At 71.6% G+C, this 57671-nt stretch carries 45 protein-coding genes (1 of these 45 only partly in view); 19 read left to right on the forward strand and 26 right to left on the reverse strand.

Annotated features, from left to right (window positions below):
- Nucleotides 1–193 precede the first annotated feature (193 nt).
- Nucleotides 194–1855 carry a class I adenylate-forming enzyme family protein gene (locus AB0C27_RS31700; protein WP_357851238.1) on the reverse strand — a complete coding sequence of 554 codons (1662 nt, stop codon included), beginning with the start codon at nt 1853–1855 and terminating at the stop codon, nt 194–196.
- 308 nt (nt 1856–2163) lie between these two features.
- Here AB0C27_RS31700 and AB0C27_RS31705 point away from each other — a divergent pair, with 308 nt between their 5' ends.
- Entirely contained in the window at nt 2164–3777 is a 1614-nt protein-coding gene (locus AB0C27_RS31705; RefSeq protein ID WP_357851241.1) for an endo-1,4-beta-xylanase, read from the forward strand.
- Nucleotides 3778–3888: 111 nt separating this feature from the next.
- On the opposite strand, the gene AB0C27_RS31710 is transcribed toward AB0C27_RS31705, so the two are convergent.
- Together AB0C27_RS31710 and AB0C27_RS31715 are read right to left on the reverse strand one after the other, a co-directional pair.
- Complete coding sequence (locus tag AB0C27_RS31710; RefSeq protein WP_346108079.1) at nt 3889–4494, reverse strand: VOC family protein; 606 nt, start codon at nt 4492–4494, stop codon at nt 3889–3891.
- A 52-nt stretch (nt 4495–4546) separates the two neighbouring features.
- A complete protein-coding gene (locus tag AB0C27_RS31715) occupies nt 4547–5599 on the reverse strand; it encodes a LacI family DNA-binding transcriptional regulator (protein WP_357851245.1) in 1053 nt (350 codons plus the stop codon).
- A 97-nt stretch (nt 5600–5696) separates the two neighbouring features.
- Between AB0C27_RS31715 and AB0C27_RS31720 the strand changes: the two genes are divergently transcribed.
- The 4 genes from AB0C27_RS31720 to AB0C27_RS31735 are packed head-to-tail and all read left to right on the forward strand — an operon-like array spanning nt 5697 to nt 11697.
- Complete coding sequence (locus AB0C27_RS31720; RefSeq protein WP_357851248.1) at nt 5697–6968, forward strand: sugar ABC transporter substrate-binding protein; 1272 nt, start codon at nt 5697–5699, stop codon at nt 6966–6968.
- Nucleotides 6968–7840, forward strand: coding sequence for a sugar ABC transporter permease (locus tag AB0C27_RS31725; RefSeq protein ID WP_357851251.1), 873 nt, complete (start codon nt 6968–6970; stop codon nt 7838–7840). Before AB0C27_RS31720 ends, AB0C27_RS31725 begins: the two co-directional genes overlap by 1 nt.
- Nucleotides 7841–7895: 55 nt before the next feature.
- The gene (locus tag AB0C27_RS31730; protein WP_357851254.1) at nt 7896–8672 is read left to right on the forward strand and encodes a carbohydrate ABC transporter permease; all 777 of its coding nucleotides are present in this window, start codon (nt 7896–7898) and stop codon (nt 8670–8672) included.
- A 31-nt stretch (nt 8673–8703) separates the two neighbouring features.
- Nucleotides 8704–11697, forward strand: a complete 2994-nt coding sequence (locus AB0C27_RS31735) for a glycoside hydrolase family 38 C-terminal domain-containing protein (RefSeq protein ID WP_357851258.1) — start codon at nt 8704–8706, stop codon at nt 11695–11697.
- Between the two features lie 78 nt (nt 11698–11775).
- Here AB0C27_RS31735 and AB0C27_RS31740 read toward each other — a convergent pair whose 3' ends face one another.
- Nucleotides 11776–12948: an ROK family transcriptional regulator gene (locus AB0C27_RS31740; protein WP_357851261.1), complete on the reverse strand. Its 1173-nt coding sequence runs from the start codon at nt 12946–12948 to the stop codon at nt 11776–11778.
- Between the two features lie 88 nt (nt 12949–13036).
- On the opposite strand from AB0C27_RS31740, the gene AB0C27_RS31745 reads away from it, so the two are divergent.
- The 3 genes from AB0C27_RS31745 to AB0C27_RS31755 are packed head-to-tail and all read left to right on the forward strand — an operon-like array spanning nt 13037 to nt 16136.
- Entirely contained in the window at nt 13037–14404 is a 1368-nt protein-coding gene (locus AB0C27_RS31745) for an extracellular solute-binding protein (RefSeq protein WP_357851264.1), read from the forward strand.
- Nucleotides 14401–15318: a sugar ABC transporter permease gene (locus AB0C27_RS31750; protein ID WP_357851267.1), complete on the forward strand. Its 918-nt coding sequence runs from the start codon at nt 14401–14403 to the stop codon at nt 15316–15318. The genes AB0C27_RS31745 and AB0C27_RS31750 overlap by 4 nt, the downstream gene beginning before the upstream one ends.
- Nucleotides 15315–16136: a carbohydrate ABC transporter permease gene (locus tag AB0C27_RS31755; RefSeq protein ID WP_346112923.1), complete on the forward strand. Its 822-nt coding sequence runs from the start codon at nt 15315–15317 to the stop codon at nt 16134–16136. Before AB0C27_RS31750 ends, AB0C27_RS31755 begins: the two co-directional genes overlap by 4 nt.
- Before the next feature lie 10 nt (nt 16137–16146).
- On the opposite strand, the gene AB0C27_RS31760 is transcribed toward AB0C27_RS31755, so the two are convergent.
- Nucleotides 16147–16956, reverse strand: a complete 810-nt coding sequence (locus AB0C27_RS31760) for an alpha/beta fold hydrolase (protein ID WP_357851270.1) — start codon at nt 16954–16956, stop codon at nt 16147–16149.
- A gap of 176 nt (nt 16957–17132) precedes the next feature.
- Between AB0C27_RS31760 and AB0C27_RS31765 the strand changes: the two genes are divergently transcribed.
- A complete protein-coding gene (locus tag AB0C27_RS31765) occupies nt 17133–20879 on the forward strand; it encodes a S8 family serine peptidase (protein WP_357851273.1) in 3747 nt (1248 codons plus the stop codon).
- Nucleotides 20880–20930: 51 nt separating this feature from the next.
- Here AB0C27_RS31765 and AB0C27_RS31770 read toward each other — a convergent pair whose 3' ends face one another.
- The 13 genes from AB0C27_RS31770 to AB0C27_RS31830 form a co-directional block, all read right to left on the reverse strand.
- A complete protein-coding gene (locus tag AB0C27_RS31770) occupies nt 20931–24053 on the reverse strand; it encodes an ATP-binding protein (RefSeq protein WP_357851276.1) in 3123 nt (1040 codons plus the stop codon).
- Nucleotides 24050–24712, reverse strand: a complete 663-nt coding sequence (locus tag AB0C27_RS31775) for a hypothetical protein (RefSeq protein WP_357851279.1) — start codon at nt 24710–24712, stop codon at nt 24050–24052. Before AB0C27_RS31775 ends, AB0C27_RS31770 begins: the two co-directional genes overlap by 4 nt.
- Nucleotides 24713–24715: 3 nt before the next feature.
- Nucleotides 24716–25771, reverse strand: a complete 1056-nt coding sequence (locus AB0C27_RS31780) for a DUF559 domain-containing protein (RefSeq protein WP_357851282.1) — start codon at nt 25769–25771, stop codon at nt 24716–24718.
- A gap of 95 nt (nt 25772–25866) precedes the next feature.
- Entirely contained in the window at nt 25867–26517 is a 651-nt protein-coding gene (locus AB0C27_RS31785; RefSeq protein WP_357851285.1) for a sensor domain-containing protein, read from the reverse strand.
- Nucleotides 26518–26620: 103 nt separating this feature from the next.
- Complete coding sequence (locus AB0C27_RS31790; protein ID WP_357851288.1) at nt 26621–27352, reverse strand: carbon-nitrogen hydrolase family protein; 732 nt, start codon at nt 27350–27352, stop codon at nt 26621–26623.
- A 9-nt stretch (nt 27353–27361) separates the two neighbouring features.
- Complete coding sequence (locus AB0C27_RS31795) at nt 27362–27790, reverse strand: helix-turn-helix domain-containing protein (protein ID WP_357851291.1); 429 nt, start codon at nt 27788–27790, stop codon at nt 27362–27364.
- 36 nt (nt 27791–27826) lie between these two features.
- A complete protein-coding gene (locus AB0C27_RS31800) occupies nt 27827–29416 on the reverse strand; it encodes an ABC transporter ATP-binding protein (protein WP_357851294.1) in 1590 nt (529 codons plus the stop codon).
- Nucleotides 29413–30471 carry a serine hydrolase domain-containing protein gene (locus tag AB0C27_RS31805; protein WP_357851297.1) on the reverse strand — a complete coding sequence of 353 codons (1059 nt, stop codon included), beginning with the start codon at nt 30469–30471 and terminating at the stop codon, nt 29413–29415. Before AB0C27_RS31805 ends, AB0C27_RS31800 begins: the two co-directional genes overlap by 4 nt.
- A complete protein-coding gene (locus tag AB0C27_RS31810; RefSeq protein WP_357851300.1) occupies nt 30468–31643 on the reverse strand; it encodes an anhydro-N-acetylmuramic acid kinase in 1176 nt (391 codons plus the stop codon). The genes AB0C27_RS31805 and AB0C27_RS31810 overlap by 4 nt, the downstream gene beginning before the upstream one ends.
- Before the next feature lie 34 nt (nt 31644–31677).
- Entirely contained in the window at nt 31678–32577 is a 900-nt protein-coding gene (murQ, locus tag AB0C27_RS31815) for an N-acetylmuramic acid 6-phosphate etherase (protein WP_357851303.1), read from the reverse strand.
- Nucleotides 32574–33401, reverse strand: a complete 828-nt coding sequence (locus tag AB0C27_RS31820) for an ABC transporter permease (protein ID WP_357851306.1) — start codon at nt 33399–33401, stop codon at nt 32574–32576. The genes murQ and AB0C27_RS31820 overlap by 4 nt, the downstream gene beginning before the upstream one ends.
- Nucleotides 33398–34363: an ABC transporter permease gene (locus tag AB0C27_RS31825; RefSeq protein WP_357851309.1), complete on the reverse strand. Its 966-nt coding sequence runs from the start codon at nt 34361–34363 to the stop codon at nt 33398–33400. The genes AB0C27_RS31820 and AB0C27_RS31825 overlap by 4 nt, the downstream gene beginning before the upstream one ends.
- Nucleotides 34360–35910 (reverse strand): ABC transporter substrate-binding protein, encoded by a 1551-nt coding sequence (locus AB0C27_RS31830; RefSeq protein ID WP_357851312.1) that lies wholly within the window; start codon nt 35908–35910, stop codon nt 34360–34362. The genes AB0C27_RS31825 and AB0C27_RS31830 overlap by 4 nt, the downstream gene beginning before the upstream one ends.
- 76 nt (nt 35911–35986) lie before the next feature.
- Between AB0C27_RS31830 and AB0C27_RS31835 the strand changes: the two genes are divergently transcribed.
- Nucleotides 35987–36883 (forward strand): MurR/RpiR family transcriptional regulator, encoded by an 897-nt coding sequence (locus AB0C27_RS31835; RefSeq protein WP_357851315.1) that lies wholly within the window; start codon nt 35987–35989, stop codon nt 36881–36883.
- Nucleotides 36884–36951: 68 nt separating this feature from the next.
- On the opposite strand, the gene AB0C27_RS31840 is transcribed toward AB0C27_RS31835, so the two are convergent.
- Entirely contained in the window at nt 36952–37815 is an 864-nt protein-coding gene (locus tag AB0C27_RS31840) for a hypothetical protein (protein ID WP_357851318.1), read from the reverse strand.
- Nucleotides 37816–37978: 163 nt separating this feature from the next.
- Here AB0C27_RS31840 and AB0C27_RS31845 point away from each other — a divergent pair, with 163 nt between their 5' ends.
- The 4 genes from AB0C27_RS31845 to AB0C27_RS31860 all read left to right on the forward strand — a co-directional run bounded on the left by AB0C27_RS31845 (nt 37979) and on the right by AB0C27_RS31860 (nt 42918).
- The gene (locus tag AB0C27_RS31845) at nt 37979–39538 is read left to right on the forward strand and encodes an OmpA family protein (protein WP_357851321.1); all 1560 of its coding nucleotides are present in this window, start codon (nt 37979–37981) and stop codon (nt 39536–39538) included.
- Nucleotides 39539–39624: 86 nt separating this feature from the next.
- Nucleotides 39625–40515, forward strand: coding sequence for a sulfotransferase (locus AB0C27_RS31850; RefSeq protein ID WP_357851324.1), 891 nt, complete (start codon nt 39625–39627; stop codon nt 40513–40515).
- Nucleotides 40516–40606: 91 nt separating this feature from the next.
- Complete coding sequence (locus AB0C27_RS31855) at nt 40607–42244, forward strand: arylsulfatase (protein WP_357851327.1); 1638 nt, start codon at nt 40607–40609, stop codon at nt 42242–42244.
- Nucleotides 42245–42399: 155 nt separating this feature from the next.
- Complete coding sequence (locus AB0C27_RS31860; protein WP_357851330.1) at nt 42400–42918, forward strand: peptidoglycan recognition family protein; 519 nt, start codon at nt 42400–42402, stop codon at nt 42916–42918.
- A 66-nt stretch (nt 42919–42984) separates the two neighbouring features.
- Here the strand turns inward: AB0C27_RS31860 and AB0C27_RS31865 are convergent, their stop codons facing one another.
- The 7 genes from AB0C27_RS31865 to AB0C27_RS31895 all read right to left on the reverse strand — a co-directional run bounded on the left by AB0C27_RS31865 (nt 42985) and on the right by AB0C27_RS31895 (nt 51346).
- Nucleotides 42985–43521: an NUDIX hydrolase family protein gene (locus tag AB0C27_RS31865; RefSeq protein WP_346112899.1), complete on the reverse strand. Its 537-nt coding sequence runs from the start codon at nt 43519–43521 to the stop codon at nt 42985–42987.
- A gap of 24 nt (nt 43522–43545) precedes the next feature.
- Nucleotides 43546–43683, reverse strand: coding sequence for a hypothetical protein (locus AB0C27_RS31870; RefSeq protein WP_357851334.1), 138 nt, complete (start codon nt 43681–43683; stop codon nt 43546–43548).
- Nucleotides 43680–44660 carry an NrfD/PsrC family molybdoenzyme membrane anchor subunit gene (gene nrfD, locus AB0C27_RS31875; RefSeq protein WP_357851429.1) on the reverse strand — a complete coding sequence of 327 codons (981 nt, stop codon included), beginning with the start codon at nt 44658–44660 and terminating at the stop codon, nt 43680–43682. The genes AB0C27_RS31870 and nrfD overlap by 4 nt, the downstream gene beginning before the upstream one ends.
- 148 nt (nt 44661–44808) lie before the next feature.
- Nucleotides 44809–45645 (reverse strand): 4Fe-4S dicluster domain-containing protein, encoded by an 837-nt coding sequence (locus AB0C27_RS31880; RefSeq protein ID WP_357851337.1) that lies wholly within the window; start codon nt 45643–45645, stop codon nt 44809–44811.
- A gap of 3 nt (nt 45646–45648) precedes the next feature.
- Nucleotides 45649–48873 carry a formate dehydrogenase gene (gene fdh / locus AB0C27_RS31885; protein ID WP_357851340.1) on the reverse strand — a complete coding sequence of 1075 codons (3225 nt, stop codon included), beginning with the start codon at nt 48871–48873 and terminating at the stop codon, nt 45649–45651.
- A gap of 62 nt (nt 48874–48935) precedes the next feature.
- Nucleotides 48936–50297: a rhamnulokinase family protein gene (locus AB0C27_RS31890; RefSeq protein ID WP_357851432.1), complete on the reverse strand. Its 1362-nt coding sequence runs from the start codon at nt 50295–50297 to the stop codon at nt 48936–48938.
- 47 nt (nt 50298–50344) lie between these two features.
- A complete protein-coding gene (locus AB0C27_RS31895; protein WP_357851343.1) occupies nt 50345–51346 on the reverse strand; it encodes a LacI family DNA-binding transcriptional regulator in 1002 nt (333 codons plus the stop codon).
- A 262-nt stretch (nt 51347–51608) separates the two neighbouring features.
- Between AB0C27_RS31895 and AB0C27_RS31900 the strand changes: the two genes are divergently transcribed.
- From AB0C27_RS31900 to argC, 5 genes are all read left to right on the forward strand, one after another.
- Nucleotides 51609–53561 carry a beta-galactosidase gene (locus AB0C27_RS31900; protein WP_357851346.1) on the forward strand — a complete coding sequence of 651 codons (1953 nt, stop codon included), beginning with the start codon at nt 51609–51611 and terminating at the stop codon, nt 53559–53561.
- An 84-nt stretch (nt 53562–53645) separates the two neighbouring features.
- A complete protein-coding gene (locus AB0C27_RS31905) occupies nt 53646–53963 on the forward strand; it encodes an L-rhamnose mutarotase (RefSeq protein WP_346114371.1) in 318 nt (105 codons plus the stop codon).
- A gap of 10 nt (nt 53964–53973) precedes the next feature.
- Nucleotides 53974–55131, forward strand: coding sequence for an L-rhamnose isomerase (gene rhaI / locus AB0C27_RS31910; RefSeq protein WP_357851349.1), 1158 nt, complete (start codon nt 53974–53976; stop codon nt 55129–55131).
- A 7-nt stretch (nt 55132–55138) separates the two neighbouring features.
- A complete protein-coding gene (locus AB0C27_RS31915) occupies nt 55139–57196 on the forward strand; it encodes a bifunctional aldolase/short-chain dehydrogenase (protein ID WP_357851352.1) in 2058 nt (685 codons plus the stop codon).
- 333 nt (nt 57197–57529) lie between these two features.
- Nucleotides 57530–57671, forward strand: partial view of an N-acetyl-gamma-glutamyl-phosphate reductase gene (gene argC / locus AB0C27_RS31920; RefSeq protein ID WP_357851355.1) — the start only. Its footprint extends 881 nt past the window's final position; only the first 142 of its 1023 coding nucleotides appear in the window; the start codon lies at nt 57530–57532; its stop codon lies beyond the right edge, outside the window.

Raw genomic sequence — 57671 nt, forward strand, 5'->3', positions numbered from 1 at the left:
GGGGTGCGTGCGTCTGGTGTTGAGAGCGGCGGTGCCGGCTAAGGGCTCGGTATCGGGCTCAGTGCTGTCGGCTGGAGCTCAGCGCCACCGGTGATGGCTGCGGTGGTGTCGGGGTGGGGTGCGTGGCCGGCGCGCCACAGCGGGGTGGCCGTGGCGCGCCGGGGGTGGCGGGGTCGGGGTCGTGCGGGGTGGGTCAGAGGCCGAGGACTTCGCGGCGGAGGTGGGTTTTGAGGATTTTGCCGCCGGGGTTGCGGGGGAGTTCGCCGTCCCGGAACCAGAAGTGCGCGGGGATCTTGAACTTGGCGATCCGGTCCGTCAGGAACGTGCGCAGTTCGTCCCCCGTGACCGACGCCCCGGGAGCCGTGCGGATGACCGCCCCGACCTCCTCGCCCAGCTCGTCATGCGGTACGCCGATCACGGCGGCGTCGTCCACCGCAGGGTGTTCGAACAGGGCGGCCTCCACCTCCGCGCAGTAGACGTTCTCGCCGCCCCTGATCACCATGTCCTTGGCCCGGTCCACGATGTAGACGAAGCCCTCTTCGTCGATCTTGGCCAGGTCGCCGGTGTGCAGCCAGCCGTCGACGAACGTCTGCGCGGTCGCCTCCGGCTTGTTCCAGTAGCCGAGGATGACGTTCGGGCCGCGGACGCACAGTTCGCCGACCTCGCCGGGCGGGAGTTCGGCGCCCAGCGGGTCGACGACGCGCACGTCCACGACGGGCGAGGGCCGGCCGATGCTGTCGGGTCTGGCCTGGTAGTCGGCGCCGCCGTTCCCGACGGCCAGGGCGGTGGTCTCGGTCATGCCGTAGCCGTTGGAGGGGGCGCGGTCGGGGAGGTTCGTGGTGATGCGTTCCAGGAGCTTGGGCGGGGCGGGCGCGCCGCCGTAGCCGAGGGTGGTCAGGGACGACAGGTCGTACTTGCCGAAGTCGGGGTGGGACATGAGCTGCCAGGCGTTGGTGGGCACGCCGATCATCGCGGAGACCCGCTCGCGCTCGATGAGGCGCAGCGCCTGCTCGGGGTCCCACTTGTACATCAGCACCAGGCCGCCGCCGCTGAACATGGTGGTGGTCATGGCGGAGAAGCAGCCGGTGACGTGGAAGAGCGGGACGGTCAGCAGGGTGATCCTGCGGCTGCCGGCCGCCGCCGCGACGTCCTTGCCGGCCAGGGCGACCGCGCGCATCAGCCCGTACGCGACCGTCATCGGCGACTGGCCGAGGTTGCGGTGGCTGCCCAGGGCGCCCTTGGGGTGGCCGGTCGTGCCCGAGGTGTAGAAGATCGTGGCCGGGTCGTCGGGGAGGAGTTCGACGTCGGGGAGCTTCACGTCGGCGGTGACGTCGCCGAGCACGTCCTCGAACGTGCGCGCCCCCGCTGGGGCCTCGCCGCGGGTGACGATCAGCGGCACGCCCGTCGAGGCCAGCCTGAGCGCGCGCTCACCGTCCGCGATCAGCACCTTGGCGCCGGAGTCGCTCACGCCGTAGGCCAGCTCGGCCTCCGTCCACCAGGCATTGAGCGGTACGGCGATCGCCCCCGCCGCCAGCACGGCCGAGAACGCGATCACCCACTCCGGATAGTTGCGCATCGCCACGGCCACCCGGTCGCCCTTTCCCACGCCGTACTCCTCGACCAGGCGGTTGGCGAGGGTGGCGGCGCGGCGGAAGTGGTCCTCGAACGTGATGTGCTCGTCCTCGTACACGAGGAAGACCTTCTCGCCGTGGAACCTGCTCATCTCCAGCAGCGCCCGGAAGTGCGTCGGCGCGTGCTTCCAGGTGCGTACGCCGGCGTCGCCGATCTCCTGCATCTCGAACAGCTGGCCGGGACCGGTGAGCTGAGCCTGGACCTGGGCGTGCGAAAGGGACATACCGCAGAACTCCCGCAGTGGACGTTAATTCCGGATAAATTCACAGTACCGACCGGTAGGTACGTGGCGCTAGACGCACGTGTCGCGCCCAACCAAGCATGAAAGTTTCATAAGCAGGCCGATAGTTTCTGCCGGTCATCTGCTGCTTTGGCGTGGTGGTCAGCGCGCTGTTGACCGCCCATGGGCAGATCAATACCGTCGGCGATGCGGTCTGACTCAGGCCGAAACTTTCGGAATCGAGTGCCTGCCTCCGGAGGTAGATGCCCGTGCATTCGTCCTCGCTCCTCAGAGTCCTCACGTTGGTGGGGATGCTCGTAGCCTTCCTCCTGCCCGCTACCGCGGCTGAAGCGTCAGGTCCCCTGCGCACGCATGCCGCCGCGCGCGGCAAGTTCATCGGCGCGGCGCTCGCCACCAGCCCGCTGTCCGGCGAGACCTCCTACCGCAACATCGCGGCCACCGAGTTCAGCCAGGTGACCGCCGAGAACGCGATGAAGTGGGACTCCACCGAGCCCAGCCAGGGCCAGTTCAACTTCTCCGGCGCCGACGCCATCGTCAACTTCGCCACGCAGAACAACCAGCAGGTCCACGGCCACACGCTGATCTGGCACCAGCAGACGCCCGGCTGGGTGCAGGGCCTCGGCGCCAGCGCCATGCGCACGGCGATCCAGAACCACATCAGCCAGGTCGTCGGCCGCTACGCCGACAACCCGGCCGTGGTGTCCTGGGACGTGGTGAACGAGGTCTTCGACGACAACGGCAACATGCGCACCTCGTTCTGGTACAACACGCTGGGCCAGAGCTACATCGCCGACGCCTTCCGCGCCGCCCGCGCCGCCGACTCCAACGCGCGGCTGTGCATCAACGACTACAACGTCGAGGGCATCAACGCCAAGAGCACCGCGATGTACAACCTGGTCTCGTCGCTGCGCCAGCAGGGCGTCCCGGTCGACTGCGTGGGCTTCCAGGGGCACCTCGCGATCCAGTACGGCTTCCCGAACGACCTGCAGCAGAACCTGCAGCGCTTCGCCGACCTCGGCGTGCAGGTGCGGATCACCGAACTGGACATCCGTATGCAGATGCCCAGGAACAGCAGCAAGGACACCACGCAGGCCACCTACTACCGCAACGTCGTCAACGCCTGCAACGCGGTCACCGCCTGCGCCGGGGTGACGATCTGGGGCTTCACCGACAAGTACTCGTGGGTGCCGGACACGTTCTCCGGTGAGGGCGCCGCGCTGATCTACGACGAGAGCTACCAGCAGAAGCCCTCGTACGCCGCCGTGCACGACGCGCTCTCCGGAGGCACCTCCACCGACACCACGCCGCCGACCACGCCGGGCACGCCCGCGTCGAGCAACGTCACCTCCAACTCCGCCACCCTGACCTGGGCCGCCTCGACCGACAGCGGCGGCAGCGGGCTGGCCGGGTACGACGTCTACCGCGAGCAGGGGGCGACGGACACGCTGCTCGGGCGCAGCACCACCGCATCGATCAACCTGACCGGGCTGACCCCGAGCACGCAGTACCAGGTCTACGTACGGGCGCGGGACGGGGCCGGGAACCTCTCCGGCAACTCGGCGGCGGCCACGTTCACCACCACGTCCGGGCCCGTCGGCGGCGGCTGCACGGCCGCGGCGACCGTGCAGACCCAGTGGAGCACCGGCTACGTCGTGCAGCCCGTGACCGTCACCAACAGCGGCTCGTCCGCGATCACCGGCTGGACCGTCACCTTCACCCTGCCCGCCGGCCACACCCTGACCGGCTCGTGGAACGCCGCCGTGACCGTCAGCGGCCAGAACGTCACGGCCAGGAACGCGAACTACAACGGCAACCTGGGCGCGGGGGCGAGCACCAGCTTCGGCTTCCAGGTCAGCCGGCCGAACGGCGACACGCAGACGCCCTCCGGCTACACCTGCGCATGAGCGGGGATCCCTCGGGGTGGACCTGCCCGCCTGCCCGCCCGGCATGTGGTGACCACCCCGGGGGATCCTCTCGGTGTCGATCTTCTCAGTGTCCGGACATGCCGACCGGAGTCACCGCTCCAGGGTGATCCCCTCGCGGCGGAGGTCCTCCACGATGCCGTCCACCAGGCGGGTGGCGACCGTGTGGCGCAGGCGTCCCTCCTCGCGCAGCTCACGTACGGCCGGCACGGGATCGGGGTCGGCGAAGAGCCGCTCGTCCGCGTAGTCCACCGGCCGCCCCGTCGGGTCGACGGTCCACCAGGACGCCTCCATCGCGATGCCGTTGGGGTCGCTGAAGTAGATCGAGCGCAGGAAGCCGTGGTCGATGACGTCGGTGACCTCGCAGCCGTGCTCCTTGAGCCGGTCGCGCAGCCGGTTGAGCGCGTCCTCGTCCGGCAGGTGCAGCGAGAGGTGGTCGAACTGGGCCGCCTTCGCGTACGGGACGCCGGCCGGCTTGGCGAAGCTGTCGAGGTCCTGGCCGGTGTACTCGAAGAAGGCGACGGTGTTGCCCGTGCCGACCTCGAAGAAGTAGTGCTTGAACGCGGGGACGGCGAGGGTGGTGACGAGCCGGGCGTCGAGCACGCCGTGCCAGAAGCGCACGGTGGCGTCCATGTCCGAGGTCACGAGGGCGAGATGGTGCACACCGCGCCAGTGCACCGTTTCCGGGGTCGCAGCCATGCCTCAAACGTACGCCTTTCAACTACTCCCGGTAAGGCCCGGCTCCGAGCATCTAAACCGTTTTAGTTGGCGCGGCCGTGCTCCCCCTGATGACGAGGCGGGGCGTGGCGGTCTTGACGTTCCGCCGGGTGCCGGGGTCGGCGATCACCTCCAGCACGACCTCGGCAACCTGCCCGCCGAGCGCGAACGTGTCGCGCGACAGCGCGGTGATGGCCGGGTGGGTCACCCGGGTCAGCACGGAGTCGTCGAAGGCCACGATGGACAGCTCGTCCGGCACGCGCACGCCCATCTCCATCGCCACCCCCAGCCCGGCCAGGGCCATCACGTCGCTGTCGTACACGATCGCGGTCGGACGGGCGGCCTCAATCGGACCGGCCCCGGCCCGGCCGCGTGAGAGCAGCGTCCGCGTCGCCGCCGCGCCCTCGGCGTCGCTGAAGTCGGTGGGCAGCGACACCGCGCCGGTCAGGCCGAGCCGCCTGGCCGAGTCGCGCAGCGCGCGGATGCGCCGCTGGGTGTGCCGGAACCCGGGCAGGCCCGCGACGTGCGCGATCCGCCGGTGCCCGAGCGCCGCCAGGTAGTCGACGACCGACAGCATCGCCTCCCTGTCGTCGGCCCACACGCTGGACAGCGGCCCTGGCCCGCCCGACCCGCCGAGCACCACGGCCGGCGCCCCCAGCTCCTCGAGCGCCGCCGGGCGCGGATCGCGGACCTGCGGGTCGACCAGGATGAACCCGTCCACCCGGTGCGCCGACGTCCACTCGCGGTAGACCTCGATCTCGGCCGCGGAGTCCTCGACGACGAGCAGGTGCATGGCCACCTGCTGGCGCGACAGCCGGGCCTGCAGCCCCGACAGGAGCTGGGCGAAGAACGGCTCCACGCCCAGTGTGCTGGCCGGCCGGGCGATCACCAGCCCGACGGCCTCCGCCCTGGCCCCGCCGAGCGCCCTGGCGGCGCTGTGAGGGCGCCAGTTCATCTCCCTGGCCGCCTCCAGGATGCGCGCCCTGGTCGCCTCGCTGACGCCGGGACGGCCGTTCAGCGCGAACGACACCGCGCCCTTGGACACCCCCACCCGCTGGGCGATGTCGGCGATCGTCGGTCGGGCCAACGCGCGCTCCCTCGGTCTCCTGGCACCTATTGACAGCGGAGTCTAGCCCGGTAATAGTCCGGCAACTAGAGCGGTTTAGTGCCCTAAGGAGAGCGCGATGCGAAGGTACTGGGCAGGACTGGCCTTACTGGTCGTCACGATCGCGGGCTGCGGGCTCGGCGGGACCGCGGAGGAGGCGGCGCCGGCCCCGAGCGCGGGCGGCGAGGTGAAGGGCAAGGTGAGCCTGCAGACGTGGGCGCTGAAGCCGAAGTTCACCGACTACGTCCAGGGCGTCATCGACGGCTTCGAGAAGCAGTATCCGGGCACCGAGGTCGAGTGGCTCGACCAGCCGGCAGAGGGCTACTCCGACAAGGTCCTCACCCAGGCGGCCGGCGGCACCCTGCCCGACGTCGTCAACCTGCCGCCCGACTTCGCCGTCCCGCTCATCCGGCAGGGCATCCTGCTCGACGTCGCCCAGGCCGACCAGAAGCTGGCCGCCGAGTACGTTCCCGGCGCCCTCGACGCCTACCGCTACCCGGGCGTCCAGGGCGCCTACGGCTACCCCTGGTACCTCAACACCGACGTCAACTACTGGAACACCGAGCTGCTCACCAAGAACGGGCTCGACCCGGAGAAACTCCCGGCGAACCTGGACGAGCTCATCGCCCAGGCCAGGACGCTCAAGGAGAAGTCGGGCGGCAAGGTCTATCTGATGAGCCGCCGCCCCGAGCTGGGCGACCTGACGAACGCGGGCGTGCCCATCATGTCGCCCGACGGCACCCGCTTCACCTTCAACACCCCCGAGGCGGTGGCGCTGCTCGACAAGTACCGCGACGCGTTCAAGGAGGGGCTGCTGCCCCGCGACGTGCTCACCGACACCTACGCGGGCAACGCCAAGCTCTTCAACGAGGGCACGGTCGCCTGGACGACCGGCGGCGGCAACTACATCACGAGCCTGGCCACCGACAACCCGAGCCTGGCGCCCAAGGTCGTGCCGTCGAAGGCGATGGGCACGCCGCCCCTTTACGTGCAGGGCCTGTCGATCTCCAAGGCGACGAAGAACGCGCCCGCCGCGCTCGCCCTGGCCCGCTGGGTGACCAGCGCCGAGAACCAGGCCGCGTTCGCCCATCTGGTGAACATCTTCCCCAGCACCACGGCCTCGGCGAACGACCCGTTCTTCAGCAAGAGCGACGGCAGCAACTCCGGCGACGCCAAGGTGATCGCGTTCGAGTCGCTGGCGCAGGCGAAGGTGCTGGAGCCCGTCCAGGTCACCGAGGCGATGAAGAAACTGGTCAGGCAGCAGTTCTCGCTGGCGATCAGCGGCGAGGCCACGTCGCGGGAGGCGCTGGACGCCGCCGTGGCCAAGTGCGACGAGCTGCTCAAGAGCTGATGACCCATCACCGCTGGTTCACGCCGTGGGTGCTGGTGGCGCCCGCGGCGGTCTGGTTGTTCGTGTTCTCGGTGTGGCCGGCGATCAACACGGTGGTACTGGCGTTCACCAACGCCAAGCCGCTGGGCGGCGGCCACTTCACCGGCCTGGCCAACTTCGAGCGTGCGCTGAGTGACGCCCAGCTCGTGGACGCGCTGGTCAACAGCATCGTGTTCATGCTGGTCTGCCTGCCGCTGCTGACCATGCTGCCGCTGCTGATCGCGATCCTGGTGGAGAAGAAGCTGCCCGGCATCACGTTCTTCCGCACGGCCTTCTACACCCCCGTGGTGGCCTCGGCGGTGGTGGTGGCGCTGATCTGGGGCTGGCTGCTGGACGATCGGGGTCTGGTGAACGGCCTGGCGCAGTGGCTGGGGGTGGTGGCGGCGCCGGTGCCGTTCCTGACCGAGCGGTGGCTGCTGCTGTTCAGCGCGATCAGCCTGACCGTCTGGAAGGGCCTCGGCTACTACATGATCATCTACCTGTCGGCGCTCGGGAACGTCCGCCGCGAGCTGCACGAGGCCGCCGCCGTGGACGGCGCGGGCCCGGTGCGCCGCTTCTGGAGCGTCACCGTGCCCGGCGTGCGCAACACGATGCTGCTGGTCTCGGTGCTGGTGTCGGTCTCGGCGCTGCGCGTGTTCTCCGAGCTGTACGTGCTCTCGAACGGCACCGGCGGCCCTGGCGGCCGGGACATGTCGCTGGTGATGCTCATCCAGCTCTACGGCCGTGGCTTCACCGGCCACCTCGGTTACGCCTCGGCGCTCAGCCTGCTGCTGCTCGTCGTCACGATCGGGCCGATGCTGGCGCTGCTGCGGCTCAACAGGAAGGCGGCCTGACATCACCAGAGTCACCGCCCGTGAGAAGGCGCTCCGCTATGTCCTGCTCCTGCTCGTGCTGGTCATCACCGTCTCCCCGTTCCTGTGGCAGCTGTCCACCTCGCTGAAGAGCCTCCAGGAGGACATCTACACCGGCACGCCCAGCTTCTGGCCGGAGCAGCCGACGCTGTCCAACTACGCCGAGGTCGCCGAGACGATCCCGGTCTGGACCTACGCGGTCAACTCGCTGATCGTGGCCGCCATCGTGGTGACGGGCAACGCCGTGGGTGCCACGCTCGCCGGGTTCGCCCTGGCCAAGCTCCGCTTCAGGGGCGTGAAGCTGCTGCTCGGGCTGTTCCTGGCGACGCTCGTGCTGCCCGCCGAGGTGACGATCATCTCCCAGTACGTGACCGTCCGCTCCCTCGGTCTGGCCGACACCCTCCTGGGGGTGGCGTTGCCCGGCGCGATCGGGATGCTTAACGTGCTGTTGATGCGTACCGCGTTTCAGGCGATTCCTCCCGAAATGGACGAAGCCGCGATCATCGACGGGGCGACGGCGTGGCAGCGGCTGCGCCACGTCGGCCTGCCGAACGTGCGTGGCATGCTCAGCGTGGTCACGATCTTCGCGTTCATCGGCGCATGGGACGACTTCCTGTGGCCGCTGATCGTCCTGACCGACCCCGATAACTACACACTCACCGTCGGCCTGCAGTATTTGAACGGCACGTTCAGCGCCAACCCGCGCCTGATCGCCGCGGGGACGATGATCTCGTTCCTGCCGATCGTGATCGTGTTCGCCGTCCTCCAGCGCTTCTTCTTCAAGGGCGTGGAGGAAGGCGCCATCAAAGGCTGATAAATCACCATCTGCGGAGAGGTTTTTCCTGATGCATGACGACCGTGACCTGGTCGAAGCCCGTCTGAAGCGTGTCCTTGACGAGCGGATCCGCCCGGCGATCTACCCCGAGTCCGTACCGCTGGAGATCTCCGTGTGGCACGCGCCCGGCGAGCCCGTACCGGTGGCGGAGGGCCTGGCCGCGACGCCCGGCCCGATCGCGGTCGGAGACCCGTGGGGCCCGCCGTGGAGCACGAGCTGGTTCACCGTGACCGGCACCGTGCCGCGTGAGTGGAGCGGGAAGATCGTGGAGGCCATCCTCGACCTGGGCTTCGACCCGGGGAAGGTCGGCTTCCAGTGTGAGGGCCTGGTCTACCGCCCCGACGGCACGCCGGTGAAGTCGCTCAACCCGCGCACGCCGTGGGTGCGGATCGGCTCCCCGGCCGGGGGCGGCGAGGAGGTGCGCCTGCACATCGAGGCCGCCTCCAACCCGGTCATCCTCGACTACCACCCCTTCCTGCCGACCCAGCTCGGCGACAAGGAGACGGCCGGCTCCGACCCGCTCTACCGGCTGGGCCGGATGGAGCTGGCCGTCTTCGACAAGACGGTGTGGGAGCTGGTCATGGACCTGGAGGTGCTCGGCGAGCTCATGCTGGAGCTGCCCGCCGACAGCGGCAGGCGGCACGAGATCCTGCGCGCGATCAACCGGGCGCTGGACGCGGTCGACCTCCAGGACGTGGGCGGCAGCGCGGCGGCCGCCAGGGCCGAGCTGACCGGGGTGCTGTCGTCGCCCGCCGTGCCGTCCGCGCACCGGGTCACCGCCGTCGGGCACGCCCACATCGACTCGGCCTGGCTGTGGCCGCTGCGCGAGACCGTGCGCAAGGTGGCCCGCACCGCCTCCAACATGACCGCGCTGCTGGAGGACGAGCCGGACTTCGTCTTCGCCATGTCGCAGGCGCAGCAGTGGGCGTGGATCAAGGAGCACCGGCCCGAGGTGTGGGCGAAGGTGACCAAGGCCGTGGCGGCCGGGCGGTTCGTCCCGACGGGCGGCATGTGGGTGGAGTCCGACACGAACATGCCCGGCTCCGAGGCCATGGCCAGGCAGTTCGTGCACGGCAAGCGCTTCTTCATCGACGAGTTCGGGGTCGACAACGAGGAGGTGTGGCTGCCGGACACGTTCGGGTTCGCCGCCGGGCTGCCGCAGATCATCAGGGCCGCGGGGGCCAAGCGGCTGCTCACGCAGAAGATCTCGTGGAGCCAGACGAACACGTTCCCGCACCACACGTTCCTGTGGGAGGGCATCGACGGCAGCCGCGTCTTCACCCACTTCCCGCCGGTCGACTCCTACAACTGCTCGATGACCGGCCACGAGCTCGCGCACGCCGCGCGCAACTTCAAGGACAAGGGCGTGGCGCGTCACTCCCTGGCCCCGACCGGGTACGGCGACGGCGGCGGCGGTACGACGCGGGAGATGGTGGCCAAGGCGGCCAGGGCCCGCGACCTGGAGGGCTCGCCCCAGGTCGAGTGGAACACGCCCGATCACTTCTTCGCCGCGGCCGAGGCCGAGTACCCGAACCCGCCGGTGTGGGTGGGCGAGCTCTACCTGGAGCTGCACCGGGCCACGCTGACCAGCCAGGCCAAGACCAAGCAGGGCAACCGGCGCAGTGAGGCGCTGCTGCGCGAGGCCGAGCTGTGGGCGGCCACGGCGGCCGTGCGCGCCGGGGCCGAGTATCCCTACCAGGCGCTGGACCGGCTCTGGAAGACGGTGCTGCTGCACCAGTTCCACGACATCCTGCCGGGGTCGTCGATCGCGTGGGTGCACCGGGAGGCGCGCAGGACGTACGAGCTGGTGGCGGAGGAGCTCAACGCGATCATCGACGGCGCCCAGCGGGCCCTGGCGGGCGACTCGGCCGGCGTCACCCTGGTCTTCAACGGCGCCCCGCACGCTCGTGGTGGCGTGCCCGCGGGCGGCGCCGCGCCGGCGGCCACCGGAGCGGGCACGCGGGCGGAGTCCCGCGAGGGCGGCGGCTACGTCCTGGCCGACGACCGGCTCCAGGTGGAGATCGACGGCCGCGGGCTGGTCGTCTCGGCCGTGGACCTGAGGAGCGGCAGGGAGGCGGTCCCTCAGGGCCGTCCGGCCAACCTGCTGCAGCTCCACCCCGACTTCCCCAACAAGTGGGACGCCTGGGACGTGGACGAGTTCTACCGCAACACCGGTGCCGACCTCACCGACGCCGACGAGGTGAGCCTGAACGGCGACGCGGTCGTGGTCAGGCGCTCGTTCGGCGACTCGTCGGTGAGCCAGCGGCTCACGCTCACCTCCGGGCGGCTGGAGATCGAGACGGAGGTCGACTGGCACGAGCGGGAGAAGTTCCTCAAGCTGGCCTTCCCGCTGGACGTGCGCGCCGACCGGTACGCCTCCGAGAGCCAGTACGGCCATGTCTTCCGCGCCACCCACACCAACACGAGCTGGGAGGCGGCCAAGTTCGAGGCGTGCAACCACCGCTTCGTGCACTTGGAGGAGCCCGGCTGGGGCGTGGCCCTGGTCAACGACTCCACCTACGGCCACGACGTCACCCGCGACGTGGACGAGACGGGCACGACGACGACGCTGCGCGCCTCACTGCTGCGCGCCCCGCGCTTCCCCGACCCGGAGACCGACCAGGGCGTGCACCGCTTCCGCCACGCGCTCGTCCCCGGCGCGACGATCGGCGACGCGGTGCGTGAGGGCTGGTTCATCAACCAGCCCGAGCGCAGGGTGCTCGGCGGCGCCGAGGTCGCGCCGCTGGTCCGCGTGGACGACGACGCCGTCGTGGTGAGCGCGGTCAAGCTGGCCGACGACGGGAGCGGCGACGTGGTCGTCCGCTTCCACGAGGCCACGGGCGGCCGGGCCGCCACCACGCTGCGGGCCGGCTTCCCCGTGGCGGAGGTGGTCACCACGGACCTGCTGGAGCGGCCGACCGGCGAGCCGCAGCGCCCCGGGGACGCCATCCCCGTGACGCTGCGGCCGTTCGAGCTGGTCACACTGCGGATCAAGCGCGCCTGACTCTCGCGCACGCCGCCTCCGTGCGTCCGGCGCGCCAGAACCGGCGCGCCGGACCCGGGACGAGGCCGGGCTCCGGCCTCAGCCGCTGAGCAGGGTGCCCAGGCGGGGCGCGTACGTGGCGTGGAAGACCAGCGAGGCGGCGCCGATCGCGGCGGCGTCGGCCGCGATCGGCGAGGTCTCCACCCGGACCGGATGCAGCCGCCGGGCCAGCGACCGGCCCGACACCGCCCGCGCGATCACCTCGCGGTAGATCTCCCCGACCTCCCTCAGCGCGGGCCCGCCCAGCACGAGCAGGTCGATGTCCAGCAGGTTGACCACGCTGACGGCGGCGTCGGCCAGCCGCTCCGCCACCTGTTCGATCACCCGCAGGGCGGCCGGCTCGCCGCTCGCCGCCGCCGCGCAGATGGCGGCGTGGTCGCGCAGGTCGCCCATGGCGGCCTCGATGGCGCTCGGGCAGCACACGGCCTCCACGCAGCCCCGGTTGCCGCAGTAGCAGCCGGGGCCCTGCGGGTCGACCGTCATGTGCCCGATCTCGGCCGCGTTCAGCGACCTGCCCCGGTAGACCTGGTTGTCCAGGAAGAGCCCGCCGCCGATCCCGGTGCCGAGGTAGAGGTAGGCGAAGCTGGGCGTGGAGCGGGCGATGCCGGCCCACCGCTCGCCGATCGCCGCCGCCGTGGCGTCGTTGTCGACGGTCACCGGAAAGCCGGTGTACTCGCACAGCAGCGCCTTGATCGGCACCCGGTCCCAGTGCGCCAGCCGGGGCGGCGAGACCATCACGCCGCCCTCGTCCAGCGGGCCAGGGCAGGCCAGCCCCACCCCGAGCACCTTGCCGTCCGGCACGCCCGCCTCGCGCAGGATCCGGCGGGCCGCCCTGGCCATCTGCCTGATCACGCCGTCCGGCCTGGCCCCGGGACGGACCGGCACGTGCAGCCGGGCGACCGGCCGGCCGGCCAGATCCGCCAGCACGCACGACAGCGCCTTCGGATCGAAGTGCACGCCCACGGCGTAGCCGGCCTCGGCGGAGACCCGCAGGATGGTGGGCCGCTTGCCTCCCCTCGACGGCGCGGAGCCGTCCTCGACGACCAGGCCCTCCTCCAGCAGTCTGCGCACGATGACGGAGACCGTCTGGGCGGTCAGCCCGGTCACGGCGGCGATGCGGACACGACTGATCCCGTCCGAGGCCTGGATGGTCTCCAGGACGACGGATCGGTTGTAGCTCCCCACCTTCGGCAGGTTTGTCCCCTGCTGCATGTGAGACATATCACCACAGAGTGTTGACTTAGTAAATCAAATGGACTTACGTTTCTCCGCAACCCGAAGGAAACAAAGGGGAGCCCTGATGAGACCTAAGCTGGCCGGATCCCTCCTGCTATTGACAGCGCTGACAGCAGCCGGTTGCGGAGGCGGCGGCACCCCGGAGAGCTCCTCCGGCGCCGCCAAAGAACTCGAAGTCCTCTACAAGGTCGAGCCGACGTGGCCGCATCTGGAGAAGATGCTCACCGACGCCAAGAAGCAGTACGAAGCCGCCCACCCCGGCGTCACCATCAAGCTGACCTCGGTGCAGGGCAACAACGAGGCCTACTACACCAAGCTGGCCCTGCTCAACCGCTCGCCCGACTCGGCGCCCGACGTCTACCTGCACGACACCTTCCAGGTCAACGCGGACGTCGCGGCCGGCAAGCTGGCCCCGCTGGACGAGTACCTGGCCAAGTGGCCCGACTGGAGCACCCAGTTCCCCGACTCGGTCAAGCAGGCCGCCAAGGGCGGCGACGGCAAGATCTACGGCGTGCCCATCAGCACGGACACCCGCGGCCTCTGGTACAACAAGGACGTTCTCACCAAGGCCGGCCTGCCGGTCCCGTGGGAGCCGAAGACGTGGAACGATGTCCTCACCGCCGCCCGCGCGATCAAGCAGAAGGTGCCGGACGCGATCCCGTTCACGATGTACTCGACGAAGATCCACGGCGAGGCGTCGACCATGCAGGGCTTCGAGATGCTCCTGTACGGCACCCCGGGCGGCACCCTGTACGACGACGCCCAGAAGAAGTGGGTGGCCGGCGGCAAGAACTTCACCGACGCCCTGACCTTCGTCAACACGATCTACCGCGAGGAACTCGGCCCCAAGCTGGCCGACGCGCACAACGCCAAGCTCGCCGACAAGATCAACTGGGAGTGGTTCCCCAAGGGCAAGCTGGGCATCGCCCTGGACGGCGCCTGGGCGTCGGGCGCCTGGAAGCCGACCAGCACCAAGCCGTGGCCCGAGTGGAAGGACAAGCTCGGCTGGACGCCCATGCCGACGCAGAACGGCGAGGAGCCCGGCGCGGTCAGCATGTCCGGCGGCTGGGTGATGGCGATGAGCTCGTACGCCAAGCTCAAGCAGGAGGCGTTCGACTTCATCTCGGTCGCCACCAACAAGGAGAACTCCCTGACGTACTCGGTGGGCTCGGGCGACCTGGCCCCGCGCAAGGACGTCGCGGCCGATCCGAAGTACAACGCCGACAACCCGAGCGTGAAGTTCTGGACCGACCTGGCGTCGGTGACGCACTACCGGCCCGCCTTCGAGGAGTACCCGAAGGTGTCGGCGCAGGTCCAGGAGGCCATGGAGGCGGTCACCACCGGCGCCCAGACGCCTGAGGAGGCCACGGCGGCCTACGCCAAGGCGTTGCCCTCGGCCGTCGGCGGGCCCGACAAGGTCCTCGCCCGATGACGGTCGCCACCGCTCCCTCCCCGTCCGTGACGGGCTCGCCGGTCGGCGGCCCGTCACGGCGGCGGCGGGTCCTGCGCTGGCTCCTCCCGCTGGGCCCGGCGCTGGTCCTGCTGGCGATCTTCCTCGCGGGTCCCATCCTGTGGAGCGTCTACATCGCCTTCACGAACGAGACCCTGACCGGTTCGGCCTCGGTGAACTCCCAGTTCGTCGGCGTGGCCAACTTCGTCAAGCTCTTCGGCGACCCGAACTTCATCAACTCCTTCCTGCTCACGTTCATCTTCGTGATCGGCTCGGCGGTCATCGGCCAGAACACCCTGGGCCTGATCATCGCGCTGCTCATGCGCGGGCGGGGCCGGGTCACCCGCAGCGTCGTCAACGGCGTCGTCATCGCCGCCTGGGTGATGCCCGAGGTCGTGGCGGCGGCCTGCTGGTTCTCGTTCCTCGCCGAGGAGGGCACGCTCAACACCGTGCTCGGCGTCTCGCAGGAATGGCTCTACACGGCGCCCATGCTCGCGGTCATCCTGGCCAACGTCTGGCGCGGGACGGCGTTCTCCATGCTGGTCTACTCGGCGGCCCTTTCCGAGGTGCCCGCCGACCTGGTGGAGGCCGCCGCGGTGGACGGGGCGAGCCCGGCCCGCCGGCTGCTGCACATCACGCTGCCGCTCATCCGGCGCTCCATCATGGCGAACCTGATGCTGATCACCCTGCAGACCCTGGCCAGCTTCGGCCTCATCTACGCCCTGACGGGCGGCGGGCCGGGCACGGCCAGCCAGACCACCCCGCTCTACATGTACGAGCAGGCCTTCCGCTACTTCGAGATCGGCTACGGCTCGGCCATCGCCCTGGTGATGCTGGTGATCGGCGCCCTCTTCTCGCTGGTCTACCTGCGCCTGATCAAAGTGGAGGACGCGTGACGAGACTCGCCGCGAGGGGCGCGGCCGGACTGTCGCTCTTCGTCATCGCCCTGGCCTTCGTCGGGCCGTTCCTGTGGGTGGTGATCGCCTCGGTGCAGCCGGAGGCGACGCTGGCCGCCACGCCGACGCTCGCGTTCTCGCTGGACAACTTCACGGCGGTGCTGACCTGGGAGACGATCATCCTGCCGATGATCAACTCGGTGATCATCTCCGGCTCCACGGCGATCCTGACCGTGCTGGTGGCGGGGCTGGCGGCCTACCCGCTGTCGCGTTACCAGCTGAAGTACCGCCGCCACTTCATGCTGACGCTGCTGTTCACCACCGGCCTGCCGGTGACGGCGATCCTCGTGCCGGTCTATGCCATGTTCTTCCGGTTCAACCTGTACGGCTCGGTGCCGGCGATGGTGCTCTTCCTGACCGCCAGCTCGCTGCCGTTCTCGATCTGGATGATGAAGAACTTCATGGACGGCGTGCCGGTCAGCCTGGAGGAGGCCGCCTGGGTCGACGGCGCCGGTTGGGTGCAGTCGCTGCGCTCGGTGGTGGGGCCGCTGATGGCGCCCGGGATCGCGGTGGTGGCGATCTTCGTGTTCGTCGGGCAGTGGGGCAACTTCTTCGCGCCGTTCGTGCTGCTCGACACGCCGGAGAAGCAGCCGGCCGCGGTCACGATCTACACCTTCTTCTCGCAGTACGGGCAGGTGGCCTACGGGCAGCTGGCCGCCTTCTCCATCCTCTACACGGCGCCGGCGGTCATCCTCTACGTGGTGGTCAACAAGTATCTGGCCGGTTCGTTCAACTTCGCCGGCTCGGTGAAGGGGTAGGGGCCTCGGCTCAGGCTGTCAGCCTGGCGTGCAGGGCCTCGGCGAACTGCGCCGGGCTGCGCAGATAGCCGACGTAGTCGCCGGGCAGCTCCACGGCCTCGCGGCCGAGCAGCCCGGCGACGGCCAGCGTGGCGCGGTGCATCAGCCTGCTCCTCGTCTCGGCCCCGTAGGCCGGCACGACCGGGGCCGCGCGCAGCGCCGCCGCGTCGGGCACGTACGCGGAGAAGGGGCGCAGCTCGTAGCGACAGCTCATCTCCATGTTGACCGTCATCCGGCCCAGCATGTCGCGCACCCACTGCGGCAGCCCGGGGTCGGGCTCGGGCGGCGCGGTGACGCCGGTCTCCTCGCCGAGCTTGCGCATCGCCGGGCCGACGCCCTCGCGCTCGCACACCTCCACCGCCTCCCGCGTCAGCCGCCGCCAGTGATCGGCGTCGGGCAGCAGGTCGAACGCGGGCGGCTCGTGCGCCACCAGCCGCCGTACCGAGGACGGGTGGCGGGCCAGCAGATCGAGGCCGATCAGCGCGCCGGAATGGGTGGCGAACACGTGCGCGGGGCCGGCGCCGGCCGCCTCCAGCAGCCGCAGCGCGTCGTCCGCGTGCTCCTCGATCCGCTGCTCTGCGGGCGGCCCGGCCAGCGGGCTGCGGACGGCGCCGCGCCGGTCATAGGTGATCACCGTGTAGCGCCCGGCCATGACCTCGGCCATGGGCGCGGCCATCGCGGCGTCCGCGCCGCCGCCGAGGATCACGAGCAGCACCGGCCCTGAGCCGCGGACCTCGTAGTAGAGGCGTGCGCCGGGAACGTCGAGCATTCCGGAGTCCATGGTCCGCCAACTGTAGACGCGCGGGGACCGGCCGCCAACCTGGACTGGCGGATATACGACAAGTCGGGTTCTAGCCATGGCGATCTCATAGACACCGCAGCTCAGGATGACTAGGAATGCGGTATTCGTGCTTACCGATTCTTGGGAGGTCGTCCATGCTGCGTGGCTTAAGCCGGGTGAGGCGAGGGACGGTGATGGCCGCCTCGGTGGTCATGGCGGCCTCGTCGCTGGCGATTCCCGGCGCACCCGCCGCCGCATCCGCCGTGATCGACACGGCGGCGCCGCCTGGGGCGTTCACGCCCGCGCCGGCGAGCGACGAGATCACGTTGATCACCGGTGACCAGGTGCAGGTGCGCGCCGTGGACGGCGAGCACAGGACCGTCACGGTCACGCCCGCGCCCCGGGCGGACGGCTCCGTGCCGACGTTCCAGGTGCTGGAGTCGGAGCGCGGGGTGACGGTCATCCCCGACGACGTCGCCACGCTCGTCCCCGAGCGCCTTGACGCCGAGTTGTTCAACGTGACCGCCCTGGCCGAGCAGTCCTACGGTGCCGCCATTCCGCTCATCCTCACGTATCCGCCCAACAGCACCAAGGCGGCCATCCCGGCCGCCAAGCAGGTCCGCACGCTGGAGAGCATCGGCGGCGCGGGCGTGTCGGTGGCCGCGGCGGACGCGAAGGCGTTCGGGGCGGAGCTGGCCAAGCTGGCCTCCCCGTCGCCGCAGGCCCGCGCGGCGGGACCGCTGGCGGGCGTGACCAAGATCTGGCTCGACCGCAAGGTCGAGCCGGTGCTGAAGGACAGCGTGCCGCAGATCGGCGCGCCCGAGGCGTGGGCCGCCGGGTACGACGGCACCGGCACCACCGTGGCCGTGCTCGACACCGGCGTGGACGCCGCCCACCCCGACCTGGCCGGCAAGGTCGCCGACCAGCGCGACTTCACCGGCGAGAACGCGGCAGGCGACCCGCACGGCCACGGCACCCACGTGGCCGCCACCATCGCGGGCACCGGCGCCGAGGGCGGCACCGAGGGCGGCAAGGGCGTGGCGCCCGGCGCCAAGGTGCTCAACGGCCGCGTGCTGGCCGCCGACGGCTACGGCCAGCTCTCCTGGATCATCGACGGCATGGAGTGGGCGGCCGGCGAGAAGCGTGCCGAGGTCGTCAACATGAGCCTGGGCAGCCCCGAGGCGGGCGGCCCGCTCACCGACGCCGTCTCCACCCTCACCCGCCAGTACGGGACGCTCTTCGTGATCGCGGCCGGCAACGACGGCTGCGACTCCTGCGTGGGCAGCCCCGGCGACGCCCCCGAGGCGCTGACCGTCGGCGCGGTGGACAAGCAGGACAAGCTCGCCGAGTTCTCCAGCAAGGGCCCGATCATCGCCGACGGCGCGGTCAAGCCCGACGTCACCGCTCCCGGTGTGGACATCAGCGCGGCCAAGACGGGCGGCGGGCTCGCCACGATGTCCGGCACCTCGATGGCCACCCCGCACGTCGCGGGAGCGGCGGCGCTGCTGCGCCAGGCCCGCCCCGGGATCACCGGCGGCGAGCTGAAGTCCCTGCTCATGGCCTCCGCCCGTCCGGGTGACGGCATCCCGGTGGACGCGCAGGGCGCGGGCCGCATCGACGTCGCCGCCGCGCTCAAGAGCACGGTCGTGGCCTCGGCCGGCTCGCTCAACTTCGGCCGCCTCACCAAGGGCGAGGAGAAGACCCTCACCGTCGGCTACCACAACCTCGGCCAGGCGCCCGCCGCGCTGAAGCTGTCCAGCGGCGCGGCGTTCAGCGTCGAACCGGCCGAGCTCACCGTCCCCGCAGGCGGCACCGCCGAGGCCAAGGTCACCATCAAGGCCGACACCACCGGATCGTTGCGCCAGGAGCTCACGGCCTCCGGCGTGCGTACGCTGCTGACGGCGAACGTCGACGACAAGCGGGTCGAACTGCGCGTCCGCGGCATCGCCAGGGACGGCCGCAACGCCCGCGGCGGCTTCACCGTGCTGAACCTGGACGAGGGCACCCTGGTCGGCCGTGTCCTGCCCGGCTCGCCCGAGCAGCCCTGCACCGACGCCAAGTACGGCCAGGGCACCTGCCTGCTCGTCAAGCCCGGCACCTACTCCGTGCTCGGCCACGTCTTCACGATGCCCGCCACCGGGGACAGCACCGAGACCGGCAAACCGCTCAACGAGAGCCTCCTCGGCGACCCGGAGATGAAGATCACCGAGAACACCGAGGTCGTGCTGGACGCCCGCAAGGCCGTCGAGGTGAAGATCGAGACGCCCGACCACCAGACCAAGCGCAACACCGGGGCCGCCGCGGCCCTCCAGTGGTACCGCGCCGGCGAGCAGGGCACCGCGTTGCGCGGCGGCACCACGATCACGCCCGGCGGGCAGATCGAGGAGCGCCTGTTCGTCCAGCCCACGCGGAAGGTCACCAAGGGCACGTTCGTGGTCTCCACCCGCTGGCGGCTCAAGGCCCCGGAGATCGCCCTGACCACCCTCGGGCTGAAGCTGGACCCCCAGTACGTCGACCCCGTCCAGTTCAGCGACTTCTCCACCGAGTACCCGCGCCTCGACGGCACCAGGTTGCTGCTCGCCGTGGACGCGGGGCGCGGCTCGGAGAAGGAGATCAAGGCCCGCGACCTGCGCGGCAAACTGGCCGTCATCCGCCGTACCGAGGGCGTGCCCGTCTCCACCCAGTCCAACGCCGCCGCGGCGGCCGGGGCGGCGATGGTCGCGGTCTACAGCGACCAGCCGGGCGCCGACGTCACCACGGGCGGCAACGGGGTCAAGCTGAGCGTGCCGACCGTGCGGCTGACCCACGAGGAGGGGCTGAAGCTGGTCGAGCGGCTGCGCCGCCTGCCCGTGCCGATCGTGGCCAAGGGCATCACGGCCAGCCCGTACGTCTACGACCTCTACCTGCGCGAGCAGGGCCGGGTCCGCGACTCGCTGAAGTACGTGGTCCGCGCGAAGTCGCTGGCCAGGATCGAGACCGGCTTCCACAGCCAGCTCGCCGACGACGTGACGGCCAACGAGGCCCGCTTCGTCTTCGAGCCCTGGGACAACCTGTCGATCTCGACGAACCATCCCCTGCCCAAGACGCCGCGCACCCGTACCGACTATGTCACCCCCGACCCCGACCTGCGGTGGAGCACTTCGGCGGGCGCGCCGGAGCGGCACTACAACACGTTGTGGCCGCACCCCGACACGGTCCGCTTGGCCCTGTCGTCGCCGGTGTTCCGGCCGTACGAGGTGGGGGAGCGGACCGAGCACAGCGTGCTCAAGCAGCCGCTGCTGCCCGGCATCAACCCGCGCAACCCGCTGCGCAGGGACGGCGACCGGCTGCTCGTCTCGATGCAGGGCTTCGTGGACGCCCAGGGCAACTACGGCGAGGCCTACACCAGCGGCTTCGAGCAGGGGCTGAAGACCGACTTCCGGCTCTACCAGGGCGACGAGCTGCTGTGGCAGACGAACTACCTGCCCCAGGGGTCGGGGACGCTGCCCGCCGAGAAGGGCGCGTACCGGATCGAGTACGACGTGGCCAACGAGGCCGGCTGGGCGAAGCTGTCCAAGCGGACCCGTAGCGTGTGGACGTTCGACTCCGAGCAGGCGGCGGAGCCGACGGTGATCCCGCTGCTGCTGGCCGCGTTCGACGCGCCGGTGGACCTGAAGAACCAGGCCAGGTCGCGGACGCTCGGCCTGTCGCTGCGCCAGCAGGAGGGGGCGGAGCAGAGCGCGATCAAGGACGTCTCGCTGGAGGTGTCGTACGACGACGGCGCCACCTGGAAGCCGGCCCGCCTGCGGGCCAAGGGGCAGCGGGCCTACGAGACCACGCTGGACCGCTCGCCGTCCGGGTTCGTCTCGCTGCGGCTGAACGCCTCCGACATCAAGGGTCACACGCTGGCGCTGGAGGTGATCCGCGCCTACGCCATGCGCTGACGACCGAGCTTCCGGGGGAGTGCCGCGCGGCGGCGCTCCCCCGGAGGGGTTTCAGGCCCTGCTCTTCTCGATGACCTCCTCCGTCGTCAGCGGCGAGCGGGGATGCCTGGTCAGGCACATGGGGATCCGCGTCTTGACCGGAGCGGCGCCCTCCGTCGCCACGTAGAACTCGCCCGAGCTCAGCCGCGAGACGTCCGGCACGTCGCCGCCCTTCGACCTGGCCATCTCCCTGGCCGCGGAGATCTGGATCGGGGCGTTCAGCAGGCCGAAGAACTGCGTGGCCGAGTTGCCGGGGATGTGGTTGTGCAGCCCCTTCGGCGCCTGGGTGGCGAAGACCAGGCCGAGACCGTACTTGCGGGCCTGGGAGGCGAGCAGCACCGTGCTGCGGGTGGAGGCCGCCGCCCCCGTGGCCGGCGCGAACGTCTGCGCCTCGTCCATCACCAGCAGCGCGCCCAGCGGCCGGTCCTGCGCCGGATGTCGCTTGAACCAGACGAACAGCTCCATCTGCAACTGGCTCACGAAGCTCTGCCGCTGCTCCAGGGAGGGCAGCCCGACCAGGCTGATCACCGACACCCGCGCCCGTTTGCCCTCCGGCGGGGTCACCAGCAGGGCCGGATCGACCGGGGTCCCGGTGCCGCCGAACAGCGGATCGTTGTCCATGGCGGCGGTCAGCGACTGGGCCAGCCCGGCCGCGATGCGCTGGGCGTCGGCCAGCTCGCTCACGCCGTCGGGCAGGTCCGACAGCAGCGCCGCGAACCCCTTGAGGCTCGTCGAGCCGCGCACCCCGTAGTACGCCAGCGCCTTGCGCAGCACCGCCTGACCGAGCTGCGCCTTGTTCGTGTTGGCATCGAGCCTGATGCGCGGCGCGATGAACGCGACCGCCGCCTCCACCGCCTCGGCGAACTCGTCGGGATCGCCCGCCAGGCCGGCGAAGTCCGGCAGCGGCTGGAAGCTCAGCGGGCGACCGCTCGCCCGGCCCGGCGTCCAGACGACCACGTCGGTGCCCGTCAGATACTCCTCGGCCCGGCGCGCGTCCCCCTCCTCCCAGGCCGCCGGCGGCTCGGGCCAGCGTTCGCCCAGCCTGGCCAGGTCGTTGTTCGGATCGAGCACGATGGCGGGGACGCCGGACAGCGCGCACTCCTCGACCAGGCGGCGGATCAGCACGGTCTTGCCCGACCCCGATCCGGCGAAGATCGTGACGTGCTTCCTGAGCGCCTCCAGCGCCACGCTCACGGGCGCGCCGTCGGCCATCCGCCGGCCGACCGAAAGATACGGGACGCGCGTCGCGGACGAACCGGCGTCCCGGTGATGCGTGCTCGGCTGCGCGGGGGTGGGCTCGCGGGTGGGAACGCTCCAGGCGTTGGTCAGGGCGTCGGTCAGGGCCTCGGTGAGGAACGACACCGAGGCCGTCGGCCGCCGCCGCGCCAGCCAGCCCGCCAGGTGCGGCGGATTCTCGGCGAGCATCGACCTGAGCGCGCCCAGCACCCGGAGATCGTCCTCGCCCAGCCGCAGGGTCCGCCCGCCGGCCTGCTCGAACGCCGCGATGGCCGCCCGCGTCGCCGCCCCCTTGGACCACGGCGCGTTCCGCAGCAGGAACAGCCGCCGTTTCGGCACCTCGGCGTCCAGCCCGGCCGCCACCGAAGCCTTGCGGATGCGGTTCAGCGCCGCGTTGCCGTGCCCGGCGGTGACCGCGCGAAAGGCCCAGTGGACCTCGTCCTCGCTCGTCTCGTCCAGGGTGCGGCGCAGCCGCGCGTGCAGGGGCGGCTTCGGGCTGGGCGGCGGGTCCACGCTGAACGCGACCCCCGGCTCGCCCTGCTCGGCGATCCAGGCCGACAGCCCGGCCGCCAGCAGCGCGGGCATCGCGGTGTCCTCGCTCACCTGGTCGATCCGCGGCGCGGGGACGGCGTCCCGCAGCTCCGCGAACCGGGCGTCCAGGGCGCGCAGGTCGTCGGAAGAGACCGCGGGCACGGAAGGAGGGCCGTCCTGGGCCGGCGGCGTGGCGGTGAACGCGGTCAGCTCCCGTACCTCGTCGTCCGCCAGGCACGCGCGGACGTGCCGATCGATCGCGATGAGGAGCTGACGCGGCGTGAACCCGGGCGCCTGGGCGAACGCCTCGGGCCGCACCGGCCAGGTGGGGTAGGGCGGCTTGATCCCGGCTTCGCCGTACTGGACCTCGAACCGCCGGGCGACCAGGGCCGTCGCGGTCTCGGCGTCCGGGATGGTCATGAGCTGGACCGCCTGCCTGAACCGGTCCCGTACGGTGTCCACCGCCACGTCCTCGACGAGCGCCCACGTCGCCGGGATGCAGGTCACCACGGTCAGCGTCCTGCGGGTGACCTCGCGCAGCGCCATCAGGCCGCCCGCGATCCGCTCGATCATCGCCGTCTCGCCCGGGTCGCGGGCGGCGCCCTTGGTCGGCATGGAGGACTGGGCGACCAGAGGGTCGATCTGGTCCACGGCGATGATCGTCGGGCCGGTGAGCGCCATCAGGCGGGAGACGTCCCTGACGATCTCCTGCGGCGTCCTGCCGACCTGCCGGATGCCCCACAGGGCGCGCTCGCCCGGCTCGCCCTCGGGCGCGGACGACAGGAACGCCTCGCCCAGGTCCTGCAGCCCCAGGTTGTCGCCGGCCAGCAGCACCAGCGCCCGCGCCGTGTCCTGGCACTCCCGGCCCGCCTGTGGGTCCAGGCGGCGCAGCGCGGTCACGAACAGGTCCAGCTCCTGCCGGGTGACGGCCCGCTTGCCGGTGATCGCGCGCCTGGCCATGCGCGACAGCCCGACCATCGAGGCCAGGCGGTCGAGCAGCACCGTGAGCTGGACCTGGCCGTCCTCCCTGGGCCGCGACAGGCTGTCCAGGATGGACACCACGGTGCTCTCCCAGAAGCCCTTGGCGTCCAGCAGGCCCACCAGGACGAAGTAGCCGCCCTGCTGCTGCACCTGCTCGCGTACCCAGCCGAGCAGGTGTGTCTTGCCCGTGCCGCGCTGGCCCTGGACGACCACGCCGATGGGGCTGGCGTCCGGGCGACCGGCCGCCTCGGCCAGGCCGTCGAGGACGATCCTGGTGGACGCGCCGTGCAGCCCCTCCACGTGGTAGTCCGAGCGGCGCCACACGTCGTCGGCGCTCTCGGTGTAGTTGAAGCTCAGCGCGGCGAGATCGTGCACGCCGCCGCTCATGGCCTGCCGATCCAGAGCAGGTGCTTGTGCTGCTCGCCGATGAGCACGGCCGCCGCGCGGTCCTCCTCCGTGAGCGTCTTCTGGTTCGACTCGGGGACGAGGTTGACGTCGGGCAGCCGTTCCATGAGCACGAGCGTCTCGTCCACGGCGGCCCTGGGCGCGTCGGCCAGCCGCGCGCGCACGTCCGTCAGACTGACCCACGCGCCGGGGCGCGCGGCCAGGCCGGCGTAGGCGCGGCGGATGCGCGACTCCAGGTCGCCTTCCTCGCCTCGGTCCTGGACGCCGGCCGGTTCCTCCTCGTCGTCACCCGGGTGGAAGACGTCGGCCAGGCTCTGGTTGCTGCGTTCCATGTAGCGGGGCAGCCAGTCCAGCAGCGCGCGGGCCATCGCGCCCGAGGACCCCGTCTGCGGCGGGACCGCGCCCGCCCGCAGGTCCTCGGCCAGCCGCGCCCAGCCGGCGTCGGTCAGCACGTGCAGGTACGCCCCCCGGCCCGGCCTCCGGCTCTCCACCAGCTTCATCTCGTTCAGCCGCAGTCGCTTCGGGCCGTCGATCGACAGCCTGTGCCGCTGTTTCAGCTCGCTGTTGGAGACCTCCTTGGCCTCGACGGCCAGCACCAGAAGTGCGGCGAAGTCGGGAAGCGACAGCCTGGTGTGCGGCATGTGTCATCCTTCCGTTCCGCGGCGGCCACGCAGGAACTGCGCGATCCGGCGGAGCACGGTCTCGATGTCGGTCAGTACCTGAACATCGACGAAGCGCAGCACGGCGTAACCGTCGAGTTGGAGCAGCACGTCCCGCTCCCGGTCGGCGGCGAATTTGGCGGCGCCCCTGTGATCGGGCCCGTCGATCTCCACCACGCAACGCTCCCGCTCCCACAGCAGGTCCAGCCGGATGGGGGCGGCCAGGGGGTGCGGCAGGTACGTCTGATTCCACGACCGCCCCACCGCCCACGCACATCGCGCCAACGCCGCCTCCAAAGCCAGTTCACTGGGACTTCCGGGATGCGGCCGCCCGGCGACGGCCGGATACGACATCCGTGCCCCACCGGGTTCGATGGCTGGTGTGCCGGAGTGCCACCGCGGGTCCGTCGGAGTGGCGGTTCCGGTGGGGCCGCTGACGAGGCGCGGTCGTACGGTCGGCACCCGGTCGACGGCGTCCAAGGGCGCGCCCGTCAGCCACACGCCGGCTTTCGCCCGCTGGGCCAGCCATTCGCACCCCGCCACGAACACCTCCTGGGCGGCGGCCCCGAGTTCGTCGGGGACGTGGACCAGGACGGCGGTCGCGTTCCTGCCGTAGCTGTCGGCCAGCACCCTGGCCAGCCCCGCCGCCCGCACCTCTGGCGGGAAGGCGCTGGGCCCGCCTGCCAGGGCCCGCTCGGCCAGCTCGGCCAGGAACGGACCGTAGTGCTCGCCGGTGGACGCCCTGTGCAGCGCCAGCGCCCGGACGGCGCGCAACCCGGCACCGCCGGGGCCGTCGATCCCGGCGGCGCCTGGCAGCCAGGCGGGGAACAGCGCCAGCGCAGCCGCATCCAGCTCACGCAGGACGGACGCGACCAGCTCGGCCACGGTACGGGCGTCGTCCAGCAGCTCGGCGAGCCTGGGCCGGTAGCTGAGGATGGCCGGCGCTCCCGGCGGCAGCGGATCGATGCTCAGTGCCATGGCGTCGGCGTCAACGTCGAGCCGCACCACCCGGCCGACCGGCAGATCGGACCACGACCGCACCAGCACCACCGCCCCGGGACTGAATCGGCTTCCGTGACGGTGTATATCGCCAACCCGGCGATCAGCCCAGCGGTATGCCCATGACGGGCCTGAAGTCAGCCGGAGGTCAGGCCGATGACGCCTGCGGGGGCGTAGGAGGCGCGGGTCAGCATGGCCTGGGCGAGGGATGCCTTGACCAGGGCCGCGGCCCGGACGACGGGCATCAGGGTGAGGGCGAACAGCACGCCGACGGCGGTGTTGACGCCCACGAAGGCCAGGTCGCCGTCACCCAGACCGAGCAGCGCGGCCAGACTGCCGTCGGTCCCCGGAAGCCGGGCCAGGATCCAGCCGTAGACGGGGAACGTCAGACCGGCGATCGTCCCGGCCCACCACACCATGGTCACGACGGCGGCGGCCAGCGAGAACGGGAAGGCGATGATGCCGTACAGCAGGTCGAGCCAGGACTGCCCGCTGGCCAGCGGGTTCATCAGGCGGCGGAACCAGCCGGCCCCGGCGGGGACGGCGGTGTAGGAGGGGCGGGCGACGGAGCGGCCGAGGACCTCCGGCAGCGCGACCCGTTCGACGTCGCTCAGGCCCCTGGCCATGGCGGCGGCGCCGGCCAGGATGGGCAGGCCGACGAACGCGACCGCGCCGCCCACCCCGGCCGCGATCCCGGCCACGGCGACGGCGAAGTGAAGCACGGCCACGGGCAGGCCGAGCAGGGCGTAGCGGGTATCGGTGGCCAGACGGCGCCGGAGGGAGGTCATGCGAGGAACGCTACGGACTCGGCCCCCGCCGCCACGAGCCTGCCCACGGCACGTTCGAGGGTAGGGCGCGCCCTACCCTCGAACGGCGAACGACCCAGCGGCCCTACCCGAAGCCGCGGGCGGCGCGGTCGTGGCGGAAGGCGTGCAGGCGGGTGAAGTCGAGGTCGAAGGCGGAGACGGGCGCGTCGGGCGGGCCGGTGAAGAAGCCGGTGTGCGTCTCCGGGCAGGGGTTGGCGAAGCCGGTGACGCCCGCGCACGGATGCCCCTGGTACGTGCTCTCATGGTGCCAGTCGCTGACCGCCACGTACGTCATGAACTCATACGCCCGCGCCACGCTCATGTGCTGCCACAACTCCCTCGCCGGAGCGGGGCCGGACCAGCGGGTGACGGAGAAGGCGGGCACGAGGACCGCGTCGAAGGCGTCGTGACCGGCCAGGGCGGCCGAATACCACAGGTCGGCGCAGAGTAAGACGTGCAGGCGGCGCCCGGCCAGCTCGAACCCGGCGCTCGGCAGACCGGGCCGTACGCCGTTGCGCAGCTCCAGCCCGTACGGATGCACCTTGTCGTACTCCAGCAGCAGCCGGCCCCCCGCGTCGAACACCGCACCCCTGTTGACGGGACCGTCGTAGTGGGAGCCACCCACGACGGCGGCGCCCGAGCCCTCGGCCAGGGCGCGCACCCTGGCCAGGTAGTCGGCGCGGGGCAGGCTGGAGCCGGCCAGCTCGGGCAGCAGCACGACGTCGTCGGCGGGGGAGGGGAGCAGGTCCTCGATGGCGTCGAAGTTGGCGTGGCCGTCGGGGGACCAGTGCGGGGGCTGAACCAGGAGGATCTTCATGAGGCCCGGCTACTGGGGCACGGCCAGGCGGAGAGGGGTCAGGTCCTGGATGGTGACCGGCTCCTGGCAGGCCGCGCACACCGTGACTGGCTCCAGCACCGCCCCGCAGCTGTGCTCCCAGACCGCGGGCGGCTCGCCCTCGGTGACGTAACGGTCGCCCCAGGACATGAGCGTCAGCAGCACCGCGTTGAGCGCCTGGCCCGACTCGGTCAGCACGTACTCGTGACGCGGTGGATGCGTCTCGTACAGGCGGCGCTCCAGCAGTCCTGTCTCCTCCAGCTTGCGCAGCCGGGTGGTGAGGATGTCGCGGCTGGCGCCGGTGTTGCGGGCGATCTGGTCGAAGCGCCGCACGCCCAGGAAGATCTCCCGCAGGGCGAGCAGGCTCCATCGTTCGCCGACAACCGCCAGCGCGTTGGCGATCGAGCATTCCCTGGGCATGAGGGCGCCTCCTACTACACAGTCCGGATTTCCAACTTACCGGGTGCCGGGGATCGCGGCGAGCAGCTCGCGGGTGTAGTCGTCCGAGGGACGGTCGAAGATCTCCTCGGTGGCGCCGCTCTCCACGATCCGCCCGCCGCGCATGACGTGCACCGCGTGGGAGATCATCCGTACCACGGCCAGGTCGTGGCTGATGAACAGGTACGTCAGCCCCAGCTCGCGCTGCAGCCCGGCGAGCAGCTCCAGGATCTGCGCCTGCACCAGCACGTCCAGCGCGGAGACGGCCTCGTCGAGCACGACCAGCTCGGGCGACAGGGCCAGCGCGCGGGCGATGGCCACCCGCTGGCGCTGGCCGCCGGACAGCTCGTGCGGCAGCCGCTCGCCCATCGACGCGGGCAGCGACACCTTCTCCAGCAGCTCGGCCGCCGTCCGCCTGCGCTCGGCCGCGGTGCCGACGCCGTGCACGCGCAGCGGCTCGGTGATCGACTTCTCGACGGTGTAGCGGGGGTCGAGGGAGGCGTACGGGTTCTGGAACACCGGCTGCACCCGCCTGCGGAAGGCGAACAGCTCCCGGCGGCCGAGCCCGGCGGTGTCCGTGCCGTCGAAGCGGATGCTGCCGGAGGTCGGCTCGTCCAGGCCGAGCAGCAGGTTCGCGGTCGTCGACTTGCCCGAGCCCGATTCGCCCACGATCGAGACGGTACGGCCCCGGGGGACGGTGAACGACACCCCGTCCACCGCCGTGAACTCCTCGCCGGTGCCCCGGACGGGGAACACCTTGCGCAGGCCCTCCACCACGACCAGGTCCCCGGTCTCCGCGGGCGGCTCGGCGACGCGGACCGAGGACAGGCTGGGCACGGCCTTCAGCAGCCGCCGGGTGTAGTCGTGACCGGGATCGGCGAGGATGCCGGCCGCGGGCCCGGTCTCCACGATCTCCCCCTGGTACATGACCGCCACCACGTCGGCCCGCTCGGCCGCCAGCGCCAGATCGTGCGTGATGAGGAAGACCGCCGTGCCCATCTCGGCGGTGAGCTGCTCCAGCTGGTCGAGGATGCGCCGCTGCACGGTCACGTCCAGGGCGGAGGTGGGCTCGTCGGCGATGAGCAGCTTCGGCCGGCAGGCCAGCCCCATGGCGATCAGCGCGCGCTGCCGCATGCCGCCGGAGAACTCGTGCGGGTACTGGGCCAGCCGCCGCTCCGGCTCGGGGATGCCGACCAGGTCGAGCAGCTCCAGCACGCGGGCGCGCGCGGCCTTGCCCGTGGCGACCCCGTGCACCTCCAGGGCCTCGGCGATCTGGTCGCCGATGCGCATGAGCGGGTTGAGGTTCGACATCGGGTCCTGCGGCACCAGGCCGATGCCCGCGCCGCGGATGGCGGTCATCTCCCGCTGGCTCGCCTTGGCCAGGTCCCGGCCGTCGAACAGCACCTGGCCGCCGGTGATCCGGCCGTTGCCGGGCAGCAGCCGGTTGACCGCCGCCGCCGTGGTCGACTTGCCCGAGCCGGACTCGCCGACCACCGCGACGGTCTGGCCGGGCAGGATCTCCATCGAGACGTTCCTGACGACGGTGACATCCTGCCTGCGGGTGCGGAAGGCGACCGACAGGTCGCGGATCTCCAGGAGCGGGCTCATGCGGTCCTCGATCGGTGGGAGACGGCCTGCAGCAGGTCGGCCCAGAGGGCGTCGGTGGGGGTCGGCGCGCCTTCGGCGAGCAGCCGGTTGGAGGCCAGCGCCAGCGTGATGTCACGGCCGGGCACGAAGCCGACCGCGCAGCCCACGTAGCCGGGGTGGCCGAGCACGGTGACGGTCTCGCCGGCCAGCTCCAGCGCGTATCGGCGAAAGCCCAGCGCCTGCTCCTGGTCGGGGCCGGGGGCGAAGAACTCCCGCGCCACCGAGGGCCGCCACAGGTGGTCGTAGTCCTCGTACCTGGACAGCGCGGCCCCGTACTTGAGCAGGTCCGGCACGGTCGAGAACAGGCCCGCGTGGCCGGAGACGCCGTCGAGGGCGTGGAAGGCGTTGCCGTCGGCGACCTGCCCGATCACCGGCTCGGCTCGCCAGCGGGCGAAGTCCGTGCTGCGGTAGGGGACCGGGTAGGGCCGGCCGGTGTCCAGCATGGTCATCTCGACCCGGTCGTCGAGCGCGCTCATGGCCGCCTCGGAGCCGGCCGGGCGGGCGTACGTGGTCGAGGTGAGGCCGAGCGGCCGGGTGACCAGCTCGGCCAGCGCCCGGTCCAGCCGCAGCCCGGTGACGGCCGCGACGATCCGGCCCAGCAGGACGAAGCCCAGGTCGGAGTAGTGGCGGGCGCGGCCGGGGCGGTAGCGGGGCGGCGGCAGCTGCGGCGCGATGTAGAGCGGCCACCACTCCCACAGCCCGCCGCGGTGCAGCAGCAGGTCCCGCACGGTGATCGCCTCGTACGACCGCGGCAGGTACGCGCTCAGCGGCGCGTCCAGGTCCACCAGCCGGTCCGACACCAGCCGCATGAGCATCGTGGTCGTGGCCATGACCTTGGTGACGGAGGCGAGGTCGTGGTAGGTCTCCGGGGTCATCAGGTCCACGCCGGTGAGATCGTCGGGGCGCACGGTGCGGTACCCGGCGTACTCGTCGAGGTCGAACCACGGCGTGCGGGCCGCCATGACCAGCCCAGGAGGTGGCGTGTGCTCGGGCTTCGTGCCCTCAGGTGCCGTCATCGGGCCGGCACCAGCGCCAGCGTCAGAGACCGCGGCGGCTCGGCGAGCGGCGTGGGCAGGACCAGCGGGCCGGCGCCGGGCGTCAGCGTGCCGAGGATCCGGGGGCCGGTGGCACCCGTCCCGCCGGGCGCCGTGCCGGGCAGCCCGTGCGCGCTCAGCCAGCCGATCAGCGCGAACGCGATCGCCTCCTTGTCGTCGGAGGGCGCGCCGAACTCGTCGGACGGGGCCACTCGCACGCCGGGCAGCGCGGCCCGCAGCCCGTCCATGATCACGGGGTTGCGGCAGCCGCCGCCGGAGACGACCAGCGTGCCCACCCCTGCGGCCCGCACGTCCGCGGCGACCGTGCGCACGGTCAGCTCGGTCAGCGTCGCCACCAGGCCGGCGTCGTCGGCGGCCGAGCCGGACCTGGCCACCGCCGCGTCCACGTAGCCCAGGTGGAACAGCTCCTTGCCGGTGCTCTTCGGCGCCGGCAGCCGGTAGTACGGCTCGTCCAGCAGCTCCGCCAGCAGCCGCTCGTCCACCCGGCCGGAGGCCGCGATCCGCCCGTCCTCGTCGAAGCCGCGCGCGTTCAGGCCCCTGCTCGTCACCACGGCGTCGATCAGCGCGTTGGCGGGGCCGATGTCGTACGCGTGCAGCGAGCCGTCGCGGACCACGGTCATGTTCGAGATGCCGCCCAGGTTGAGCGCTCCCGCGCCGCCCTCGTGCTCGCCGAGCAGCAGCCCGTCCAGCACCGACACCAGCGGCGCGCCGTGCCCGCCGGCCGTGATGTCCCTGATCCTGACGTCGGACAGCACCGGCGCGCCGGTGCGCTCGGCGATCCAGGCGGGCTGGCCGATCTGCAGCGTGCCGAGCGCGTGCGTGCCCTCGACCCAGTGGTAGACGGTCTGCCCGTGGGAGACGATCAGATCGACCGGCCCGCCCCGTGCGACGGCCTGCGCCGCGGCCTCCGCGAAGCTCTGCCCGATGAGCGTGTCCAGCTCGCACACCTCGGCCAGTGTCGTCGGCGCGGGCGGCAGCGCCGCGATCAGCCGCGCCCGCAGCTCGTCCGGGTACGGGGTGCTCGCCGTGTGCCCGACCCGGCCTTCGAGCACGCTCCCGACGAGCTCGAAGTCCACCACGGCCACGTCGATCCCGTCGTGCGAGGTGCCGGAGATCATCCCGAGTACTCTCATGCCCGCTCCCCGAATGCCGTCCCCAGCCGTACCGTCATGCCCGCTCCCCGAGTGCCGTGCGCAGCCGTCCGCCGGCCCGTTCCAGCCGCGCCGCCGCGTCCTGCGGCGACAGGTCGAAGCGCGAGGCCACGACCGCCTGTTTGACGTTGAAGCCGTTGGCGTCGAGCGCCGCCAGCGCCTCCTCACGTCCCGCTCCCGTGATCGTGCGCACCATGCTCACGGCCCGCTCGCGCAGCTTGCCGTTGCTCGCTTTCACGTCGACCATGAGATTTCCGTACGTCTTGCCGAGCCGGACCATCACGATCGTCGAGAACATGTTGAGCACGAGCTTCTGCGCCGTGCCCGCCTTGAGCCTGGTCGAGCCGCTGATCACCTCGGGCCCGACGAGCACCTCGATCGCGTGCTCGGCCGCCTGGCCGAGCGGCGAGCCCGCGTTGCACGACAGCCCCACCGTCAGGGCTCCCAGCGCGCGGCCCCGCCGCACGGCGGCCAGCACGTACGGCGTCCGCCCGCTGGAGGCGATGCCCACCACGGTGTCCAGGGGCCCGATCCCGGCCGCGTCCACGGCCGCCGCCCCCGCCTCCTCGTCGTCCTCGGCCCCTTCGCAGGGCGAGACGATCGCGCTCTCGCCGCCCGCGATGATCGCGAAGACCTGCTCGGGCGGCGTCGAGAACGTCGGCGGGCACTCCGAGGCGTCCAGCACGCCCAGCCGGCCCGGGGTGCCGGCGCCCACGTAGACGAGCCGGCCTCCGGTCTCCATGCGCGCGGCCGCCGCCTCGATGGCCGCGGTGATGCTCGGCAGCGCCGCGGCGACCGCGGCGGGCACCGTGGCGTCGGCCGCGTTCATGGTCGCCGCCAGCTCGCCGACGCTCATCACGTCGATGCCGGCGAAGCGCGGATCGGCCGACTCCGTCGTCAGTTCTGAGAGGTTCACCGCTTCCCTCGGTTCCGGGGGTCGAGTGTGTCGCGCAGGCCGTCGCCGAGCAGGTTGAGACCCACCACGAGCAGCACGACGACCGCGCCGGGCGCGATCAGGGTCCAGGGGGCCACGAACACCAGGCTGCGCGCCTCGAAGATCATCGAGCCGAGCGACGGCGCCGGCGGCGGAGTGCCCAGGCCCAGGAAGCTCAGCGACGCCTCGGTCAGCACCGCCCACGAGAGCGACAGCGCGACCTGGATGACGATGATCGAGGTGATGTTCGGCAGCACGTGACGCAGCATGATCTGCCAGCGGCTCAGGCCGGTGGACACGGCCGCCTTCACGTACTCGATCTCCCTGAGCGAGAGCACGGGCCCGCGGGTGACCCGGATGAAGATGGGGACGTAGACGATGGCGATGGCCACGGCGATCGTGAACCAGTTGCGGTCCAGCACCGAGGCCAGCGACAGCGCCAGCAGCAGCGGCGGGAAGGCGAACAGCACGTTCGTCACCCCGCCGATGGCGCCGTCGGCCAGGCCCCGGTAGAAGCCGGACACGAGCCCGCCCAGCGTGCCGACGACGGTCGCGAACGTCACCGCGACCACCGCGATCAGCGCCGAGTTGCCCACGCCCGCCGCCACCCTGGAGAAGACGTCGCGGCCGAACTGGTCGGTGCCGAACAGGTGCTCACCGGACGGCGCGAGGAACCGCGCCGGCGGATGCTGGGCGATCGGGTCGTAGGGCAGCTGCCCCAGGTACGACAGCACCGCCACCACGGCCAGCAGCGCCAGGATCACCACGCCGGCCAGCCCCACGGGACTGCGCCGCAGCGCGCTCACGACGCCCTCACCCGGGGGTCGATGAGCCGGTAGAGCCCGTCGGTCAGCAGGTTGACCAGGACGAACGCCAGCGCGATCACCAGCACCGTGCTCTGCACGACCGCGTACTCCTTCTGCTGGATCCCCAGCAGCACCTGCCGCCCGATCCCGGGGACGGAGAAGATCTGCTCGACCACCACGGCCCCGCCCAGCAGGTAGCCGAACTGCAGCCCGGTCATGGTCACGATCGGCACGAGCGCGTTGCCCAGCACGTGCCTGATCTGCAGCCGCCGCTCCGGCACGCCCTTGGCGCGGGCGGTGCGCACGAAGTCGTTCGAGCGCACCTCCAGCACCGCCGTACGGGTGGTGCGCAGGATGGGCGCGGCGATGCCGAAGCCCAGCACGAGGGAGGGCAGCAGCATCTGCCGCAGGTTGAGCAGCGGATCGTCGACGAAGGTGGCGAAGCCCTGCCCGTTGGGGTTGAACCCGAACGACGCCGCGAAGACCGACAGCAGCGTCGTGGCCAGCAGGAACGCCGGGATCGAAAGGCCGGCCAGGCTCACCACCTGGCCGGCGGCGTCACGGACGGAGTTCGTCCGCGAGGCCGCCAGCATGCCCAGCGGCACCCCGATGAGCAGCGCCAGCACGATCGAGAACACCGCCAGCTCGAACGTCACCGGCAGCGAGTGCAGCGTCAGCTCCAGCACGCTCTGCTGCGAGCGCGCCGAGTAGCCGAAGTTGCCGGTGAACATGTTGCCCAGCCACGAGAAGAACTGGGTGACCAGCGACTGGTCCAGGCCGTAGTACTGCTCCAGTGCCTGCCGCTGGGCCGGGGTGAGCGCGGCGGCCTCGGTGCCGAGACCGGCCGTGATCTGGTCGCCGGGGATCGCCCTGAGCATGACGAAGACGAACACGGCCACCCCGAACAGGATGCCCAGCGTCTCGGCCACGCGCCGCAGGACGCGGTTGCGCAGGATCGTCATCCGACCGAGGTGGTCCGCAGGTACTGCAGCGAGCCGCTGGCCATCGGGACGAAGCCCTGCACGCCGGAGGTCGTGGCGGTGTAGGTGTAGCCGGCGAACAGCCAGATCCAGGCCGCGTTGTCCTCCAGCTCGGCGCCGACCTTCTCGTAGATGGCCTTGCGCTCGGCCTGGTCGGTCGTCGCCTTGCCCTGCGCGAACAGCTCGTCCAGCTCGGGGGAGCTGTAGCCGGCGACCTTGTTCAGGTTGCCCTTGCTGGTGAAGTAGCGGCCGTAGGAGCCGTCGGGGTCGGGGCGCCCGCCGTTGAGCGCCACGGCCGCGTCGAAGTCGGCCGCCACCCAGCGGTCCACGAACGCGCCGGACTCCAGCACCTCCAAGTCCAGGGTGATCTTCGCCTCGGCGAGCTGGGCCTTGAGGTTCTGCGCCTCGTTGACGGAGGTGGCGTACTCGCCCTGGGAGACGATGGTCTTGATCGTCACGCCGCCGGGCTTGCCGGCCTTGGTGAGGTACTCGGCCGCCTTGGTCAGGTCGCGGGCCGGGCAGGGACGCTTGTTCGGGTCCGACTTGAACGCCGGGGCGGTGATCGGTCCTGTCACCTCGCCCTCGCCGAGCGCGGCGGTGTCGAGCACCTGCTTGCGGTCGATCGCGCACTGGACGGCCAGGCGCACGTTGACGTCCTTGAGGTCGCCGTGCTGCGCGTTGAGCTGGAGCACGTGGTAGTTGAGCTGCGGCGTCTTGGCCACCTGGATCGTGCCGCCGCCGGCCGCGGTCTGCGCGACGAGCGGGTCGTTGAAGACGGCGAGCTGCACGTTGCCCGACTGCATGGCCGACACGATGGACGACTCGTCGGGGATCACCCGGAACTCGACCGAGGCGAGCTTCGGCTTCTCGGCGCCCCAGTACTTGTCGTTCCTGGTCAGCGTGATCGACTGGCTCGGCACGCGCTTGCCCAGCGTGAACGGGCCGGTGCCGTTGGGCGTGGCGTTGAGCTTCTCCTCGGTGTCGTCGGAGGAGAGGATCGCCAGGTTGACGGTGGCCAGGTTGGCGGGCAGCGCCGCGTCGGGGCCGCTCAGCTCCAGTTCGACCGTGTCGGGGCCGCTCGCCTTGACCGACGTGACCGACGCGAGCGAGGCGCGCGCCACGGCCGCGGTCTTCTCGTCCAGGATCTTGTCGAGGGAGTCCTTGACGTCCTTGGAGTCGAACGCGCTGCCGTCGGCGAACGTCACCCCCTGGCGCAGCTTGAGCGTGAGCTTCTTGCCGTCGTCGGAGGTCTCCCAGGACTCGGCCAGGCCGGGGACGACGTTGAGGTCCTTGTCGAACTCGGTGAGCGTGCCGTACAGGTTCTGCAGCACGTTGACGGCCTGGAACTGGGTGGCCTTCCAGGGGAAGAGCGTGTCGGGGTCGGAGGTCACGCCGACGACGAGCGCGCCGCCCGGCGCTCCGGTGCCGGACGCGGTGCCGGAGGGTGCGCCCGAGGAGGACGAGCAGGCGGTGAGGGCGAGGGACAGCGCAGCGGCGATGCCGACCGCGGAGATGGCGCCACGGGGCATATGGTCTCCTCAGAACAGTAGGTCATAAAATTACGCAGACCATACCATCGAGGTACTTTCTTTCCAGCATGGGGTGATGATGGCGGAGGACGCCGAGACGCTGCTGATCCGCATCCGCGCGGCCATGCCGGCCCTGCGGCCGTCGGAGCGGCGGATCGCCGGTGAGTTCACCGGAGATCCGGCCGCGGCGGCGAACCTGTCCATTGCCCAACTGGCCGCCCGCTGCGAGACCTCGACGACCTCCGTGGTGCGTTTCTACCAGCGCATGGGCTACGCCCACTACAAGGACTTCAGGATCGACCTGACCAGAGCGGTGGCCAGGGAGGAGATCGCCCGCAGGGAGGCGGGGCCCAACGTGCCGGAGGCGTCGGGCGACATCGACAGGAACGACAGCCTGGAGGGCATCGTCTCCAAGGTCGCCATGAATGAGACGCTCTCCATCGCCGACACGGCCCGCTCGCTGGACATGGAGGCCCTGGGCCGGGCGGTGGCGCTGCTGCTGGCCGCGCGCAGGATCGACAGCTTCGGCGTGGGGGCGAGCGCGCTGGTGGGGCTCGACCTGCAGCAGAAGCTGTCACGTATCGGACGTACCGCGCTCAACTGGCACGACGCGCACTCCGCCTGGACCTCGGCCGCCACGCTCTCCGCCGGCTGCGTGGCGGTGGCCGTCTCGCACAGCGGCGCCACCGTGGACACGGTCGAGTTCCTCGCCATCGCCCGCAGGTCGGGGGCCGCGACGGTGGCGATCACGAACTTCCACGACTCGCCGCTGGCCCGCGCGGCCGACGTGACGCTCACGACGGCCGCGCGGGAGACCAAGTTCCGCTCGGGCGCGCTGGGCAGCCGCATCGCCCAGCTCATGGTGGTGGACTGCCTGTTCACCGGTGTCGCGCAGGCCTCCTACGACGAGTCGATGCGGGCGCTGCGCGACACGTACGCGGTGGTGCACGACCGCGTCGTCAAGCGCGTCTGAGCGGGCCCGAGCGGCTCCGAGCCGGTCGGCCGCGTCGTCAGGCGCGTCCGAGCGGCCCGAGCGCGCCGCTAGTTCGCGCGCTCGACGGTCTCGCAGTCGACGCTCACCGGGTCGAGCGCGGCCCGGTCGGCGAAGGCCGTGTCGCCGATGCCGTCGCCGCAGAACGACAGCTGGTCCGCCGCCTGGTCGCGCAGGTCGAGCACGTCGTTGCCGAGCCCGCCCGACAGCGAGTCCCGCCCGTTGCCGCCGGTGAGCCTGTTGGCGAAGCGGTCGCCGGTCAGGTTGTCGGCGGCGGAACTGCCGATGAGGTTCTCGGTCTGGACGTTGTCCTGGTCGGCGGGCCTGCTCGCGGTGGCGTCGCGGCCGTCGTTGGCCTGGCCGTCCAGGGTCACCCGCACGCCGGTGCCGCCCGTGGGGCCGGTGGCGGGCACGCCCTGGTAGGTCGCGGTGTCCACGCCCGCGCCGCCCACGTACATGATCCGGCTGTTCAGGTTGCCCTCGGAGCGGCTGGGCCGGAACAGGTCGTCGCCGGCGTCGCCCTCGACGGTGCCGGTCAGCGGCACGAGCGAGGTGAACGTGTCGGCGCCGGCGCCGAGCCGGGCGCCGATCCGGCTGATGCCGACCGAGCAGCGCACGGTCGTGGCGTCGCCGGGAGCCTGGACGCAGCCAGGTCCGGGGACGATGGAGACCGAGTCGTTGATCCGCACCGCGTTGGTGCCGGACTCCAGCATGATCAGGACGTTGTTGGCGTCGGCCGAGCCCACGTAGTCGAGCTGCAGGAAGCCGCCGGTGACCACGCGGACGGACGCGGACGAGGTGCCGGCTTGGGCGCCGGCCTGGGCCTGGGCCGTGACGGGCGTGGCCGCGAGCGCGGCGGCGGCGAGGCCGCCGAGCAGGGGCAGGGCTAACGCGCTGCGCTTGAGCATGCGCATGGTTCCTCCTTCAGGAGCGGGTGAATCGTTGACGGCTCCATGGTGGGACGGAACTAAGTTCTGCTCTGCGTCCTGGTGCACGGACGATCTGTCTTCCTCGTGACACCGCCGGCCGCTCCCCAAGGCGTAGTGCCGATATTTCGGACATGGAAGAATTTGCGGCATGCCGAACCGGAACCTGGCTCTGGCCACCGTCCTCGCACTCGCCGCGGCGGGGTGCGGAATGTCGCCCGCGAAAGAGGCCGCACCGCCGTCCCCATCCGCCGCTTCGCGGTCGAGCGCACCGGCCACCGGCACGCCGTCCAGCGCCGCCCCGTCGAGCGCTGGGCCGTCGCCGGACGACCGGCCGGCCCTCGCCGAGACCCGCAGCACCATGACCGAGAGTCTCAAGCTGGAGGTCGTCGGGCTCGACCGGGTCAAGGGCAAGCACCTGGTGGTGCAGCTCCGCCTGTCCAACACCGGGACGAAGGACCTGCCGTGGACCGGCGAGATGGGCGACCAGACCCGCCCGCTCGGCCAGATCAAGTGGGCCTCCGGCATCGGCGTGCTGGACGCGGCGGCCCACACGTGGCTGCTGCCGTACCAGCCGGCGGACTCTCCCTGCCTGTGCAGCGACCAGGATCGCGACGGGCTCGGCTACTTCATCGACCCCGGCGAGTCGATCACCGTGTACGCGGTGCTGCCCGCCCCGTCCGGCAACCCCGCCACCGCCACCGTCGTCACCCCGGCGGGCCCGCCCATGCTGGACGTGCCGATCAGCGACGAGCCCCCGGCCGGTGACTTCCCCGACCCCGACGCCCAGCCCGTCACTCCCGTCACCCGGCGGATCTCGGTGCCGTCGGAGTCGCTGGACAAGTCCGAGGAGACCGCGGACGACGGCACCGACCTGCACGTCAACCTCTCCTCCGACGTGCTGTTCGCCGTGAACAAGGCCACGCTCACCGGCCGGGCCAAGGCCGTGCTCGCCCGTACGGCCAAGCTCGTCGACTCCTCGCCGGACGCCGCCGTGCGGGTCGAGGGCCACGCCGACTCCTCGGGCACCGACGCCATCAACGACCCGCTCTCCGCCCGCCGCGCCCTGGCCGTGCGGCGGGCGCTGACCGGGCTGGTGACCCGCGAGGGCGTGCGCTTCCAGTCCCGCGGCTACGGCTCGCACCGCCCCCTGTACGACAACGGCACCGAGGAGGGCAAGCGCCGCAACCGGCGCGTGACCGTCAGCTTCGCCAAGCCCAAGCCCCGGCCGGCGGGAGAGGCCGGTGACCTCGTCAGGACGGTCGCGCCGGAGCCGGGCGAGCTCAAGGCGACCGGCGAGGCCAAGGGACAGCCCATCTCGATGGAGGTCACCGGGCTGCGCCGGCTGCCGGGCGGCCTGGGCCTGCTGTCGTACACGATCACCAACGAGGGCTCGGCCGAGGTCTGGTACAACGACCTGCACCACGCACAGGACTGGGAGAGCTACACGTACCAGGCGGCGAGCAACGTCCGGCTGACGGACCCCGGCGCGCGCCGTCAGTACCTGCCCGGCCGCCTCCAGGTGCCCGACGGCGACCGCGTGCGCAACCACTGCGCCTGCACCGACGTCTCCGGCGTCCGCCTCAGCACCGAGAAGTACGCACCGGGGCAGACCCGTACGTTCTGGAGCCTGTTCGCGCTTCCCGACGACGCCACGACCCTCCAGGCCCGCATCGCCTCGTTCCCCAGCCTCGACGTGCCCGTCCAGTGATCCCCGCCACGTGACCTCGATGCGCGCCCCAGGCTCACAGCCCGGATTCACCTGGGGTTCACTGGCCCGCTCTACCTTGTGGGGCCATGAGCTGGAGGTACCGGGCCAACGCCACACTTGAGGGCCTGACGGGATACACACTGACGCGGCGGCTGAGCAAGGAGCCGCCGAAACCGCCGCCGCCGAAGGTGCCGCTGGAGCTGCAGCGGCTGCCCGGCGACGCGGTACGGCCGCCCGTCGATCCCGGGCACGACCGGCTGCTGCGCGAGCCCGTCTTCCTGCTGTCGTCGGTACGCTCCGGCTCGACCCTGCTGCGCGTCATGCTCGACAGCCACTCCCGGGTGCACTCGCCGATCGAGACGCACTTCCGCCGGGTGAGCGTGGGCCTCGGCACCGACCCCGTACGCCAGGCCATGGAGCTGCTCGGCCACACCCACAGCGACCTCGAACACCTGGTCTGGGACCGGCTGCTGCACCGCGAGCTGGCCCGGAGCGGCAAGCCGGTCCTGGTCGAGAAGACGCCCAGCAACGTCTTCGCCTGGCGGCGCATCTCGGCCTGCTGGCCGGACGCGCGCTTCGTCTTCCTGCTGCGCCACCCGATGTCGATCGTGCAGTCCTGGCACGAGGCCGACCCGGACAAGCGGCCCATGGAGGAGGCCGTGCCGCGCACGCTCGCGTACATGACCTACCTGGAGGAGGCCAGGACGCACCTGGAGGGCCTGACCGTGCGTTACGAGGAGCTGGTCGCCGACCCCGAAGGGCAGTCGCGCCGGCTCTGCCTGTTCCTCGGCCTGGAGTACGAGCCCGCCATGCTCGACTACGGCAAGCAGGACCACGGCGGCTTCGTCAAGGGCATCGGCGACTGGCGCGACAAGATCCGCGCCGGCACCGTCGTCGCCGGCCGGCCCCTGCCCACGCCTGCGGAGATCCCCGCCGAGCTGCACGACATCTGCCGTCAATGGGAGTATCTGCCGTGACAGCCGGCTCACCCCGGCGGTCACGAGGGTGTGACAGAGTTCGCCTGCGATTTGCCCGCCATTCGCCGTGCCCTCCGATATGTTGCCCTTCGTGATCAACGGGCCCTCGCGCCGAGCCTTATTCGCCGGTACTCTCGCCGGCCTCGCCCTGCCCGCGGCCACCGCCGCGGGCGCCGAGGCCACCGCCCGCCGCGGCACCCTGCCCACGCGGCCGAACATCCTGCTCATCCTGGCCGACGACCTGGGATGGGGGGAGATCGGCAGCAACGGGCAGCGCTCCATCAGCACCCCCAACCTGGACCGGCTGGCGGCCGAGGGCGTGCAGTTCAAGACCGCGTACTCGGGCGCGCCGCTGTGCGCGCCGTCGCGATGCGCGCTGCTCACCGGGCTGCACGCCGGCCACAGCACCGTGCGGGAGAACCCGGAGGGCGGGCGGCAGCACGCGCTCACCGACGCCGACCTCACCTTCGCCGAGGTGCTGCGGCTGTCCGGCTACCGTACGGCGTGCATCGGAAAGTGGGGTTTCGGACCCGAGGAGCCGGACCAGGACTCCCACCCCAACGTGCGCGGCTTCGACGAGTTCTACGGCTACATCGAGCATGTCCACGCCCACCAGTACTTTCCCGCGTACCTGTGGCACAACGACAAGAAGGTGCATCTCGGTGGCCGGTCGTACGCGCCGCACCTGTTCCGCGAGCGCGCGGTCGAGTTCATCGGGCAGGACGACGACCGGCCCTTTCTGCTGTACTTCGCCAGCAACCTGCCGCACGCGCCGAGCGCGATCCCCGGCGACGCCGGCCGGTACGAGAACCGGCCGTGGAGCGCCGCGAACCGCCGCCACGCCGCCCAGGTCGCCCGGCTCGACACCGACGTCGCCGCGCTGGTCAGGGCGCTGCGCGACGCCGGGGTGGCCGAACGTACGCTCGTGCTGTTCACCAGCGACAACGGCCCGCACAGCGAGAAGGGCGTGACGCCGGAGCTGTTCGACTCCAACGGCCCCTTCCGCGGCGACAAGCGCGACGTGTACGAGGGCGGCATCCGCGTCCCGATGATCGCCTGGTCACCGGGCCTGGAACCACGGGTGGAGCGGCAGCCGGTGGCGTTCTGGGACGTGCTGCCCACGCTGGCGGACCTGGCCAGGGCGCCCCTGCCCGCCCACGTGGACGGCATCTCCTTCACCGGCCTGCTCACGGGCGCGGGCGCTCCCCGGCACCGCCACCTGGTGTGGAACCGGCCGCGCAAGGCCCAGGCCATGCGGCGCGGCAGGTGGAAGGTGGTCAGGTTCAACCCGCACATCGCCGGGGCCGGGCCACGGGGCCGCGTCGAGCTGTACGACCTGAACGCCGACCCCGGCGAGCGCCGCGACCTGTCCGCCAGGCGGCCCGAGCTGACCAAGGAGCTGCTGGCCGAGCTCGACCGCTCGATCGGGGCCGACCCGCGCACGCCATACGGGCTGCGGACCGAGCTCACCGACGATCAGCTCGTGGTCACCCTCTACAACGGCTCCGCCGAGCCTTGGCGGAACGTCCGCCTCGGCCTGGACCGGCCGCGGCGGGCGCGGGCGCACTCGGTCGCGCGGGTGGACCCTGGCACGGCCGTCTCGGTCGGCTTCCCCCTGCCGTCCGCCGGCCGGATCACCGCCAGGGCCGCCTTCGACGCCGGCGGCAGGTCGCACGTCTTCCGCCACGTCCACCGGAACGTGAAGCGGTTCGAGAGCACCCGCAACTGACCCACAACCGCCCCGCCCCGCGCCGCCATCGCCCGGCGACCGCGCAGGCCGCCGTGGCCTGGCGGCTACGCCACTCTAGTGACGAACAGTGATGACATCGCTACGGAATGTTGACATTCTGATGAGGAGGCCATTACCGGCGAGGAGAGGAACGCATGAACCTGATCACCCGAGCGGAATGGAACGCCAGGAAGCCGACCGCGGGCTACGTCCGCGTGTCCGCCACCAGGGGAGTGAAGATCCACTACACCGGCGGCGCGGTGCCCGCCGACCTGGCCGATCAGGAGAACCATGACCGCTGCGTCGACCTGGTCCAGGACATCCAGCGCATGCACATGTCGGGCGGACGCGGCGAGAAGTACATCGACCTGGGCTACTCCATGGTCTGCTGCCCGCACGGGAGCACGTTCATGGGGCGCGGCCCGCACGCCCTGCCCGCCGCCAACGGCGCCGGGCTCAACTCCGGCCACTACGCCGTCCTCGCGCTGCTCGGCGACTCGGGGCTGACCGAGCCGAACGACGACCTGCTCAACGCCCTGGTCGACGCCGTCGAATACCTGCGCGAGCACGGCGACGCCGGCACCGAGGTCAAGGGGCACAGGGACGGCTACGCCACCTCGTGCCCCGGCGACCCGCTCTACCGCTGGGTCCGCGCCGGGGCCGCGCGACCTTAGCCGCCTCGCCCCGGAGCCCCAGCGGAGCAGCCGCTGTCGGAGCGGCCGCCGTCAGAGCAGTCGCCGTCAGAGCAGGCGGCCGACGTGGGCCAGCGCCTGCTTGAGCAGCACGCCCTGCCCGCCCGCCATCTCCTGCTGCACCATCGGCGAGGCCGCCTCCTCCGGGGTGAACCACACCAGGTCGAGCGCGTCCTGCCGGGGCCTGCAGTCACCGGCCACGGGCACGATGTAGGCCAGGGAGACGGCGTGCTGGCGCGGGTCGTGGTAGGGGGTGACGCCGGGCGTGGGGAAATACTCGGCCACGGTGAAGGGCTGCGGCGAGATGGGGATCTGCGGCAGCGCCACGGGGCCGAGGTCCTTCTCCAGATGACGCATCAGGGCGTCGCGGATCCGCTCGTGGTGCAGGACCCGTCCCGAGACCAGCGCCCGGCTGACCGTGCCGTCCGACGCGATGCGCAGCAGCAGGCCGACGTGGGTGACCACCCCGGTGTCGTCGACCCGCACCGGCACGGCGTCGATGTAGAGGATGGGCATGCGGCCGCGCACCGATTCCAGTTCGTCCGGTGACAGCCAAGCAGGCGTGGTTTCGGTCTTTTCGGTCATCTGCTGATCGTAAGGCCAGGGGACTCAGCGGCGTACCGCGGTCCGGCCGGACAGCGCCCGGCCCGGCGTCCGGTCCGGTGTCCGGCCCGCCGTCCATGACGCCGCGCACACGAACAGCACGATGCCGAGGAACGGCAGATAGTCGACGATCTTGCGTTTCATCCGAGGTCACGCTCCGCTCTCCGCTTCGCCAGCCGCCTGCGTTGCGGCTGGACGGTGTACTTGGGATCGTTCGCCGACTCCATCCCGGCCTGGAAGATCCCGAACCTGGTGCACGCCGACCCGGCCAGCAGCGCGGCGCCCGCCGCCACGGCAGCGACCCTGCTGCGCCGCCCCAGCGTGATCCCCGCCACCGCGCCGGCCACCGACAGCGCCTCGCCCAGCCGCAGCAGCCGGCTGCGCTTCAGCGGCTCGGCCAGCGCCCCGAGCCGCCGTTCCATGCGGGCCGCCGCCGCGCACTCCACGGCCGCGCCCAGCACCGCCGCCCGGCGCGCGGGGGCCGCCTCGGACAGCGGCGCGGCCAGCAGGCCCAGCCCGCCCGCCGACGCCACGGCCGACCCGGCGAACAGGAACGGCATCTCGCGGTAGCCCTCGTGCCAGGACGGCACCGCCGTGTCGCAGATCAGCGCCGCGGTGTACGTCGCCACCGCCGGCCCGATCGCCCCCGCCGCCAGCGTGGCGGCCCGGCCGAGCCCCGGATACAGCCCCGAGAACTCACTGGCCGCCGCGATCCCGGCCACCGGGCCGAACCCGCTGAGCACCCAGGTGCCGACGCTCATCGGCGAGGTCACCTTGAACACCCGCAACATGTTGAGGAAGCGCTCGGGGCGGCCCAGGTCGTGGATCAGGCAGTAGAACGAGCCGCCGATCGCGCACAGCGCCCCCACCTTGCTCGCCCTGGCCAGGCGCGGCCTGCCGGTCAGCTCGGCGGCGGCGGCCAGCGTGGACGACGCGCCCGCCAGGCCGCCGAGGAACAGGTAGCCGGCGATGTCGGGCGCCTCCCACGTCGGCGCGTTCAGCACGGGGCGGCCGTAGTAGGAGTCGAAGTCCGCCTTCGGCACCATCAGCCGCTCACGCCTACGCCCCGCCGAGCCGGGCGTGGCCTCACGCTCGCCGCGCAGCCCGGCCGCGTGGTCCATCCGCACATCGGTCTGGCTGGCCGGCTGAGCGGGCTGATGCATGGTCCGGCTCATGATCGCCGCCCCCTGCACGTCCACGTCACGCCCGCCGCACGTGTCGCCGCACACGTCCACGTCACGCCCGCCGAAGACACCCGTACCCAAGTGATCATCTCGTCCGTCCTCGCCATGCCGTGGCCGCGATCCCCGCGAGCAGGGCCACGGCCGCCACCCCGACGTGCCGCCACATCGACGGCAGGTCCCTCGTGGTCACCACCGGGTCCGGCGGCAGGCCGTACACCTCGGGCTGGTCCAGCAGCAGGAAGAACGCGCCGGTGCCGCCCACGCCGTCGCCCGGGTCGTGGCCGTACAGGCGGGCGGAGGTCGTGCCGGCGGCACGCACCTGCTCCAGGCGCCGCTCGGCCCGCTCGCGCAGCTCCTCCAGGTTCCCGAACTGGATGGAGTCCGTCGGGCACGTCTTGGCGCAGGCCGGCTCCTCACCGGCGCCGAGCCGGTCGTAGCACATCGTGCACTTGGCCGCCGTGCCGCCGCTCTCTCCCTTGCCGTTCTCCCGCTTGCCGATCACCCCGAACGGGCAGGCGGGCACGCAGTAGCCGCACCCGTTGCAGATGTCCTCCTGCACCACGACCGTGCCGAACTCGGTGCGGAACAGCGACCCGGTCGGGCACACGTCGAGGCAGGCCGCGTGCGTGCAGTGCTTGCACACGTCGGAGGCCATCAGCCAGCGGAAGTCCATGTCGCCGACCCCGGGCTCCTGGTGCCCCAACGGCCGGCGCTGCTCGATGAACGCCACGTGCCGCCAGGTGTCGGCGCCCAGCCCCACGGTGTTGTCGTAGGACATGCCGGTGAACTCCAGGCCGTCGTCGGGGACCTGGTTCCACTCCTTGCACGCCACCTCGCACGCCTTGCACCCGATGCAGATGCTGGTGTCGGTGAAGAAGCCGACCCTGCCGCCGTCGAGGCGTTCTTCCAGGTCGAAAGCCACGGCTCACGCCTCCGTTCCGGTGCCGGCGGTGATGCCCGCGCGCCGCTGATAGGACCTGACCAGCTCGGGCAGCGCAGGGCCGCGCGGCCTGCGCCCCGGGCGGATGTCCGCCGACAGGGCCTTGACCTCCTGGATGTGCGAGTTGGGGTCGAGCGAGATCGCCGACAGCTCGTTGGCCGCGTCGCCCTTGGCCAGCCCGTTGGGGCCGAAGTGGAAGGGCAGGCCGATCTGGTGCAGCACCCGCCCGTTCAGGTGCAGCGACGGGATGCGGTCGGTCACCAGCACCCGGGCCTCGATGGCGTTGCGCGCGGTGATGATCGTGGCCCAGTCGCCGTGCACCAGCCCGCGCTCGGCCGCCAGCGCGGGGGACACCTCGCAGAACATCTCCGGCTGCAGCTCGGCCAGATAAGGGGTGAACCTGCTCATCCCGCCCGCCGTGAAGTGCTCGGTCAGCCGGTACGTCGTCACCACGTACGGATAGACCGACGCCCCCGGCTCGTTCCCGCTCGGCTGGTAGCGATTGTCAGGATGCGGATAGAGCTTGCGGACCGGGTTGCGCTGCCGCCCGTAGAGCGGATTGGCCACCGGCGAGTCCTGCGGCTCGTAGTGGGTCGGCAGCGGCCCGTCCACCACTCCCGCGGGGGCGAACAGCCAGCCCTTGCCGTCGGCCTGCATGATGAACGGATCGGTGCCCGACAGCGCCGCCACCCCCGAGGCGCCGGGCGGCGGCCGGTAGCCGGGGCTCTTGTCCCGCTCGAAGTCGGGCACGTCGTGGCCGGTCCACCGGCCCGCCTCCGCGTCCCACCACACCAGCCGCTTGCGCTCGCTCCACGGGCTGCCGTCCGGCCTGGCCGAGGCCCGGTTGTAGAGCACGCGCCGGTTGTCCGGCCAGGCCCACGCCCACTCGGCGGCGATCCAGTCCTGCTCGGAGCCGGGCTTGCGCCGGGCCGCCTGGTTGACGCCGCCGGCGTACACGCCGCTGTAGATCCAGCAGCCGCAGGCGGTCGAGCCGTCGGCCTTGAGCCCGGCGTAACCCGGCAGCGGGCGCCCCTGCTCGTCCCAGCCGTTGATCTCGGCCAGCACCGCCTCCGCCGACGGCTCGGCCGTCTCGCCCTCGACCGGGTAGTCCCAGGTGAGGTGGAGCACCGGCTCGTCCATCGGGTCCTGCGAGCCGGCCAGCTTCTCCCTGACGAGGCGGCCCAGGTGGTACATGAACCACAGGTCGCTGCGGCAGTCGCCGCGCGGCTCGACGGCCTGGTGGCGCCACTGGAGCAGCCGGTTGGTGTTGGTGAAGCTGCCGGCCTTCTCCGTGTGGCAGGCCGCGGGCAGGAAGAACACCTCCGTGCCGATGTCGGCCGTGCGCAGCTCGCCCGTCTCGATCTCCGGGCCGTCCTTCCACCAGGTGGCGCTCTCGATGAGGTTGAGGTCGCGCACCACCAGCCAGTCGAGCTCGGCCATGCCGAGGCGCTGCATCCTGGCGTTGGCCGAGCCGACCGCCGGGTTCTCGCCGAGCAGGAGGTAGCCCTTGCAGGTGCCGTCGAGCTGCGCCAGCACCGTGTCGTACGTGCTGTGCGAGCCCGTCAGCCGGGGTAGCCAGGCGAACCGGAAGTCGTTGTCCGCCTGCGCCGACTCGCCCCACCACGCCTTGAGCAGGCTGATCAGATAGGCGGGCATGTTCGCCCAGAAGCCCTCGTGCGGCGCGTCGGCGCGCAGGAAGTCGTGCAGCCGCTCGTTCTCGTGGGCGTGCGGCATCGGGATGTAGCCCGGCAGCAGGTTGAACAGCGTCGGCACGTCGCTGGAGCCCTGGATGCTGGCATGGCCGCGCAGAGCCTGGATGCCGCCGCCAGGGCGGCCGATGTTGCCCAGCAGCAGCTGCAGGATGCTCGCCGCCCGGATGAACTGCGAGCCGTCGCTGTGCTGGGTCCAGCCGACCGCGTAGACGAACTCGGCGGTCTTGTCGGGCCCCGAGTTCTCCGTCAGGTGCCGGCACACCTCCTCGAACAGGTGGCGTGGCACCCCGCACACCCGCTCGACCATCTCCGGCGTGTAGCGGGCGTAGTGGCGGCGCAGCACGTTGAGCACGCAGCGCGGGTCGCGCAGCGTCTCGTCGCGCCGGGGCCGGCAGTCCAGCGGGACGCCGGTGCTGCCCTGGACCTCGCCGCGCCCCGGCGTCTCGTGCGCCGGCCGGTCGTAGCCGGAGTCGCGCTCGCCGGACGCGGGGACCGCCGTCATGCCCTCGTACTGCCAGGAGTCGTCGTCGTACGCGCGCGTCTCGGGGTCGAAGCCGGAGAACACGCCGTCGAGGTCCTCGGCGTCGCGGAAGTCCTCGCGCAGGATGGTGGCCGCGTTGGTGTAGTTGAGCACGTACTCGTGGAAGTACAGCTCGTTCTCCAGCACGTGGTTGATGATCGCGCCGAGGAAGGCCACGTCGGAGCCGGCCCGGATGGGCACGTGCAGGTCGGCCAGCGCGCTCGTCCTGGTGAAGCGCGGATCGACGTGGATGATCACCGCGCCGCGCGCCTTGGCCTCCATCACCCACTGAAAGCCCACCGGATGGGCCTCGGCGAAGTTCGAGCCCTGGATGACCACGCAGTCGGAGTGCTGCAGATCCTGCATGAACGTGGTGGCGCCGCCGCGCCCGAACGACGTGCCCAGCCCCACCACGGTCGAGCTGTGGCAGACGCGGGCCTGGTTCTCGATCTGCACCACGCCGAGCGCCGTCAGCAGCTTCTTGATGAGGTAGTTCTCCTCGTTGTCCAGCGTGGCGCCGCCCAGGCTGGCGATGCCCATGGTCCTGGCGGTGCGTCGGCCGTCCTGCTCCCACTGCCAGGTCTCGCGCCTGGTCGCGATGATCCGGTCGGCGATCATGTCCATGGCGGTGGCCAGGTCGATCGGCTGCCAGTCGGCCGCGCCGGGTGCGCGGTAGAGGGCGTCGTACTGCCGGCCGGAGTCGGTGGTGAGCTGGAGGCTGGCCGCGCCCTTCGGGCACAGCCTCCCGCGGCTGATCGGAGAGTCGGGGTCGCCCTCGATCTGCACGACCTTCTCGTCCCGTACGTACACGTTCTGGCCGCAGCCCACCGCGCAGTACGGGCACACCGACTTCACCACCCGGTCGGCCGTGGCCGTGCGGGCCCGCCGCGCCCGCGTCGCGGCCGACTCGGCCGCCGGCCCCCGCGCCGTGCGGTCACCGCCGGTGAGCTGCCGCAGCAGCGGCCACCCCAGATCCATGACACCCCCCGATGTCCCCGGCCCGAGTCCTGCCCGGGCCGAGCGGGAGGAAAACCGCCAGGTCAGAACACCCGGGCGGCCGCCTCGTCCCAGGCGCTCGTTGCACCGGACGGCTCGTAGCGGCGCAGCGGCTGGGAGTAGGCCACCAGCGAGCGCATCTCCTCAAGCCCGGCGACCAGCCCGGCCGCCCGCGCCTGCACCAGCACGTTGCCGAGCGCGGTCGCCTCGGCGGGGCCCGCCACCACGGGCAGCCCGCACGCGTCGGCGGTGAACTGGCACAGCAGCTCGTTGCGCGACCCGCCGCCGACGAGGTGGATCACCTCCACCTCGCGCCCGGACAGCTCCATCGCCTGCCGCACGGCCAGCCGGTGCCCGAGCGCCAGGCTCTCCAGCACGCACCGCACGTAGGCGGCGGGGGAGGAGGGCGGGAGCTGGCCGGTGCGGCGGCACTCGTCGGCGATCCTGGCCGGCATGTCGCCCGGCGGCAGGAAAACCGGCTCGTCGGGGTTCACCACGGCCGCGAACGGCTTCTCGCCCGCCGCGGCGGCCAGCAGCTCGCCCAGGTCGGAGCCGGGCCAGGCACGCAGGCACTCCTGCAGCAGCCACAGGCCCATCACGTTGCGCAGATAGCGGACGGTGCCGTCGATGCCGGCCTCGTTGGTGAAGTTCGCCGCCCGGCTCTCGGGGGTCAGCACCGGTCCTGGCAGCTCCACCCCGGCCAGCGACCAGGTGCCGCAGGAGATGTAGGCGAACGCGGGACCGGCGGCGGGGACCGCGGCCACCGCGGAGGCGGTGTCGTGCGAGCCCACCGCCCTGACCGGCGCCGACCAGCCGATCTCGGCCGCCACATCGCGCCGCAGGCCGCCGAGCGCCTCGCCCGGCTGCCGCAGCGGCGGGAAGATCCCGGCGGGCAGGCCCAGCTCCTCGATCAGGGACGTGGCCCAGGAGCGCGTGCGCACGTCGAGCAGACCCGTGGTCGAGGCGTTGGTCACCTCGGCGCCCGCCTCGCCGGTCAGCCAGTAGCCGATCAGGTCGGGGACGAGCAGCATCGTGGCGGCCTCGTCGAGCCGGTCGGCCAGCAGCTGGTAGATCGTGTTGAACGGCAGCACCTGCAGCCCCGACACGTCGTACAGCTTCTCCGCCCCGACCGCGCCGGCCACCCGCTCGGCGACGCCCCACGTGCGGTCGTCGCGGTAGTGCACCGGGTTTCCCAGCAGCGCGCCCGACTCGTCGAGCAGCCCGTAGTCCACCGCCCACGAGTCGACGCCGATGGAGGAGACGGGCCCGGCGGCGCGCAGGCCGGCTAGGATCTCCCGGTAGAGGCCGAGGATGTCCCAGTAGAGGCGGCCCGCCACCCGTACGGGGCCGTTGGGGAAGCGGTGCGCCTCGGTCAGGCTGAGCCCGTCGGACAGGTCGGCCAGCATCACCCGGCCGCTGGAGGCGCCCAGGTCGACGGCGGCGAAACGGCGGCTCACTGCGTGGACTCCCTGGCGACGAGCTCCGGCTGGAACATGATGTGCTGGTGCGCGTGGGTCTCGGGGTTGGCGCACTCGTCGAGCAGCAGCTCGGTGGCGATCCGGCCCAGCTGGTACGTGGGCTGCCGCATCGAGCTGAGCGACACGGTCGAGGCGGCGGCGAAGTCGATGTCGTCGTAGCCGATCAGCGCCACGTCCTCGGGCACCCGCACCCCGGACCGCAGCAGCGCCCGCAGCACGCCGAGCGCGAGCAGGTCGTTGGCGCAGAAGACGGCCTCGGGCAGACCTTTCGCGATCAGGTCGGCGGCCGCCTTCTCGCCCGCGCGGGCCGTCATCGTGGCGGCCTCGGCCACCATCAGGTCGCCGGGGTCGAGCCCCGCGGCCCCCATCGCGGCCTTGGCCCCCTCGCACCGCTCCACGCACTGCCTGATGGTCAGCGGGCCGGTCACGTAGGCGACGCTGCGCGCGCCCCTGGCCAGCAGGTGCGCCACCGCGGCCCGGCCGCCGGCGACGTCGTCCACGGCCACCGCGCACTGGTCGGGCCGGTGCGCGGGATGGTCGACCAGCACCACGCTGATGCCGTGCCCGCGCAGCCGGTCGAGCCTGGCCGGGTCCTCGCCGGAGGGGGTGATCAGCACGCCGCGCACCCGGTGCTCGGCCAGCACGCGCAGGTTGCGGTCCTCCTTGTCCACCGAGCCGGCCGAGTTGCCCAGGATGACCGCGTAGCCCAGCTCGCTGGCCACGTCCTCGACCCCGGCGGCGACCTCGGTGAAGAAGGGGTTGCCGATGTCGATCACGCTCAGGCCGATCGTCCTGCTGTGACCGGCGCGCAGCGTCGAGGCGGAGCCGTGGCGGACGAACCCCAGCTCGTCGATCGCGGCCTCGACCCGCTCGCGGGTGGCGGGGGCGACCTTGCCGGGCCGGTTCAGTACATTGGAGACCGTGCCGGGGGAGACGCCTGCGTGCGCGGCGACGTCCTTGATGCTGACCATGGCCATAGGGCCCAATTAAAACGTACTAACCGACCCCGCGCCAGTCGCCTTGCCGTTGTCAGCAGGCGTTCCGGGCCTCAGCGGGCCCCGGTGCGCTTCCATCGTAGCGGTCCGGCGTGATCGCGGGGTCATCGGCTGATCAGCGGCGATTTTCCGTCCGGCGGTGGCCGGGGTCTTGTGGCTGGGGGGAGAGAACGTTTTAATCCACCATAAACATCGGCGTAACAGACTGTGAGCGCTAACAGTCCATACTTGAAAGGCAGGCTTCATGCCGGATGTCCCGGAAGTCATCGCGTACGGCGGCGACTGGAACCCGGAGCAGTGGCCCGAGGAGACGTGGGAGCAGGACGTCGCGCTGATGCGCGCGGCCGGCGTCAACCGGGTCAGCGTCGGGATCTTCTCCTGGTCGCTGATCGAACCCGCCGAGGGCGTGTTCGACTTCGGCTGGTTCGACCGGGTGATGGACCTGCTGGCCGGGAACGGCATCCGGGCCAACCTGGCGACCCCCACCGCCGCGCCGCCGCCCTGGTTCGCCGACGCCTACCCCGAGGCGCTCCCGGTGGACGCCGACGGCCGCCGGCTGCACCACGGCAGCAGGCAGGGCTTCTGCCCCAGCTCGCCGATCTACCGCGAGAAGGCGCTGCGCATCGCCGAGCAGGTGGCCACGCGCTACCGCGACCATCCGGCGCTGGCGATGTGGCACGTGCACAACGAGTACGGCTGCCACAACGCCCGCTGCTACTGCGACACCTCGGCGGCGGCCTTCCGCGCCTGGCTGCGCGCGCACCATGCCACGCTCGACGCGCTCAACGACGCCTGGGGCACCGCGTTCTGGTCGCAGCGCTACAGCGACTGGGCGCAGATCCTGCCGCCCCGCGCCACCCCCAGCTTCCCCAACCCGGGCCAGCAGCTCGACTTCCGCCGCTTCAGCTCCGACGCCCTCGTCGAGCTGTACGTGGCCGAGCGCGACCTGCTCAGGGAGCTGACCCCCGGCGTGCCCGCGACCACCAACCTGATGGCAGGCGCGCACTGGGACATGGACGCCTGGGCCTTCGCCGCCGAGGTGGACGTGGTCTCGACCGACCACTACCTGCTCGGCGCCCGCCCCGAGCCGCACATCGACCTGGCCTTCGCCGCCGACTACGCTCGCTCGCTCAACGGCGGCCGGCCCTGGCTGCTCATGGAGCACTCCACCAGCGCGGTCAACTGGCAGCCGCGCAACCTCGCCAAGACCCCCGGCGAGCTGCGCCGCAACTCGCTGTCCCACCTGGCCAGGGGCGCGGACGGGATCATGTTCTTCCAGTGGCGGCAGTCGCGGGCGGGCGCCGAGAAGTGGCACTCGGCGATGCTGCCGCACGCGGGCACCGGCACCAAGGTCTGGCGCGAGGTCGTGGCGCTGGGCGCGGAGCTGGCCTCGCTGGCCGAGGTGGCGGGCAGCACGGTCACGGCCGAGGTCGCCCTGCTCGTCGACCACTCCAGCGTGTGGGCGCAGGACCACCCGGCCCAGCCGACCGCCGACCTCGACCCCGTGGAGGAGGCCAAGCGCTGGCACGCCGCGCTCTGGCGGGCCGGCGTCACCTGCGACGTGGCCCACCCCGAAGGGGACCTGTCCGGCTACCGCCTGGTCCTGGTGCCCCAGCTCTACCTGGTGAGCGACGCGGGGGCGGCCAACCTGGAGGAGTTCGCCCGGCGGGGCGGGGTCGTGCTCGTGGGGCCGTACAGCGGGATCGTGGACGAGCACGACCGGGTGCGGCTGGGCGGCTACCCCGGCGCCTGGCGGGACCTGCTCGGCGTCAGCACCGAGGAGTTCCTCCCCCTGGCCGCGCCGATCCGGCTGGCTTCGGGCGCGACCGGGACCGTGTGGAGCGAGGCCGCGCAGGCCACCACCGCGAAGGTGCTCGACACCTACGTCTCCGGCGAGCCGGCCTGGACCCGCAACGACTACGGCGACGGCGCGGCGCACTACCTGACCACGGTGCTCGACGACGCCGCGCTGGCCGAGGTGCTGGCCACGGTCTGCCGCGAGGCGGAGGTGGAGCCGCCCGCCGCGAGCGTGCCCGGCGTCGAGGTCGTACGGCGCTCCCACGCCGACGGGCGCTCGTTCCTGTTCGCGATCAACCACACGGACCGGGACGCCACGGTGACCACGGAGGCGGGCGAGGCGGTCACCGTCCCGGCCGGGGACGCCCTGGTCATCCCCCTGGTCACTCGCGCTCCCTGAGTACGGCGGGAGGTGCATTGACAGCGGGCAGCAGGAATCATAGTTTCCTGCACGAAGGATTAAAACGTTTTGAAGGGATTGTCAGTGCAACGCGTCTGCTTCCTGCTGAAAGTCCGCCCAGAGCGGCTGGCGGAGTACCGCGAACGCCACCGCGACGTCTGGCCGGAGATGCGAGCGGCGCTGTCGCGCACCGGCTGGCACAACTACTCGCTCTTCCTCAGGGACGACGGCCTGCTCGTGGGCTACCTGGAGACCGACGACTTCGAGGCGGCCCAGAAGGCGATGGCCGAGACCGAGGTCAACGCCCGGTGGCAGGCCGAGATGGCGCCGTTCTTCGAGGGCCTCGACGGCCGCCCCGACGAGGGCATGACACCGCTGACCGAAGTGTTCCACCTGGATTGATCGGGGAGCTATGACTGACATCAAGGCCACGCTGCTGGCGCAGCACATCGAGACGCCGTCCTGGGCCTACGGCAACAGCGGCACCCGGTTCAAGGTGTTCGCCCAGAAGGGGGTGCCGCGCGACCCGTACGAGAAGCTGGCCGACGCCGCCCAGGTGCACGCCCACACCGGCATCGCCCCCACGGTCGCCCTGCACATCCCGTGGGACAAGGTCGACGACTACGCCGACCTGGCCCGCCACGCCCGCGAGCTGGGCGTGGGCATCGGCGCGATCAACTCCAACGTCTTCCAGGACGACGACTACATGCTCGGCAGCGTCACCCATCCCGCGAAGCGGGTGCGCCGCAAGGCGACCGACCACCTGCTCGAATGCGTCGACATCATGGACGCCACCGGCTCCGACACCTTGAAGCTGTGGTTCTCCGACGGCATCAACTACCCGGGCCAGGACGACATCAGGGCGCGCCAGGACCGCCTGGCCGAGTCGCTGGCCGAGGTCTACGACCGTCTCGGCGAGGGCCAGCGGTTCCTGCTGGAGTACAAGCTGTTCGAGCCGGCCTTCTACGCCACCGACGTGCCCGACTGGGGCACCGCCTACGCCCACTGCGTCAAGCTGGGCCCGAAGGCGCAGGTCGTGGTCGACACCGGCCACCACGCGCCGGGCACGAACATCGAGTTCATCGTGGCGTTCCTGCTGCGTGAGGGCAAGCTCGGCGGGTTCGACTTCAACTCCCGCTTCTACGCCGACGACGACCTCATGGTGGGCGCGGCCGACCCGTTCCAGCTGTTCCGCATCATGTACGAGGTCGTACGCGGCGGCGGGCTCGACCCCGAGACCGGGGTGGCGTTCATGCTGGACCAGTGCCACAACATCGAGCCCAAGATCCCGGGCCAGATCCGCTCGGTCATGAACGTGCAGGAGGCCACCGCCAAGGCGCTGCTGGTGGACCGGGAGGCGCTGGCCGCCGCCCAGGCGGAGGGCGACGTGCTGGGCGCGAACGCCGTATTCATGGACGCCTACAACACCGACGTGCGGCCGCTGCTCGCCGAGCTGCGCGAGGAGCGGGGCCTCGCGCCCGACCCGATGGCCGCCTACGCCAAGTCCGGATACTTCGAGAAGATCGTCGCCGAGCGCGTCGGCGGCCAGCAGGCCGGCTGGGGGGCCTAGCACCACGATGGACAAGCGAACTTCTGACGACACCGTACGCGAGCTGCTGGAACGCTCTCATCGCCTGGGGGCCGACCCGCGCAACACGAACTTCGCGGGCGGCAACACCTCGGCCAAGGGCGCCGCGCCCGACCCCGTCACCGGCGAGGAGACGGAGCTGCTCTGGGTCAAGGGCTCGGGCGGCGACCTCGGCACCCTGAAGGAGCAGGGCCTGGCCGTGCTCCGCCTCGACCGGCTGCGCGCGCTCAAGGGCGTCTACCCGGGCGTGGAGCGCGAGGACGAGATGGTGGCGGCCTTCGACTACTGCCTGCACGGCAAGGGCGGCGCCGCGCCGTCGATCGACACCGCCATGCACGCCCTGGTCGAGGCCGGCCACGTGGACCACCTGCACCCCGACGCCGGCATCGCCATCGCGACCGCCGCCGACGGCGAGGAGCTGACCGGGCGCGTCTTCGGCGACCGGGTCGTGTGGGTGCCGTGGCGCCGGCCGGGCTTCCAGCTCGGCCTGGACATCGCCGCCATCAAGGAGGCGAACCCGCAGGCGATCGGCTGCGTCCTCGGCGGTCACGGCATCACCGCGTGGGGGGCGACCTCGCAGGAGTGCGAGTCGCGCTCGCTGGAGATCATCCGCACGGCGGAGGCGTACCTGGCCGAGCACGGCCGCCCCGACCCCTTCGGCGCGGTCGTCCACGACCCGCTGCCGGAGGCCGAGCGGCACGAGCGGGCCGCCGCGCTGTTCCCGATCGTGCGCGGCCTGGCCTCCACCGACGTGCGTGTGGTCGGCCACTACACCGACTCGGCCGAGGTGCTCGACTTCGTCGCGCGCGCCGAGCACCCGAGGCTGGCGGCGCTGGGCACGTCCTGCCCCGACCACTTCCTGCGCACCAAGGTCGCGCCGATGGTGCTCGACCTGCCGCCGGACGCGCCGCTGGAGCGGGTGGCCGAGCGGCTGCGCGAGCTGCACGCCGCCTACCGCGCGGACTACACGGCCTACTACGAGCGGCACGCAGGGCCGGATTCCCCGCCGATGCGCGGCGCGGATCCGGCGATCGTGCTGGTGCCCGGCGTCGGCATGTTCTCCTTCGGCAAGGACAAGCAGACCGCCCGCGTGGCCGGCGAGTTCTACGTCAACGCGATCAACGTCATGCGCGGCGCCGAGTCCGTCTCCTCCTACGCCCCCATCCCCGAGTCGGAGAAGTTCCGCATCGAGTACTGGGAGCTGGAGGAGGCCAAGCTGCGCCGCATGCCCAGGCCCAAGCCGCTGGCCACCCGGGTGGCGCTGGTGACGGGCGGCGGGTCGGGCATCGGCGCGGCCACCGCCCGCCGGCTGGCCGCCGAGGGCGCGTGCGTGATCGTGGCCGACCGCGACCTGGGCGCGGCGGAGAAGGTGGCCGCCGAGATCGGCGCGTCCGCGTACCGGGCGGCCGACGTGGCCGTGGCGGTCGGCGTGGACGTCACCTCCGAGGAGCAGATCGCCGCGGCGGTGCGCGCGGGCGTGCTCGCCTTCGGCGGCGTCGACCTGGTCGTCAACAACGCCGGCCTGTCGCTGTCGCGGGCGCTGCTGGAGACGACCGCGGCCGACTGGGACCTGCAGCACGACGTCATGGCGCGCGGCTCGTTCCTGGTCTCGCGCGAGACGGCCAGGGTCATGATCGACCAGGCGATGGGCGGCGACATCGTCTACATCTCCTCCAAGAACGCCGTCTTCGCCGGCCCGAACAACGTCGCCTACGGCGCCGCCAAGGCCGACCAGGCCCACCAGGTACGGCTGCTCGCGGCCGAGCTGGGCGCCCACGGCATCAGGGTCAACGGCGTCAACCCCGACGGCGTCGTCCGCGGTTCCGGCATCTTCGCCTCCGGCTGGGGCGCCAACCGGGCCGCCGTGTACGGGGTGGAGGAGGAGAAACTGGGCGAGTTCTACGCGCAGCGGACGCTGCTCAAGCGCGAGGTCCTGCCCGAGCACGTGGCCAACGCCGTCTTCGCCCTCGCCGGCAGCGACCTGACCCACACCACCGGGCTGCACGTCCCGGTCGACGCGGGCGTGGCCGCCGCCTTCCTGCGCTGACTCATCGCTTTCGCCGCGCCACCCCCGGCGGACCGCCCGATTCCGGCCGCCGTGACCCCTTCCGGTCACGGCGGCCTCCGGCGTTCCCGGAATGGGCCGCACGGGACATTGATGTGCCCTGGAGCACTTTCACGTGTAGCGGACGGTGAAATCGGACATGAACCGGGTCATGGCCTCCGACCCCACGGCGTTGCCCTGGAGCTCACCCGCAGGTGACAAGTCTCACGATGCGGGCACCACGCCCCTCCCGGCTTGCATGTTCATTTCCTAGAGTGCATCATCTTCACAAGCAAAGTTATGAGTGATGATGCATAATCATGCAGGAGGGCTTGAATGAGGGCAGCCATCGCGGGAGCCAGCGGCTACGCGGGAGGGGAGCTGCTCCGCCTGCTGCTCACCCACCCCGAGATCGAGATCGGCGCGCTCACCGCCGCCTCCAGCGCGGGCAGCCTCCTGGGGGCATCGCAACCCCACC

This window comes from Nonomuraea sp. NPDC048882 (assembly GCF_040649755.1).
Lineage (GTDB): Bacteria > Actinomycetota > Actinomycetes > Streptosporangiales > Streptosporangiaceae > Nonomuraea > Nonomuraea maheshkhaliensis.

What these genes read in the sequence shown, in the direction of transcription:
- AB0C27_RS31700 (WP_357851238.1), bottom strand. Translation starts at nt 1,855, where the DNA reads ATGTCCCTTTCGCACGCCCAGGTCCAGGCTCAGCTCACCGGTCCCGGC.
- AB0C27_RS31705 (WP_357851241.1), top strand. Translation starts at nt 2,164, where the DNA reads ATGCTCGTAGCCTTCCTCCTGCCCGCTACCGCGGCTGAAGCGTCAGGT.
- AB0C27_RS31710 (WP_346108079.1), bottom strand. Translation starts at nt 4,494, where the DNA reads ATGGCTGCGACCCCGGAAACGGTGCACTGGCGCGGTGTGCACCATCTC.
- AB0C27_RS31720 (WP_357851248.1), top strand. Translation starts at nt 5,697, where the DNA reads ATGCGAAGGTACTGGGCAGGACTGGCCTTACTGGTCGTCACGATCGCG.
- AB0C27_RS31725 (WP_357851251.1), top strand. Translation starts at nt 6,968, where the DNA reads ATGACCCATCACCGCTGGTTCACGCCGTGGGTGCTGGTGGCGCCCGCG.
- AB0C27_RS31735 (WP_357851258.1), top strand. Translation starts at nt 8,704, where the DNA reads ATGCATGACGACCGTGACCTGGTCGAAGCCCGTCTGAAGCGTGTCCTT.
- AB0C27_RS31740 (WP_357851261.1), bottom strand. Translation starts at nt 12,948, where the DNA reads ATGCAGCAGGGGACAAACCTGCCGAAGGTGGGGAGCTACAACCGATCC.
- AB0C27_RS31745 (WP_357851264.1), top strand. Translation starts at nt 13,037, where the DNA reads ATGAGACCTAAGCTGGCCGGATCCCTCCTGCTATTGACAGCGCTGACA.
- AB0C27_RS31750 (WP_357851267.1), top strand. Translation starts at nt 14,401, where the DNA reads ATGACGGTCGCCACCGCTCCCTCCCCGTCCGTGACGGGCTCGCCGGTC.
- AB0C27_RS31760 (WP_357851270.1), bottom strand. Translation starts at nt 16,956, where the DNA reads ATGGACTCCGGAATGCTCGACGTTCCCGGCGCACGCCTCTACTACGAG.
- AB0C27_RS31770 (WP_357851276.1), bottom strand. Translation starts at nt 24,053, where the DNA reads ATGAGCGGCGGCGTGCACGATCTCGCCGCGCTGAGCTTCAACTACACC.
- AB0C27_RS31775 (WP_357851279.1), bottom strand. Translation starts at nt 24,712, where the DNA reads ATGCCGCACACCAGGCTGTCGCTTCCCGACTTCGCCGCACTTCTGGTG.
- AB0C27_RS31785 (WP_357851285.1), bottom strand. Translation starts at nt 26,517, where the DNA reads ATGACCTCCCTCCGGCGCCGTCTGGCCACCGATACCCGCTACGCCCTG.
- AB0C27_RS31790 (WP_357851288.1), bottom strand. Translation starts at nt 27,352, where the DNA reads ATGAAGATCCTCCTGGTTCAGCCCCCGCACTGGTCCCCCGACGGCCAC.
- AB0C27_RS31795 (WP_357851291.1), bottom strand. Translation starts at nt 27,790, where the DNA reads ATGCCCAGGGAATGCTCGATCGCCAACGCGCTGGCGGTTGTCGGCGAA.
- AB0C27_RS31800 (WP_357851294.1), bottom strand. Translation starts at nt 29,416, where the DNA reads ATGAGCCCGCTCCTGGAGATCCGCGACCTGTCGGTCGCCTTCCGCACC.
- AB0C27_RS31805 (WP_357851297.1), bottom strand. Translation starts at nt 30,471, where the DNA reads ATGACGGCACCTGAGGGCACGAAGCCCGAGCACACGCCACCTCCTGGG.
- AB0C27_RS31810 (WP_357851300.1), bottom strand. Translation starts at nt 31,643, where the DNA reads ATGAGAGTACTCGGGATGATCTCCGGCACCTCGCACGACGGGATCGAC.
- AB0C27_RS31825 (WP_357851309.1), bottom strand. Translation starts at nt 34,363, where the DNA reads ATGACGATCCTGCGCAACCGCGTCCTGCGGCGCGTGGCCGAGACGCTG.
- AB0C27_RS31830 (WP_357851312.1), bottom strand. Translation starts at nt 35,910, where the DNA reads ATGCCCCGTGGCGCCATCTCCGCGGTCGGCATCGCCGCTGCGCTGTCC.
- AB0C27_RS31835 (WP_357851315.1), top strand. Translation starts at nt 35,987, where the DNA reads ATGATGGCGGAGGACGCCGAGACGCTGCTGATCCGCATCCGCGCGGCC.
- AB0C27_RS31840 (WP_357851318.1), bottom strand. Translation starts at nt 37,815, where the DNA reads ATGCGCATGCTCAAGCGCAGCGCGTTAGCCCTGCCCCTGCTCGGCGGC.
- AB0C27_RS31845 (WP_357851321.1), top strand. Translation starts at nt 37,979, where the DNA reads ATGCCGAACCGGAACCTGGCTCTGGCCACCGTCCTCGCACTCGCCGCG.
- AB0C27_RS31850 (WP_357851324.1), top strand. Translation starts at nt 39,625, where the DNA reads ATGAGCTGGAGGTACCGGGCCAACGCCACACTTGAGGGCCTGACGGGA.
- AB0C27_RS31860 (WP_357851330.1), top strand. Translation starts at nt 42,400, where the DNA reads ATGAACCTGATCACCCGAGCGGAATGGAACGCCAGGAAGCCGACCGCG.
- AB0C27_RS31865 (WP_346112899.1), bottom strand. Translation starts at nt 43,521, where the DNA reads ATGACCGAAAAGACCGAAACCACGCCTGCTTGGCTGTCACCGGACGAA.
- AB0C27_RS31870 (WP_357851334.1), bottom strand. Translation starts at nt 43,683, where the DNA reads ATGAAACGCAAGATCGTCGACTATCTGCCGTTCCTCGGCATCGTGCTG.
- nrfD (WP_357851429.1), bottom strand. Translation starts at nt 44,660, where the DNA reads ATGGACCACGCGGCCGGGCTGCGCGGCGAGCGTGAGGCCACGCCCGGC.
- fdh (WP_357851340.1), bottom strand. Translation starts at nt 48,873, where the DNA reads ATGGATCTGGGGTGGCCGCTGCTGCGGCAGCTCACCGGCGGTGACCGC.
- AB0C27_RS31890 (WP_357851432.1), bottom strand. Translation starts at nt 50,297, where the DNA reads ATGCTGGCCGACCTGTCCGACGGGCTCAGCCTGACCGAGGCGCACCGC.
- AB0C27_RS31895 (WP_357851343.1), bottom strand. Translation starts at nt 51,346, where the DNA reads ATGGCCATGGTCAGCATCAAGGACGTCGCCGCGCACGCAGGCGTCTCC.
- AB0C27_RS31900 (WP_357851346.1), top strand. Translation starts at nt 51,609, where the DNA reads ATGCCGGATGTCCCGGAAGTCATCGCGTACGGCGGCGACTGGAACCCG.
- rhaI (WP_357851349.1), top strand. Translation starts at nt 53,974, where the DNA reads ATGACTGACATCAAGGCCACGCTGCTGGCGCAGCACATCGAGACGCCG.
- AB0C27_RS31915 (WP_357851352.1), top strand. Translation starts at nt 55,139, where the DNA reads ATGGACAAGCGAACTTCTGACGACACCGTACGCGAGCTGCTGGAACGC.